The 57,488-nt window shown below is 61.6% G+C and carries 49 protein-coding genes, 2 rRNA genes, 2 pseudogenes and 1 riboswitch (1 of these 54 cut by a window edge); of the genes and pseudogenes, 23 read left to right on the plus strand and 30 right to left on the minus strand.

The genetic code is table 11. The annotated features are described in order from the left end of the window. Positions 1-31 precede the first annotated feature (31 nt). The 7 genes from M1D88_RS19610 to M1D88_RS19640 all read right to left on the minus strand — a co-directional run bounded on the left by M1D88_RS19610 (position 32) and on the right by M1D88_RS19640 (position 8,189). Positions 32-3,165, minus strand: a 23S ribosomal RNA gene (locus tag M1D88_RS19610). 564 nt (positions 3,166-3,729) lie between these two features. Further along, positions 3,730-5,253, minus strand: a 16S ribosomal RNA gene (locus M1D88_RS19615). Together the 16S and 23S rRNA genes form the textbook arrangement of a ribosomal RNA operon. A gap of 666 nt (positions 5,254-5,919) precedes the next feature. Further along, complete coding sequence (gene rpsN, locus M1D88_RS19620; protein WP_247048144.1) at positions 5,920-6,225, minus strand: 30S ribosomal protein S14; 306 nt, start codon at positions 6,223-6,225, stop codon at positions 5,920-5,922. A 4-nt stretch (positions 6,226-6,229) separates the two neighbouring features. Continuing rightward, positions 6,230-6,397 (minus strand): 50S ribosomal protein L33, encoded by a 168-nt coding sequence (rpmG, locus tag M1D88_RS19625; protein WP_013602737.1) that lies wholly within the window; start codon positions 6,395-6,397, stop codon positions 6,230-6,232. Next, positions 6,397-6,633: a 50S ribosomal protein L28 gene (rpmB, locus tag M1D88_RS19630; RefSeq protein WP_309108344.1), complete on the minus strand. Its 237-nt coding sequence runs from the start codon at positions 6,631-6,633 to the stop codon at positions 6,397-6,399. Before rpmB ends, rpmG begins: the two co-directional genes overlap by 1 nt. A gap of 255 nt (positions 6,634-6,888) precedes the next feature. Then, complete coding sequence (locus tag M1D88_RS19635) at positions 6,889-7,650, minus strand: SGNH/GDSL hydrolase family protein (RefSeq protein ID WP_458112384.1); 762 nt, start codon at positions 7,648-7,650, stop codon at positions 6,889-6,891. A gap of 59 nt (positions 7,651-7,709) precedes the next feature. After that, positions 7,710-8,189: a MarR family winged helix-turn-helix transcriptional regulator gene (locus M1D88_RS19640; protein WP_458112385.1), complete on the minus strand. Its 480-nt coding sequence runs from the start codon at positions 8,187-8,189 to the stop codon at positions 7,710-7,712. A gap of 70 nt (positions 8,190-8,259) precedes the next feature. Here M1D88_RS19640 and M1D88_RS19645 point away from each other — a divergent pair, with 70 nt between their 5' ends. Then, positions 8,260-8,547: a YciI family protein gene (locus M1D88_RS19645; protein WP_458112386.1), complete on the plus strand. Its 288-nt coding sequence runs from the start codon at positions 8,260-8,262 to the stop codon at positions 8,545-8,547. A gap of 32 nt (positions 8,548-8,579) precedes the next feature. Here M1D88_RS19645 and M1D88_RS19650 read toward each other — a convergent pair whose 3' ends face one another. Further along, complete coding sequence (locus M1D88_RS19650) at positions 8,580-9,434, minus strand: SGNH/GDSL hydrolase family protein (RefSeq protein WP_458112387.1); 855 nt, start codon at positions 9,432-9,434, stop codon at positions 8,580-8,582. Positions 9,435-9,633: 199 nt separating this feature from the next. On the opposite strand from M1D88_RS19650, the gene M1D88_RS19655 reads away from it, so the two are divergent. Further along, on the plus strand, positions 9,634-10,077 hold the full coding sequence (locus M1D88_RS19655; RefSeq protein WP_458112388.1) for a transferase: 444 nt from the start codon (positions 9,634-9,636) through the stop codon (positions 10,075-10,077). 95 nt (positions 10,078-10,172) lie between these two features. Here M1D88_RS19655 and M1D88_RS19660 read toward each other — a convergent pair whose 3' ends face one another. The 8 genes and pseudogenes from M1D88_RS19660 to M1D88_RS19695 all read right to left on the minus strand — a co-directional run bounded on the left by M1D88_RS19660 (position 10,173) and on the right by M1D88_RS19695 (position 21,740). Beyond that, positions 10,173-11,240: a siderophore-interacting protein gene (locus M1D88_RS19660; protein WP_458112389.1), complete on the minus strand. Its 1,068-nt coding sequence runs from the start codon at positions 11,238-11,240 to the stop codon at positions 10,173-10,175. After that, on the minus strand, positions 11,237-12,091 hold the full coding sequence (locus M1D88_RS19665; RefSeq protein WP_458112390.1) for an ABC transporter ATP-binding protein: 855 nt from the start codon (positions 12,089-12,091) through the stop codon (positions 11,237-11,239). Before M1D88_RS19665 ends, M1D88_RS19660 begins: the two co-directional genes overlap by 4 nt. Before the next feature lies 1 nt (position 12,092). Continuing rightward, a complete protein-coding gene (locus M1D88_RS19670; protein WP_458114583.1) occupies positions 12,093-13,175 on the minus strand; it encodes a FecCD family ABC transporter permease in 1,083 nt (360 codons plus the stop codon). A gap of 26 nt (positions 13,176-13,201) precedes the next feature. Continuing rightward, positions 13,202-14,305, minus strand: a complete 1,104-nt coding sequence (locus M1D88_RS19675; RefSeq protein WP_458112391.1) for a FecCD family ABC transporter permease — start codon at positions 14,303-14,305, stop codon at positions 13,202-13,204. A 7-nt stretch (positions 14,306-14,312) separates the two neighbouring features. Further along, a complete protein-coding gene (locus tag M1D88_RS19680) occupies positions 14,313-15,413 on the minus strand; it encodes an iron-siderophore ABC transporter substrate-binding protein (protein ID WP_458112392.1) in 1,101 nt (366 codons plus the stop codon). 281 nt (positions 15,414-15,694) lie between these two features. Next, entirely contained in the window at positions 15,695-19,210 is a 3,516-nt protein-coding gene (locus M1D88_RS19685; protein WP_458112393.1) for an ATP-binding protein, read from the minus strand. A 230-nt stretch (positions 19,211-19,440) separates the two neighbouring features. Next, a pseudogene (locus tag M1D88_RS19690) lies at positions 19,441-20,262 on the minus strand (DUF4194 domain-containing protein); the annotation flags it as partial. 2 nt (positions 20,263-20,264) lie between these two features. Next, a complete protein-coding gene (locus tag M1D88_RS19695; protein ID WP_458112394.1) occupies positions 20,265-21,740 on the minus strand; it encodes a DUF3375 family protein in 1,476 nt (491 codons plus the stop codon). Between the two features lie 306 nt (positions 21,741-22,046). Between M1D88_RS19695 and M1D88_RS19700 the strand changes: the two genes are divergently transcribed. The 3 genes from M1D88_RS19700 (at position 22,047) to M1D88_RS19710 (ending at position 25,388) form a co-directional block, all read left to right on the plus strand. Beyond that, positions 22,047-22,349, plus strand: coding sequence for a hypothetical protein (locus M1D88_RS19700; RefSeq protein WP_458112395.1), 303 nt, complete (start codon positions 22,047-22,049; stop codon positions 22,347-22,349). 63 nt (positions 22,350-22,412) lie between these two features. Next, on the plus strand, positions 22,413-24,398 hold the full coding sequence (locus tag M1D88_RS19705) for an acyl-CoA dehydrogenase family protein (protein WP_458112396.1): 1,986 nt from the start codon (positions 22,413-22,415) through the stop codon (positions 24,396-24,398). Positions 24,399-24,551: 153 nt separating this feature from the next. After that, positions 24,552-25,388, plus strand: a complete 837-nt coding sequence (locus M1D88_RS19710; RefSeq protein WP_458112397.1) for a TIGR04086 family membrane protein — start codon at positions 24,552-24,554, stop codon at positions 25,386-25,388. A 63-nt stretch (positions 25,389-25,451) separates the two neighbouring features. Here M1D88_RS19710 and M1D88_RS19715 read toward each other — a convergent pair whose 3' ends face one another. Then, a complete protein-coding gene (locus M1D88_RS19715; RefSeq protein WP_458112398.1) occupies positions 25,452-25,841 on the minus strand; it encodes a YchJ family protein in 390 nt (129 codons plus the stop codon). Between the two features lie 197 nt (positions 25,842-26,038). On the opposite strand from M1D88_RS19715, the gene M1D88_RS19720 reads away from it, so the two are divergent. Both M1D88_RS19720 and M1D88_RS19725 read left to right on the plus strand, forming a co-directional pair. Then, positions 26,039-26,737 carry a hypothetical protein gene (locus M1D88_RS19720; RefSeq protein ID WP_458112399.1) on the plus strand — a complete coding sequence of 233 codons (699 nt, stop codon included), beginning with the start codon at positions 26,039-26,041 and terminating at the stop codon, positions 26,735-26,737. 391 nt (positions 26,738-27,128) lie between these two features. Next, positions 27,129-29,030 (plus strand): hypothetical protein, encoded by a 1,902-nt coding sequence (locus tag M1D88_RS19725; RefSeq protein ID WP_458112400.1) that lies wholly within the window; start codon positions 27,129-27,131, stop codon positions 29,028-29,030. A 29-nt stretch (positions 29,031-29,059) separates the two neighbouring features. Here M1D88_RS19725 and M1D88_RS19730 read toward each other — a convergent pair whose 3' ends face one another. Next, on the minus strand, positions 29,060-29,386 hold the full coding sequence (locus M1D88_RS19730; RefSeq protein WP_458112401.1) for a hypothetical protein: 327 nt from the start codon (positions 29,384-29,386) through the stop codon (positions 29,060-29,062). Positions 29,387-29,738: 352 nt separating this feature from the next. Here M1D88_RS19730 and M1D88_RS19735 point away from each other — a divergent pair, with 352 nt between their 5' ends. Further along, entirely contained in the window at positions 29,739-30,557 is an 819-nt protein-coding gene (locus M1D88_RS19735) for a putative protein N(5)-glutamine methyltransferase (RefSeq protein WP_458112402.1), read from the plus strand. Positions 30,558-30,579: 22 nt separating this feature from the next. Here M1D88_RS19735 and M1D88_RS19740 read toward each other — a convergent pair whose 3' ends face one another. From M1D88_RS19740 to M1D88_RS19750, 3 genes are read right to left on the minus strand one after another with little or no spacing between them, the layout of a single operon-like run. Continuing rightward, positions 30,580-31,560, minus strand: a complete 981-nt coding sequence (locus M1D88_RS19740; protein ID WP_458112403.1) for an NAD(P)-dependent alcohol dehydrogenase — start codon at positions 31,558-31,560, stop codon at positions 30,580-30,582. Then, on the minus strand, positions 31,557-31,790 hold the full coding sequence (locus tag M1D88_RS19745; protein ID WP_458112404.1) for a helix-turn-helix transcriptional regulator: 234 nt from the start codon (positions 31,788-31,790) through the stop codon (positions 31,557-31,559). The genes M1D88_RS19740 and M1D88_RS19745 overlap by 4 nt, the downstream gene beginning before the upstream one ends. Continuing rightward, positions 31,784-32,212: a hypothetical protein gene (locus M1D88_RS19750; RefSeq protein ID WP_458112405.1), complete on the minus strand. Its 429-nt coding sequence runs from the start codon at positions 32,210-32,212 to the stop codon at positions 31,784-31,786. Before M1D88_RS19750 ends, M1D88_RS19745 begins: the two co-directional genes overlap by 7 nt. 229 nt (positions 32,213-32,441) lie before the next feature. Between M1D88_RS19750 and M1D88_RS19755 the strand changes: the two genes are divergently transcribed. After that, a complete protein-coding gene (locus M1D88_RS19755) occupies positions 32,442-33,161 on the plus strand; it encodes an alpha/beta fold hydrolase (protein ID WP_458112406.1) in 720 nt (239 codons plus the stop codon). 4 nt (positions 33,162-33,165) lie between these two features. On the opposite strand, the gene M1D88_RS19760 is transcribed toward M1D88_RS19755, so the two are convergent. Next, positions 33,166-33,459, minus strand: a complete 294-nt coding sequence (locus M1D88_RS19760) for a hypothetical protein (RefSeq protein ID WP_458112407.1) — start codon at positions 33,457-33,459, stop codon at positions 33,166-33,168. A gap of 347 nt (positions 33,460-33,806) precedes the next feature. On the opposite strand from M1D88_RS19760, the gene M1D88_RS19765 reads away from it, so the two are divergent. Beyond that, complete coding sequence (locus tag M1D88_RS19765; RefSeq protein ID WP_458112408.1) at positions 33,807-36,197, plus strand: ATP-binding cassette domain-containing protein; 2,391 nt, start codon at positions 33,807-33,809, stop codon at positions 36,195-36,197. Between the two features lie 26 nt (positions 36,198-36,223). Here M1D88_RS19765 and M1D88_RS19770 read toward each other — a convergent pair whose 3' ends face one another. After that, entirely contained in the window at positions 36,224-37,573 is a 1,350-nt protein-coding gene (locus M1D88_RS19770; RefSeq protein ID WP_458112409.1) for a hypothetical protein, read from the minus strand. A gap of 2 nt (positions 37,574-37,575) precedes the next feature. Then, a riboswitch (cyclic di-AMP (ydaO/yuaA leader) is annotated at positions 37,576-37,733 on the minus strand. Positions 37,734-37,938: 205 nt separating this feature from the next. Between M1D88_RS19770 and M1D88_RS19775 the strand changes: the two genes are divergently transcribed. The 3 genes from M1D88_RS19775 (at position 37,939) to M1D88_RS19785 (ending at position 41,209) form a co-directional block, all read left to right on the plus strand. Beyond that, a complete protein-coding gene (locus tag M1D88_RS19775) occupies positions 37,939-38,370 on the plus strand; it encodes a LexA family protein (RefSeq protein WP_458112410.1) in 432 nt (143 codons plus the stop codon). Next, positions 38,363-39,661 carry a Y-family DNA polymerase gene (locus M1D88_RS19780; protein ID WP_458112411.1) on the plus strand — a complete coding sequence of 433 codons (1,299 nt, stop codon included), beginning with the start codon at positions 38,363-38,365 and terminating at the stop codon, positions 39,659-39,661. The genes M1D88_RS19775 and M1D88_RS19780 overlap by 8 nt, the downstream gene beginning before the upstream one ends. A 72-nt stretch (positions 39,662-39,733) precedes the next feature. Continuing rightward, positions 39,734-41,209: an amidohydrolase family protein gene (locus M1D88_RS19785; protein ID WP_458112412.1), complete on the plus strand. Its 1,476-nt coding sequence runs from the start codon at positions 39,734-39,736 to the stop codon at positions 41,207-41,209. Positions 41,210-41,216: 7 nt separating this feature from the next. Here the strand turns inward: M1D88_RS19785 and M1D88_RS19790 are convergent, their stop codons facing one another. After that, complete coding sequence (locus M1D88_RS19790) at positions 41,217-41,717, minus strand: hypothetical protein (RefSeq protein WP_458112413.1); 501 nt, start codon at positions 41,715-41,717, stop codon at positions 41,217-41,219. Between the two features lie 196 nt (positions 41,718-41,913). Here M1D88_RS19790 and M1D88_RS19795 point away from each other — a divergent pair, with 196 nt between their 5' ends. Together M1D88_RS19795 and M1D88_RS19800 are read left to right on the plus strand one after the other, a co-directional pair. After that, positions 41,914-42,531: a uracil-DNA glycosylase gene (locus tag M1D88_RS19795; RefSeq protein WP_458112414.1), complete on the plus strand. Its 618-nt coding sequence runs from the start codon at positions 41,914-41,916 to the stop codon at positions 42,529-42,531. A gap of 46 nt (positions 42,532-42,577) precedes the next feature. After that, on the plus strand, positions 42,578-43,225 hold the full coding sequence (locus tag M1D88_RS19800; protein ID WP_458112415.1) for a class I SAM-dependent DNA methyltransferase: 648 nt from the start codon (positions 42,578-42,580) through the stop codon (positions 43,223-43,225). Positions 43,226-43,231: 6 nt separating this feature from the next. Here M1D88_RS19800 and M1D88_RS19805 read toward each other — a convergent pair whose 3' ends face one another. Then, positions 43,232-43,648 (minus strand): class IV adenylate cyclase, encoded by a 417-nt coding sequence (locus M1D88_RS19805; protein ID WP_458114584.1) that lies wholly within the window; start codon positions 43,646-43,648, stop codon positions 43,232-43,234. Between the two features lie 153 nt (positions 43,649-43,801). On the opposite strand from M1D88_RS19805, the gene M1D88_RS19810 reads away from it, so the two are divergent. The 6 genes and pseudogenes from M1D88_RS19810 (at position 43,802) to M1D88_RS19835 (ending at position 48,945) form a co-directional block, all read left to right on the plus strand. Further along, on the plus strand, positions 43,802-44,644 hold the full coding sequence (locus M1D88_RS19810) for a phosphotransferase (RefSeq protein WP_458112416.1): 843 nt from the start codon (positions 43,802-43,804) through the stop codon (positions 44,642-44,644). Positions 44,645-44,720: 76 nt separating this feature from the next. After that, the gene (locus M1D88_RS19815; RefSeq protein WP_458112417.1) at positions 44,721-45,452 is read left to right on the plus strand and encodes a FadR/GntR family transcriptional regulator; all 732 of its coding nucleotides are present in this window, start codon (positions 44,721-44,723) and stop codon (positions 45,450-45,452) included. Positions 45,453-45,472: 20 nt separating this feature from the next. After that, complete coding sequence (locus tag M1D88_RS19820; protein ID WP_458112418.1) at positions 45,473-46,558, plus strand: asparaginase; 1,086 nt, start codon at positions 45,473-45,475, stop codon at positions 46,556-46,558. Continuing rightward, positions 46,525-46,749, plus strand: a pseudogene (gene aspA, locus M1D88_RS19825) (aspartate ammonia-lyase); the annotation flags it as partial. The gene M1D88_RS19820 and the pseudogene aspA, both read left to right, overlap by 34 nt. Positions 46,750-46,798: 49 nt before the next feature. After that, positions 46,799-48,340: an amino acid permease gene (locus tag M1D88_RS19830; protein ID WP_458112419.1), complete on the plus strand. Its 1,542-nt coding sequence runs from the start codon at positions 46,799-46,801 to the stop codon at positions 48,338-48,340. Positions 48,341-48,435: 95 nt separating this feature from the next. Next, positions 48,436-48,945 (plus strand): MepB family protein, encoded by a 510-nt coding sequence (locus M1D88_RS19835; RefSeq protein WP_458112420.1) that lies wholly within the window; start codon positions 48,436-48,438, stop codon positions 48,943-48,945. Here M1D88_RS19835 and M1D88_RS19840 read toward each other — a convergent pair. Together M1D88_RS19840 and M1D88_RS19845 are read right to left on the minus strand one after the other, a co-directional pair. Next, entirely contained in the window at positions 48,890-49,903 is a 1,014-nt protein-coding gene (locus M1D88_RS19840; RefSeq protein WP_458112421.1) for a cation diffusion facilitator family transporter, read from the minus strand. The genes M1D88_RS19835 and M1D88_RS19840 overlap by 56 nt on opposite strands. After that, complete coding sequence (locus M1D88_RS19845; protein WP_309108795.1) at positions 49,900-50,244, minus strand: ArsR/SmtB family transcription factor; 345 nt, start codon at positions 50,242-50,244, stop codon at positions 49,900-49,902. Before M1D88_RS19845 ends, M1D88_RS19840 begins: the two co-directional genes overlap by 4 nt. Before the next feature lie 89 nt (positions 50,245-50,333). On the opposite strand from M1D88_RS19845, the gene M1D88_RS19850 reads away from it, so the two are divergent. Both M1D88_RS19850 and M1D88_RS19855 read left to right on the plus strand, forming a co-directional pair. Continuing rightward, positions 50,334-51,005, plus strand: coding sequence for a FadR/GntR family transcriptional regulator (locus M1D88_RS19850; RefSeq protein ID WP_458112422.1), 672 nt, complete (start codon positions 50,334-50,336; stop codon positions 51,003-51,005). Positions 51,006-51,630: 625 nt separating this feature from the next. Continuing rightward, on the plus strand, positions 51,631-55,104 hold the full coding sequence (locus tag M1D88_RS19855) for a DUF7507 domain-containing protein (RefSeq protein WP_458112423.1): 3,474 nt from the start codon (positions 51,631-51,633) through the stop codon (positions 55,102-55,104). 191 nt (positions 55,105-55,295) lie between these two features. On the opposite strand, the gene M1D88_RS19860 is transcribed toward M1D88_RS19855, so the two are convergent. From M1D88_RS19860 to M1D88_RS19870, 3 genes are all read right to left on the minus strand, one after another. Further along, entirely contained in the window at positions 55,296-56,291 is a 996-nt protein-coding gene (locus M1D88_RS19860) for a substrate-binding domain-containing protein (RefSeq protein WP_458112424.1), read from the minus strand. A 93-nt stretch (positions 56,292-56,384) separates the two neighbouring features. After that, a complete protein-coding gene (locus M1D88_RS19865; protein WP_458112425.1) occupies positions 56,385-57,422 on the minus strand; it encodes an ABC transporter permease in 1,038 nt (345 codons plus the stop codon). After that, positions 57,419-57,488: the 3' end of a sugar ABC transporter ATP-binding protein gene (locus tag M1D88_RS19870; RefSeq protein ID WP_458112426.1), read on the minus strand. The gene runs 1,463 nt beyond the window's last position; 70 of the gene's 1,533 nt are visible here — the last part of the coding sequence; its start codon lies beyond the right edge, outside the window; the stop codon is at positions 57,419-57,421. The genes M1D88_RS19865 and M1D88_RS19870 overlap by 4 nt, the downstream gene beginning before the upstream one ends.

Here is a 57,488-nt window from a genome sequence, read left to right on the forward strand (position 1 = left end):
CGCTTTTGAAGTTCGTTTGCGGGGGTGGTGTGTGGTGTAAGTTATCGGCCTATTAGTACCGGTCAGCTTCACGAGTCGTTAGTCCTCGCTTCCACATCCGGCCTATCAACCCAGTGGTCTGGCTGGGGGCCTCTCACACACAAGGTGTATGGAAATCTCATCTCGAAGCGAGCTTCCCGCTTAGATGCTTTCAGCGGTTATCCCATCCGAACGTAGCTAATCAGCGGTGCACTTGGCAGTACAACTGACACACCAGAGGTTCGTCCGTCCCGGTCCTCTCGTACTAAGGACAGCCCTTCTCAAATTTCCTGCGCGCGCAGCGGATAGGGACCGAACTGTCTCACGACGTTCTAAACCCAGCTCGCGTACCGCTTTAATGGGCGAACAGCCCAACCCTTGGGACCTACTCCAGCCCCAGGATGCGACGAGCCGACATCGAGGTGCCAAACCATGCCGTCGATATGGACTCTTGGGCAAGATCAGCCTGTTATCCCCGAGGTACCTTTTATCCGTTGAGCGACGGCCATTCCACAATGTACCGCCGGATCACTAGTCCCGACTTTCGTCCCTGCTCGAGATGTCTCTCTCACAGTCAAGCTCCCTTGTGCACTTACACTCGACACCTGATTGCCAACCAGGCTGAGGGAACCTTTGGGCGCCTCCGTTACTTTTTAGGAGGCAACCGCCCCAGTTAAACTACCCATCAGGCACTGTCCCTGACCCGGATTACGGGCCGAAGTTAGATGTCCAAAGTGACCAGAGTGGTATTTCAACGATGACTCCACCCGAACTGGCGTCCGGGCTTCAACGTCTCCCACCTATCCTACACAAGCCACTCCGAACACCAATACCAAACTATAGTAAAGGTCTCGGGGTCTTTCCGTCCTGCTGCGCGTAACGAGCATCTTTACTCGTACTGCAATTTCGCCGAGTTTATGGTTGAGACAGCGGGGAAGTCGTTACTCCATTCGTGCAGGTCGGAACTTACCCGACAAGGAATTTCGCTACCTTAGGATGGTTATAGTTACCACCGCCGTTTACTGGGGCTTGAATTCTCAGCTTCGCCTTGCGGCTAACCGGTCCTCTTAACCTTCCAGCACCGGGCAGGAGTCAGTCCGTATACATCGTCTTGCGACTTCGCACGGACCTGTGTTTTTAGTAAACAGTCGCTTCCCCCTGGTCTCTGCGGCCCCTGCACGCTCCGGACAGCAAGTGTCCATCACGATGGGGGCCCCCCTTCTCCCGAAGTTACGGGGGCATTTTGCCGAGTTCCTTAACCATAATTCTCTCGATCGCCTTAGTATTCTCTACCTGATCACCTGTGTCGGTTTGGGGTACGGGCGGCTAAAACCTCGCGCCGATGCTTTTCTAGGCAGCATAGGATCACCGAATCCCCCCTTACGGGAGTCCCATCAGATCTCAGGCATCATGAACGGCGGATTTGCCTACCGTTCGCCCTACATCCTTAGACCGGGACAACCATCGCCCGGCTCGGCTACCTTCCTGCGTCACACCTGTTAATACGCTTACCTCCCAGGATCAGGTCCCGCGCTCCACCAAAAACCTCACACCACAAGGGTGATCGGTCAGGTCTCGGGCGGTTAGTATCCCCTGTTCAGCATGGACGGTTTTTCGCCGGTACGGGAATATCAACCCGTTGTCCATCGACTACGCCTGTCGGCCTCGCCTTAGGTCCCGACTTACCCAGGGCAGATTAGCTTGACCCTGGAACCCTTGATCATTCGGCGGACGGGTTTCTCACCCGTCTTTCGCTACTCATGCCTGCATTCTCACTCGTGTAGGCTCCACCGCTGGTTTACACCGCGACTTCACTGCCCACACGACGCTCCCCTACCCATCCAGACGCCTGAACCACAAGGGCTTAGCAAAAATCTGAATGCCACAACTTCGGCGGTGTACTTGAGCCCCGCTACATTGTCGGCGCGGAATCACTTGACCAGTGAGCTATTACGCACTCTTTTAAGGATGGCTGCTTCTAAGCCAACCTCCTGGTTGTCTTCGCAACTCCACATCCTTTCCCACTTAGCACACGCTTAGGGGCCTTAGTTGGTGGTCTGGGCTGTTTCCCTCTCGACTATGAAGCTTATCCCCCACAGTCTCACTGCTGCGCTCTCACTTACCGGCATTCGGAGTTTGGCTGACGTCAGTAACCTTGTAGGGCCCATCGGCCATCCAGTAGCTCTACCTCCGGCAAGAAACACGCAACGCTGCACCTAAATGCATTTCGGGGAGAACCAGCTATCACGAAGTTTGATTGGCCTTTCACCCCTACCCACAGCTCATCCCCTCCATTTTCAACTGAAGTGGGTTCGGTCCTCCACGACGTCTTACCGTCGCTTCAACCTGGCCATGGGTAGATCACTTCGCTTCGGGTCTAGATCACGCCACTGCAACGCCCTGTTCAGACTCGCTTTCGCTACGGCTTCCCCACACGGGTTAACCTCGCGACGTAACACTAACTCGCAGGCTCATTCTTCAAAAGGCACGCCGTCACAACTACACAGCAAGCTGCGGCTGCTCCGACGGATTGTAAGCACACGGTTTCAGGTACTGTTTCACTCCCCTCCCGGGGTACTTTTCACCTTTCCCTCACGGTACTGGTCCGCTATCGGTCATTAGGGAGTATTTAGGCTTATCAGGTGGTCCTGACAGATTCGCACGGGATTTCTCGGGCCCCGTGCTACTTGGGATACTCTCCAGGCGGTACACAACATTTCGGTTACGGGGCTCACACCCTCTCTGGCCGGCCTTTCAAGACCGTTCACCTATGCCCGTACTCTCACCTCACTGTCCCGGCAGAGACAGAACGGAAAGTCCCACAACCCCGACCATGCAACGCCCGCCGGCTATCACACATGGAACGGTTTAGCCTGATCCGCGTTCGCTCGCCACTACTAACGGAATCACTGTTGTTTTCTCTTCCTGCGGGTACTGAGATGTTTCACTTCCCCGCGTTCCCTCCACGCACCCTATGTGTTCAGATGCGGGTCACCAGATCACTCGCGCGTCTGGCGGGGTTTCCCCATTCGGACACCCTGGGATCACAGTCCGGTTATCGACTCCCCCAGGCTTATCGCAGATTCCTACGTCCTTCTTCGGCTCCTAATGCCAAGGCATCCACCGTGTGCTCTTAAAAACTTGACCACAAAAGATCAAAAAAACATTTCGAGAGAACCTATGGAAACCACACCACAAACACAGCCACACCAAACCCCGAAGGGAACAGCACAACCACATCCGCAGCACAGATCCAGGTTCATATTCTTGGAAATTGCTTCTTATAAAAGATGCTCGCGTCCACTATGTAGTTCTCAAACAACAACCCCATGCCACACACCCCACACACACCCCCACCAAAGGGAGCAAAAAACGTGCATGATCGGTCCGACCAGGAAACCAGAAACAAACAAACCCGGACAAAGAGTCACCCCTTCCCCCGGCCCTGTTGCCTCAGGACCCAACAGTGTGCCAAACACCACCCAACAACCCGCACCGGAAACCTTCCTGAACCCCGCACCCCACCCCAACAAAGGAGAAGAGCAACCAGGATCCGTACTAATAACCGGCCCGTGCCACCAGGCACCTATTCGTTGATATTCCACCCTTGAGCACCCACCGCAGAACAATCGCCTGCGCAATGGGCCTTTACTCCTGACAACCCCTCCACACTCACATACATGAGGCAAGGTGACTGTAGGTGCTCCTTAGAAAGGAGGTGATCCAGCCGCACCTTCCGGTACGGCTACCTTGTTACGACTTAGTCCCAATCGCCAGTCCCACCTTCGACAGCTCCCTCCCACAAGGGGTTAGGCCACCGGCTTCGGGTGTTACCAACTTTCGTGACTTGACGGGCGGTGTGTACAAGGCCCGGGAACGTATTCACCGCAGCGTTGCTGATCTGCGATTACTAGCGACTCCGACTTCATGGGGTCGAGTTGCAGACCCCAATCCGAACTGAGACCGGCTTTTTGGGATTAGCTCCACCTCACAGTATCGCAACCCTTTGTACCGGCCATTGTAGCATGCGTGAAGCCCAAGACATAAGGGGCATGATGATTTGACGTCGTCCCCACCTTCCTCCGAGTTGACCCCGGCAGTCTCCTATGAGTCCCCACCATCACGTGCTGGCAACATAGAACGAGGGTTGCGCTCGTTGCGGGACTTAACCCAACATCTCACGACACGAGCTGACGACAACCATGCACCACCTGTGAACCGGCCCCAAAGGGGAAGGACTGTTTCCAGCCCGGTCCGGTCCATGTCAAGCCTTGGTAAGGTTCTTCGCGTTGCATCGAATTAATCCGCATGCTCCGCCGCTTGTGCGGGCCCCCGTCAATTCCTTTGAGTTTTAGCCTTGCGGCCGTACTCCCCAGGCGGGGCACTTAATGCGTTAGCTACGGCGCGGAAAACGTGGAATGTCCCCCACACCTAGTGCCCAACGTTTACGGCATGGACTACCAGGGTATCTAATCCTGTTCGCTCCCCATGCTTTCGCTCCTCAGCGTCAGTTAATGCCCAGAGACCTGCCTTCGCCATCGGTGTTCCTCCTGATATCTGCGCATTTCACCGCTACACCAGGAATTCCAGTCTCCCCTACATCACTCTAGTCTGCCCGTACCCACTGCAGAACCGGAGTTGAGCCCCGGTCTTTCACAGCAGACGCGACAAACCGCCTACGAGCTCTTTACGCCCAATAATTCCGGATAACGCTTGCGCCCTACGTATTACCGCGGCTGCTGGCACGTAGTTAGCCGGCGCTTCTTCTGCAGGTACCGTCACTTTCGCTTCTTCCCTACTGAAAGAGGTTTACAACCCGAAGGCCGTCATCCCTCACGCGGCGTCGCTGCATCAGGCTTTCGCCCATTGTGCAATATTCCCCACTGCTGCCTCCCGTAGGAGTCTGGGCCGTGTCTCAGTCCCAGTGTGGCCGGTCACCCTCTCAGGCCGGCTACCCGTCGTCGCCTTGGTGAGCCATTACCTCACCAACAAGCTGATAGGCCGCGAGTCCATCCAAAACCACAAAAAGCTTTCCACCCCCCACCATGCGATGAGGAGTCATATCCGGTATTAGACCCAGTTTCCCAGGCTTATCCCAGAGTTAAGGGCAGGTTACTCACGTGTTACTCACCCGTTCGCCACTAATCCAGGAGCAAGCTCCCTTCATCGTTCGACTTGCATGTGTTAAGCACGCCGCCAGCGTTCATCCTGAGCCAGGATCAAACTCTCCGTTGAAGTAAAACAAAAACGAAACACAACCAGGAACCACGGGAAAACGCGGAAACCCGGCCGCACAAAATTTGAAACCAGCCAAAAAAACCAGACCATCCACGGGGTGGACAACCTGGCCAATTCAACCAATCAATAAAACAATTGGTATCAACAAACTTGGCACACTATTGAGTTCTCAAACAACAGACACACCCGGCACCACCACAACCAAAACCCAGCCGTGGATCGCTCCGGAGCAACTTTTCAAACTTACCCGGTTTCCAGCTCCTGTGCAAATCCATCTTTCAGGACCGCACCGGTCGAAACACGTCCCCCGACCCGATCGGCAGCACTCGAAAGTTCCACCAGAATCTGGTCTTGAATTGGGGGTTGGCCGCTCTCCGGTAACCAGCTCTTCGCTGGCCCCCCTCTCGGCGACTTAGAAAACAATACACCCACAACGGCCCCACCGCAAACCCGCTCGGCGCACTCTCCGAAACCCCGCCGTTCCGGGGAAAAGCGGCCAAAAGGGGCCCACTGAGCCACTCGCCGTCGTACTTCAAATTCTGTGTGGTGCGTCACCCCGGCCCCCATCCCAACTGGGCAGCAGAAGTGGCGTTAACGCGAAGAAGGGCCGGCAACCAGATGGTTGCCGGCCCTTCTCAAGCAGCTGGAATCAGCGGTGCTGGATTACCAGGAAGACTTGGTGATGCCCGGGAGCTCACCGCGGTGAGCCATGTCGCGGAAGCGAACACGGGAGATACCGAACTTCTGGAAGGTACCGCGGGGGCGGCCGTCGATGATGTCGCGGTTACGCAGACGGATCGGGGACGCGTTGCGGGGCAGCTTCTGCAGGCCGAGGCGTGCTTCTTCGCGTGCTTCGTCAGTAGCGTTGGGGTCAACCAGCGTCTTCTTCAGAGCGAGGCGCTTTTCGGCATAGCGCTCAACGATGACCTTGCGCTGCTCGTTACGAGCAATCTTGGATTTCTTAGCCATATGTTTAGCGCTCCTCTCGGAATTCGACGTGCTGGCGGATTTTGGGGTCGTACTTCTTCAGAACCATGCGGTCCGGGTCGTTACGACGGTTCTTGCGCGTGACGTAGGTGTAACCCGTGCCAGCGGTCGACTTGAGCTTGATGATGGGACGTACGTCCTTATCCTTTGCCATTAGAGCTTTACTCCTCGTGCCAGGATGCCGGCGACGACTACGTCGATGCCGCGAACGTCGATGGTCTTGATGCCACGAGCAGAGACCTGCAGGGTGACATTACGGCGCAGGGACGGAACCCAGTAGCGCTTCTTCTGGATGTTCGGATCGAACCGGCGCTTGTTGCGACGGTGCGAGTGCGAAATGCTGTGCCCAAAGCCCGGCTCGGCTCCGGTCACTTGGCAGTGTGCTGCCATGACTTCTCCTCAAGAATTGAAAGTAATGATCCGCATATCTGCTGCAGGACCATGCGTGTAAGTGCGACCCAAACTGATCAGGGTGAACGGTTAGTCACGCAACTTGAGCCCCTAACTACCGGCTACCCTGGAGAAAAATACCGGGCCACCGGAGCAATTGCGCACGCTCCGCGCACTTAGCGCCTACCAAGTCTACGAGTTAAGGCAACTAAAGACCAATCCGCCGTCTCAGGGTGTATAAGCTGGCGCCCCGGCCTAGAGGCGAGTCAGCTCCGGGTACCGCGGATCCAGGCCGTCACCCGAGGATTTTCCGGTGACCCGGCGCACGACCCAGGGCCCGGCAAACTCCCGGACCCACCGCGCGTTTGCACGCAGCGCCTCGATGCGGCTCATTTCGGGAACGGGGGTCATGGGAGGGACTTCAATGGAATGGTCGTGTTCCAGTACAGTCAGCACGCGCTTAGCCATGTTGGCGTGCCCGGCAGCAGACATGTGCATCCGGTCCTGCGCCCACATTCCCCAGTCGTAGTATTCACTGAAGCGCCAGTAGTCGACCAGCAGGGCGCCATGGTCACCGGCAATACCCCGTACCAGCTCGTTATAGATGGCCGTCCGTCCACGGGTTGTGCTGAAGATCTTGGAGCCGCGGGAGTCAAACCCGGTGAACATCACCACAGTGGCGCCCGTGGCACTCAACTTGCGGATACCGGCGTCGTACTCCTCAAGAAGCCCGTCGATATCAACCTTCGGGCGGAGGATGTCGTTGGCCCCGGCGTAAATGGTCACCAAAGTGGGTTTAAGCTCGACGGCGGCATCCACCTGTTCGGCGAGGATCCGGCGAAGCTTCCTCCCTCGGATTGCGAGGTTGGCGTAGCCGAAGGAAGGATCCGCAGCGCCGAGTTGTTCCGCTACACGGTCTGCCCAGCCCCTGACACCATTCGGGCGGGTGGGATCGTCATCGCCCACGCCTTCCGTGAAGGAGTCCCCCAAAGCCACGTACCGGGTAGAAAAATCCATAGCGACAGTCTGCCATCAGTTGCTGGGAGCAACAAAAGGGGCCGCCACGCCGGATCCCTTCAGCCTTCGCGGAGGATCCAGTGGTCATCGTCCAGGCGGGACACGATCTTTTCACCGATCCGGGCCAGATCGGCCACGTCTTCCTCGCTAAGCGCATCCAGGAACAGGGCGCGGACTGATTCCACATGCCCGGGCGCCAAACCCACGATCGTGTCCATCCCGGCGTCGGTAAGGTGTGCGGTGGTGACCCTTGCGTCCCCGGGGTGCGGGCGCCGCTCCACCCAACCCCGGTTTTGCAGCTTGGTAACAACGTGCGAAAGCCTTGAAAGGGATGCACTGGTCCGCGCAGCCAGCTCACTCATGGGGAGGAAGCGGGATTCCGTCTCAGAGAGCATCGCCAGGACGTGGTAATCGAACAAGGACAATTTGCCGGCACTGTGAAGTTGCGAGTCCAGAGCTGCCGGAAGCAGGGTGTTAATGCTCATGAGGGCAAGCCACGCGCGGCGTTCGTCTGCATTCAGCCATCGTGGTTCGCTCATAGATACATCTTAAGAGGAAAAATGCTTGACGGTTCAAGTCCCGCTGGCGCTGCCTCGGTAGGCTGTCCCCATGTACGTTATTTCCCTGAGCTACAAGGTGCCCACGGACATCGTGGACTACCACCTGGCGAACCATGTTTCCTGGTTGCAGGAGGCTTTCGATGAGGGTGTCTTCATCGCTGCAGGCCGGAAGATTCCGCGCACCGGCGCACTGCTCCTGTCGACAGCCGACCGGGACAGCCTCGACGCGTCCCTTGCCAAGGATCCCTTCTACGTCAATGGCGTGGCCGAGTTTGAGGTGATGGAGTTCCACGCCAACAGGGTGGCACCCGGATTCGATAATCTGCTGGACAATTGAGCGCACTGCTGGACTACTAGCGCGCTCAGGCCTTACCTCGCCTTGCCGTCAGCTGTTTCAGCGAGCCGCTTCAAACCGCCTTTGACAGGAACCTTCACCGGCACAGGCCAACGCGGCCCCAGCTGATCCCCCAAGGTCACTCCCCTGAGTTTGCGGCCCACAAGGGGAAGCACCCAGTCGTGGACCCAGCGCCGTTGCAGCCGTTCCCACTCCTTCAGGGTCAGTTTCGCCGGCGGTTCCCAGTCTTTGGGACTGATCTTGTGCGGAACGCCCAGATGGTCCAGCACCCGGGCAGCGAGGTACTTATGCCCCGCCTTGGACATATGGAGCCTGTCTGAGGACCACATGCGCCGATCGTGGAAGGCGTCGAAACACCAGTAGTCCACCAGGATGGCTCCGTATTTCTCAGCCAGTTCCCTGACGCGCTGGTTGTAAGCCCTGTTGCGTTTCTTCAGCGGCTCCAGAACCGCCGAGACCTTGACGTCGAAACCCGTGAAGAGCAGCAGGGTGGCTCCAGTGCCAGCCAGTCTGGCCACCAGATACTCGTAGTCCTCCATAAGGGCGTCGACGTCTGTTCCGAAGTCCAGGATGTCGTTTCCGCCGGCGTAGAGGGTGATCAGCGTCGGCTTGAGGGCCAGCGCCGGCTCCAATTGCTCCTCAATGACATGCCTCAGGCGCTTGCTCCGTACTGCCAGGTTTGCATATTCCCACCCCGGCTCTGCCTTCGCCAGCTTTTCCGCCACCCGGTCCGCCCAGCCCCTCACGCCGTTAGGCAGGTTCCGGTTCCAGTCCCCGACGCCTTCCGTGAAGGAATCGCCTAGGGCGACAAAACGCCGTCGTCCATTTTTGCCAGGAAGAGCATGCTCTGGGGATGGATCGACAGCCACCCCAGAAACCTAGTCTGCCCTTGCAACGAACAGGCTGCGGGCAGGCGGCCGGCAGGCAACGACGGCGTTAACCACGGGCGTCATCTGAGCAAGGGCGGCAGAGCACGGAAGGCCGGGGAATCGTTAGGGCTATGGAATCAATTTGGCCCGGAAAACGTTAATTTCCTTGGGTGCGGTGTGCGCACTAGTTAGGAATGGAATGAGCAAGAAAATCGAATCAGTTGAGGACGACGCCGGCAAGGTCACCAGGTACCGCCGGCACCCCAACGGCGGCGGGCTGATCGGGCCAGGCGCCGAAGTGGAAGAGAGTTCCTTCATCGGTTCAACTACATATATCGAAGCAGGGGCATGCGTTGGTTCGGGTTGCCGGATCGGGGATGGCAGCTGGATCGATCGCCGGGCGAAGATTGGCGACCTGGCCCTCATTGGCGACGGCGTCTACGTGGGCGAGGGAACGATCGTGGGCAACAGTGTCCGCATCGGCAGCCACTCACGCATCGGCGCCGGAGCTCAGGTGGGCCACGGGACCACCCTTGACGGGGACAGCAGGGTTCCCGACGGCGGCCTTGTCGCCGTTGCAGCCAAGCCCCACAGGTCCCGCCGGTCGCGGGCACGTCATCATCGATCGAGGATGGCAGCCTGAACGAACTGCCTCACAAGTGGTGGGCCGGGGTCCCGGCCCACGGAGGCTCGGCGGAAACGTTACTGTGCGACTCGTATCCGAGACGCACCGCATAGTTAGAGTTCCGCTTTCCCCTGCCGCCAGTAGCCCATAAACGCGACCTGCTTCCGGTCGATGCCAACATCGCGCACCAGGTAGCGGCGCAGATCCTTGATTACGCCCGCCTCCCCGGCGATCCAGGCGTAGAACGGCATGGCACCCGGGGGCATCCCCGGGTTCTTTGTTGCCCCGATTGCTGCGGTATCCATCCGTGTTGGAGTCTCCCACAGGATGTTCTGGTCCACGTCCACGTCCTCAGGTTCCGGCCCGGCCGCACCGTCCGGCGTCCTGATACCCACCCAGCCCGGCACAGGCACTGCAGACTTCACCGCTTCCGTAAGGAGTTGCCCGTGCGGGCGGGAGCGACCGATGGAGGCGCCCCTGGCCAGCCAAGTGATTTCGACGTCGGCAGCTGTCTTAAGATCCAGGAAATCACCCGCTTCCGGGACCTCGAGGAAGGCGTGTCCCGTCATATCCGCCGGCAGGCTTTCCAGGATGGCGCTGATCGCAGGAACGGCAGTTTCGTCCCCTGCCAGCAGGACGCGCTGGGCCAGACCGGGTCGCCATTCAATTCCAGAATAGATTTCGGCAGTGACGCAATGCGCTGCCCGGTTGTTAGGCCCGATGATGGTGATGGCATCGCCAGGTTTGGCATTCAGTGCCCAATTCGCCGCCGGGCCGCCGTCGCCCTTTGAGTCGAAGTGCATCACGAAGTCGACGTCGATCTCGGGGTAGACCCCGTCAAGGCGTTCGCGCCTCACGGTGTAGGTCCGCATTGACCCGCGGGTGGTCGGATCCATGGCCAGCCACTCCTGGTACCAACCGGTCTGCTCCATCTCGAAAACGGGCAGGGGCAGGCAAGTGCCGTCAGCGGCAAGCGAAGGAATCATCAGCTTGATGCGGAGATCGAGGGTCCCTCCATGCACGCCGAAGTCCCGCAGCGAATATCCTCCGAAGGTGACCCGCCGGAAGTTAGGGCTAAGCTCCTGGACGGCACTGACCGTGACATCGAACGCCAGAGTCATGGGCTCCGTGGCCAACTGGTTCTTGATGGTGCCCGCCGGGGCGTTACTAGCTGTGTTCATGAGACCAACTCCAGGTTTTCGCTTGGCACTTTTGGGCTTGGTACTTTTGGGGCGGTGCTGTCCCCCGCGTGATGCCGCCCGATCGGGATGATCAGCGGGGTCCCGGACACAGGATCGGGCACGACGCGGGATTCGAGTCCGAAGACCTCCTGGACCAGGTGTTCGGTTACGACCTGAATCGCAGGACCTTCTGCAACAATGCTTCCGGCCTTCAGGGCAATGACGTGATCCGCATAGCGGGCGGCAAGGTTGAGATCGTGCAGGACGATTGCCACGGTCGTCCCGTTTTTACGGTTCAGGTCGGTCACGAGATCCAGGACTTCAACTTGGTGCGCCAGGTCCAGGTACGTGGTGGGCTCGTCCAGGAGCAGCACGTCCGTCTCCTGGGCCAGGGCCATGGCAATCCACACGCGCTGGCGCTGGCCCCCGGAAAGTTCGTCCACGTTCCGATCGGCGAGTTCCATCGTTTCGGTGGCATCCAGAGCGCTCTGCACGGCGAGGTCATCCTCAGGGCTCCAGCTGCGGAAGAAGCCCTGGTGAGGGTATCGTCCGCGGCCCACCAGGTCGCGCACGGTAATGCCATCCGGCGCTGTAGGGTGCTGCGGGAGGAGGCCGAGCGTCCGGGCCACCTCCCGTGCAGGCCTGGAGTGAATGTCCTTGCCGTCCAAGGTCACAGTTCCGGCCGCCGGCTTGAGCAAGCGGGACAATCCGCGCAACAGGGTGGATTTTCCACAGGCGTTGGCTCCGACAATCATGGTCACCTTGCCTTCCGGAATCTCCGCGCACAGCTGTTCGATGACGATGCGCTGCTCATACCTGAGCGTCAGGTCCTTGGCGTTCAGAACTGCCATGTCAGGCATCCTTTCGGTTGGAAGTGACCAGGAGCCACAGCAGGAACGGGGCACCGAGGGCGCCTGTGACCACGCCGACCGGTAATACGGTGCCATCGAGCATCAGCGGGGCGATGTTTGCGGCAAAGTAATCTGCTGCGAGAACGATGAGCACGCCCACCAGCGCCGACGCCGGCAGGCTGGCCTTCCGGGTGAAGCGGCGGGCGATGGGACCGGCGAGAAAGGCGACGAACGCGACGGGGCCGGCAGCCGCCGTCGCCACCGCAGCAAGTGCCACGGCGGTGAGGACGACCGCCAGACGGGTCATTCCCACCCTGATGCCGAGTCCGGAGGCAGCGTCGTCACCGAGTTCAAGGATGCGCAGGGGTCCGGCCAGCACCGCAACGGCCGGCAACAGGACAACAAGGGTCAGTGCCAGAACGCCGGCTCGGTCCCACGTGGCGGAGTTCAGGGACCCGTTGAGCCACACGAGGGTATCCGCTGCGGTGCGGATATCAGTTCTGGTCATCAGGAAACTCACTACGGCATGGAGGGCGGCAGCGATGCCGACCCCGGCCAGGATCAGCCGGTTACCTGCGGCATTCCCCCCGCGTCCGCCGCCCGAGCCGAGTGAGCCGCTGCGGGAAATGGCATAGATTAAAGCAGCGACGCCGAGGGCCCCGGCAAAAGCCGCGCCGGACACTGCTGCTCCCGTGGCACCGAAAATGACAATGGCCGTCACGGCGCCGGCGCTCGCGCCGTAGCTGATGCCGATGACATCGGGGCTGGCGAGAGGGTTGCGCAGCATGGTCTGGAACAGCCCTCCCGCGAGGCCGAAGGCAGCTCCGATCATGGTCCCTATTACCGCCCTGGGCAGTTTGTTTTCCATGACGATGAAGCTCGCACCGGGGATCTTGGGTCCGTCGGTGAAATGAGCCGCGAGGATCTTGAAGAAGTCCGGAATAGTGACGGTGTAGCTTCCCAGCAGAATGCTAGCGGCGAAGAGAAGCACGACGGCGGCGGAGAGGACCGCGGTGCGGTTGACTGTGCGCCGAAATGGCAGAAAACCCCAATGTTGGCGCCCTGTACTGCCGCGAAGTGCCATCTCGCGTTCAGTCTTTACCGTGGTGGTCACAGTCCTGCCCCCTTTCCGCGCCGAACCAGCCATACGAACACCGGCGCACCCACGAGGGCGGTCATGATGCCTGCCGGAACTTCGCCCGGAAGCAGCACCACGCGGCCGATAATGTCAGCGGCCAGCAGCAGGACCGGGGCAAGGACAAGGGAGAATGGGAGGATCCACCGATAGTCAGGACCGGTGAGGAAACGCACGGCGTGCGGAATGACAAGGCCGACGAATCCGATCGGTCCGGCCAAAGCAGTGGCTGAGCCGCACAGCAGCACAATCCCTACCGCCGTTATGGCCCGAACCAGGCTGACATTCTGGCCGAGCCCGCGCGCTGTGTCGTCGCCCAGCGCCAGGCTGTTCAAAATCCTTCCGGTGCCAAGCACGATAACTGCCCCGATCACCAGGAAGGGAAGTCCGGGAAGCACTACTGACCATTCACGCCCGGCGATGCCGCCAACTTGCCAGAACCGGAACCGGTCAAGCGTGTCCTGGCTGGAAACAAGGATCACGTTCATCAGCGAAAAGAGGCCCGCGCTCAGGGCAGCACCCGCCAAGGCGAGTTTTACCGGCGTCGCGCCGTCCCTGCCCAGCGACGCAACCAGATACACCAGGGTGGCAGCAGCGGCTGCGCCGAAAAACGCGAACCAGATGTAGCCGGTCAGCGACGAGATGCCGTACAGATAGATGCCGGTGACAACGGCGAGGGCTGCGCCGGCATTGACGCCCATGATGCCCGGATCCGCGAGCGGGTTGCGGGCCACACCCTGCATGGCGGCCCCTGCAAGCCCTAGCGCGCCGCCCACCACGAGGCCCAATACAGTCCGCGGGAGGCGTGCCTGCACAACGGCGTGGTCGCCATTGGCGGGATCAAAACTGGTCAGCGCCTGCCAAACGGTCTGCAGGGAAACGTCCCTGGCACCGATCGCAAGGGACGCGGCGCTGACAAGGACAAGAACGACGACGGCGGCAAACAGCCAGGCGGCCCTGGAACCACCGGGAACCGGCAGATGATGCCCCTTCGCGGGCGATCTTGCTGCCTGTTCGCCCAAAGTGGGTTCTCCGGAAACTGAACCCGGGCGGGTGCTGTTGGCCGTCGTCGTCGTCATGGCGGTGTTACTTAGCTGCGGCGTCGGCTGCCTTGCCCAGCTGCGGCAAGAAGGCGTTCAGTGACCACGGCAGGCTCAGCGGGGACGACGCCGAAATGGCCAGCGTCAGGGTGTTGTCCGGATCGGCGACCAGGGCGCCCTTCTTGATAGCTGGGATCTGGCCGAGGAGCGGGTCAGCCTTGATGGAATCAGTGGTGGCTGCGTCCGGAACCCAGGTCACAAAGATATCGGAGTCCAGCTCGTTGGCCTTCTCTGCTGACCAGGCAAGGAAGAATTCCTTGGAACCCTTGGACTTCTCCTCCACAATCGGGGCGAGCTTCATGCCGAGGGAGCTGAGGAATCGCGGCCGGTTGTCGTTGGCCGTGTAGACGTTCACGCCGTCGCTCTTGGCCGGTTCCAGGTTGCCGTATATGTAACTCTTGCCTTCGAGCTGCGGGTACTTGGAGACCTTTTCCTTGATGGTGGCTTCCGTGTCCGAAACCAGCTTGGTTGCCTCGGCTTCCTTGCCCAGGGCCTTGCCGATGACGGTGGTGGAATCCTGCCAGGACGTGCCGTAGGCCAGCTCCGGCTGGGCCACGACGGGCGCGATCTCGCTGAGCTTCTTGTAGTCCTCTTCCGTCAGGCCGGAGTAGGCGCCCAGGATGACGTCCGGGTTGAGCTTGGCAATCTCGGTGAAGTTGATGCCGTCAGTCTCGGAGAACTGGGCAGGTGCCTTGTCGGTACCGAAGCCGGCGCCGAGCTCTTCGAGGGCGGCGTCCTTCCACGGGGTGGATGCCTTGTCGTTTCCGCCCCAGTCGTTCTTCGGAACGCCGACCGGAACTACGCCCAGGGCGATGGCGACGTCGTCATTGACCCAGGAAATGGTGACTACGCGCTCGGGCTTCTTCTCAATGGTGGTCTCACCAAAAACATTCTTGATGGTTACCGGAAACTGCGAGCTGGGCGCTTGAGTGCCGGCTCCGGCATCTGCGGAACTGGCCGGGCCTGTGGAGCAGGCTGTGAGGGTCAGTGCGGCGGCGGCCAGAACGGCGGTCGCCTTGCCTGCGGTCTTGAAGACGGCACGGCGGGTGGCGACTGCGGCCGGGACGGGGGAAACGGGGGAAGCCACGGAACTCCTTAGGTGAATGATGCGAACCCAAGTAAGGCTAGCCTATCCTCGCGCCTATTAAGAAAGGCTAGCGTAACCTAATTCCCGGCTTGTGAGGAAGGTCACGAACCCTCCCTCACATCCCAACCCCAAAACACCAACCCTCCCTCACATCCCAACCCCAAAACACCAACCCTCCCTCACATCTTGTGAGCGAGCGTCGGCGAAAAGCGACGGGACCTGACCGAGCGTCAGCGAAAAGGCGACGAAAGGTGAGCGAGCGCCTGGTGGGGTGGGCGGAATCAGCGGAGGACGATATCCACCGGGTTGGCCTCCGAGCGCCATTTTCCCAGTGTGTCGGGGCCGGGTTTGATCACGGGTTCGGTCAGCACGCCGGAGCGGTTGGTCCGCTTGTCCCTCAGGATTTCCGTGACGGAACCAAGGTGGCGGGAAAGGTCAATGACGTTCTCCGGAGCGGCAAGCAGCAACTGGAAACCGAATTCGTGCAGCGCCTTGATCCCGGCGCCTGCGAACTCCTCCGAAGCCAGAACAAAGGCCTCATCCATCATGACCGTGCCGTAGGTGGTGAAGCCCTGCTCCGCGATCCCCAGCTGGTAACTCAATGCGGCGGCCATGATGAAAGCCGTGAAGCGCTGACGCTCACCGCCTGACATTGAGCCGGTATCAGCATGCATAAAGACTTCGGTTTTAGCCGCGGAAGTCCCGGCAGCCCCCGATTTTCCGGATTCACCGGGAGCTACCTCCCGGTGCTCCTTGCACTGGATGAACAGGTGCCCGCGGACATCGAGGACCTCGGCCCGCCATCTCCGGTCCTCAGGGGTTTGCGAACCCAGACGCTTCACGAGCGTTTCCAGCGACTTGTAGCGGGCGGTGAGCTCGGCGTCGTCGGCGCCTTCAGTGCCGGTAACCTGTGCTTTGGCCGGCCTCGAGTGCCGTGTTTTCAGGGCGCTGTGGATGGCGTCCTTGAACTGCTTCGCTGTGGGCGGCAGGGTCTGCTTGATGTCCAGTTGCAAATAGCTCCCCTCATGGAAATTGACCTCGGAGAGGATTCCGTTGAGGGGAAGGATGCGGCTGGTGACGGAGCGCCGTTCCTCGTCGAGCAGGTGCAGCAGGGTACTGAAGGACTCGTGGGTGCGTTGGTTGAAGAACGCCCGGAACTCGGCTTCCTGGGCTGGCAACCCGTCACTGACAATGGCGTGGTAGCGGGATTCGAATTCGCCGGCCGCTCCGATCGAGGTGCCGTAGTCCGCGGAAATCGCCGTGCCCCAGTCGCGGACGAATCCCTCAAAGATCCGGGTCAGGCGTTCGGCCGTTGCCTGCCCCTTGGACTCAGCCGCGTGCAGCTCACCCAGCAGCCGGGTCCGCACCTGGTTGGCAAGGTTGTCCAGCTCATGCATCTCCAATACATCTCCGAAGCCCGCAAAGTACGGCTCCAGCGCCGAAACAGTGGAGTCCGACGGCGGCGCCTGATTCAGGCGCCGCCGGGCGGCTTCCAGCAGCGAATCAGCCGCTGTGAGCTGTTGGTCGAGGGCCTTGTACTCGCTCTGGAGAACCGCCGCGGATTCAGTACTGCTCTGGTGTTTTTGTCGCGCGGCCTCAATGTTGGCCCGCAGGGGTTCAAGGTCCTTCTGCGCTGCGAGGGCATCCTTGAGCCGTTGTTCGATCCGAGCGAGTTCGTCGGCCGCGACGGCCGCGGAGACCTGCTCCCAGGGGCGGTGATCCTCGGCGACCCGGCGCAGGGCCTCGAGCTGGCGGGTCATCCCCTGGTGGGACTCCTCTCGGCTTTGGGCGAGCTCGGCTGCTTTCGCCAGTTCCTGCTGCAGGTCGGCCACCTGGGCGGCTACGAGTTCCAGTTTGGAGGCGTTGTCGAAACCCAGGACGTAGTCCTGCCTGCTGGTAAAACGGTCATCCTTTTCCACACTGTGGCGGTTGCGCTTCACCACTCCGCCCAGGCTCAGGCCCTTCTCAAGTGACGCCAGTTCGTCCGGGTTTTCGACGCACGGGAAGGCGAAGTCCAAGGCGATGCGCTCACGGATCCACTCTGCCGCCTGGGACAAGGCAGACGAAGGCGAAGAGGAAGATGCAGAAGATGCAACGGCCCCTGCGGTGAGAATCTCCAGCTTGGTCAGGAGGTCGCCGTCGGCAACATCCTCGAGTGCCAGCGCACCGCCGGCGAGAGGCTTCGAGACATCCACTGCGCGAAGGGCACCACGAATGGTGTGATCGTTGAGGTACCGCGTAACGGCGGGAAAATGCTCAGCCTGTACCAGCAGTGTGGTAGCAAGGTTCCGAAGTGCGCGCTCAGCGGCGGGACGCCACTGTTCCTGGCCCTCGGCGAGGTCTATCAGCTCCCCGCCGAAGGGCATCTGATCCTCAGGCACTCCCGTAGCCGCGGCGATGGCCGCCCGGTTTTCAATGCTCGACGGCGGCAGCAGGGACTTCCGCGTCTTCAACGAAACGAGCTCCTGCTGTGCGGCCGCCAATTCGCGTTTTTTGGTGGCGTGACCGTCGAAGGCTTCGAAGCGCAGCTCTTTGAGCGACTCTGAATCCTCGTGAAGGTCCTCTGAACGTGCCGCTGCCTGGGCGTGCGCCTGCTCCCATCCGGCCTCTGTCCACTCGAGGTCCAGGCCGGCGTCGGCGAGCGCTTTGCGGGCTGCTTCCTCTACCTGCTCCCGCAGCTTGAGCCCCACCCGGGCATTCTCGAGCGACTGCTCAATGGCGGAGATGGCGTTGCCGCCCTGATTGTTGTATTCGGCCTCGAGCTGCCGCAGTTCCTTGGCCAGGCCATCCCTGACACCACGTTCAGCGCCGAGTTCCTTGGCTTTCACATGAGCCAGATCCTTGATACGCGCGAGGGTCTGCTGGTGCACTGCGACTGCCAGCTGCTGCTTATAGGCGTCAAACTCCTCCCCTGCCAACTCCCTCAGCCGGTTCGCCTCCAGCAGGGCCTGTGCATATTCCTTGTTCAGGGCAGGTACCGGAGCCAACTGGTCGCGCTGCTGGCGCACATCTTCAAGCCGCTGACGGATGGACATGAGGTTGCTGAATTCCTCGACGACGTCGTCAGCCGCGGCCAGCGTTGCCGGCGCATCCAGCACCTGGTCCCGGAAGAAATTGTTAACGCTTCCGCCCAGTCCCTTACCCGCCTGGATAACGCGCAGGAGGGGAAGTGCCTGATCCGAGTTGATCCCCAGCAGCCGGCGGAACCGCTCCGCGAAGGCCTTGTGGACATCAAACACCTGCGCGTCGGGGAAGAGCGCGTCGAGGGAAGCCTTCGTAAAGCGCTTCTCCGCGACGCCGTCAACAGCCCCCATGTCGAGGGGCTTGTTGTCGATCAGGTAGAACCGGCCAACGCTGGACTCAGTTCCGTTTTTTGGCAGATCGAAGAGGGCCGAGATGGTCACCCGGCTGCCCGCGGCGTTGTCAAACGTCAAGGCGACGGCGGACCACATGGCACCGGGGCGCTGGAAGGCACTGGCTGAGCCTTCCCCTACAGCCTTGTCCCCAACCTTGCCGCGCATATATGTAAAGGTGGTCCGTTTGTCCTCCACTGCGCCGCCGACGCGTTGGGCCGCGGCCTCGTTGGATCGGGGACGGGCGTCGAAAACTCTGGAGATGGCGTCGAACAGCGTGGACTTGCCCACGCCCGAATTACCGGTGAGCAGGGTGCCGTTTCGGTCCACATGGATGGAGTGGGCGCCGTGGAATGTGCCCCAGTTGACCACCTGCACGAGGGCCAGGCGCATCTGGCCCGGATTCGTCAGCTCGCCCATTGGGAGCATGGTTGCGATGCTCACTTGGCTTCCTCCGCTTCGTCCATGTGGTCGTCGCCTATCGCGGCGCCACCGGACACATGCTCTGCATGCTCGCTCATTCTTCGCTTAGACGCATGCTGCCGCATGTCCCCGGCATCGCCGCTGCTGTCAGCGCCGAAGGGAGACGATGCCGGTGCCGCCCAGGGAGTGGCATCGGGCCTGTCGGAGCCGGGCGGCTCGCTGCTTGCAGCAGAGCCGCCCGGCGGAGGGGCGGGGGCGGCATCGGCGTCGTCGTCCTCGCTGGGGTTATCATCGTCGAGCTCTAAGAACGGTTCGGTGCCGGTGCGGTCTGCTGCGACTGCCACCAGGGCCTCTATTTGCGCCGGGATGTCGCCTATGTTTTCGAAGAGCAAGGCCAGCGGCAGGGCGTTGGAGATGGTGTAGACATCGTCCAGGGCGGTGGGGAGGAGAAGCTGGCGGGCCAGGAGTTTGCTGATGGCCCTGTTGACGACGTCGGAGTCCCGCAGCGCATCCTGCTGGCCCGACGGCTGGTAGTGGGCTACCAGTTCCCCGATTTCCTCCCGGGTGATGGTGGGGTCGGTCTGGGCCGTGACGTGGCGGTCGAGAAGGAGGCGCAGGCGGAGCAACACGATGGTTTCCACCCGGCTCAGGGCACGCTGTTGGCGGAGGATACTGGACCTCGTATTGCCGCCGATTGCCTCCGGATCAACAGGACGGAGGACAGCTATTTTTCGCTCATGATCAAGCTGCAGGGTCAGGAACAGCTCGGACAGACGGCTGCGCAGGATGAGCTGGTTGTCCAGGAGGGTGGTCCAGAGTTTCTCGTCCCGTCCGCCGTCGACATACGGCCCTTTGAGTAACTTGACCAATGCCTGCCGGACCTTCATCGGGAGGACACCGGTGTCGCCGGGAAACAAGGCAGCTCCATCGACGAAGGTGTCCCGCGGAGTCAGCTGAAAGGCATCCGCGTGGATGTGAGGTCCAGCCGGCGTTTCCTGCCCGCTCTGCCCTGCGGAAACTGTGTCTAGGGAAGATGCGTCTACGGAGGATGTGGCTTCGGAAAGTTCAGTCATCTTCAGTCCTTCTTGAGCGTGACCACCGGCAGGTACGCCGTGCGCGTGGTTCCGTCTATCTGGTCAAATTCGATGGTGTCCCAGGCTTCGTGGTCGAAGCCTGCGCCGTCCTGAAGCGCATGGGAGAGCAACGCCCGGATCGAGTTGATGTGGCGTTCCTCGTCCGGGAGTTGGTTCCAGGCTTCTGACAACGTGGAAGAGCCGGCCAGTGCGGCCCGGATAACGTCCGGTTTCGCCTTGCCCGTACGTGGTGAGCGCACTCTGTCAACGTCGCTGAAGGCGATGGGGTCCGCGAGCTTTGCCGGAATCGCGAATTCGTCGGGGTCAAATAGCTTAACCATGGCCAGCGATTCAAAGCCTGCATTGAACAATGCAGGGCCCGGGACCAGAGCGGGGCGGTCACGCTCATAGGGCAGCGAACGGATGGCCTGTTCAGCCTCTCGCAGCACCTTCCGGAGCCGCACCGACTGGCGGTAATCGTCGCTTTGCACATAGGTGTTCAGGCTTTCACTGAGCTTGCCGTAGATTCGCTGGATCTGGCTGTGCTGGGTGCGGAGTTCGGCCACCAGGTTTTTCAGGGTCTCCCTGTCCTCATGGCTGAGATCGTCTGCGAACTGACGGCTCAGCACCTCACCGATTGCGGAGCGAAACCGCAACTGCTGCTGCGGGTCCTCAAGGAAGGCCGCGAATGAGCGGAAGGTGCGGCCTTCCGGGCTTTGCCGGAGCCGCTTGTCAGCTTCGAGAACCTGGGCCATGGTGGCTCCCTTGCTGAGGGATTCCTCGATGATCTGGTTCCGGAGCTCGCCCACCAGCTCTTCGATCCTGTCGCGCATCTTCTTATAGTCGGCAGGCAGGGAGGCTGCCAGATCCAGGATGTTCCCGGCGGCCTCCACAGCGTCATCGTCACCAAGCAGGCCATCGAATTCTCCGGAACTGATGTCCTGGATGAGCTGCTGCCTTTCCTGGATCTCATCTTCGAGGGATTCCAGCCGGGCGCTTTGGTCAGGGTTGGTCTCGTTTGCCAGTTTTTCGACGTCGCCCAGCAGGGTCCCCAGCCGTGAGCCGTTCAGAGTGGAACGATCGCTGGAGAGGCTGTCGAGGAACGCAAGGACACGCGACGCCGACTCGGTGACCTCGTACACGATCTGCCCCGACTGGTTTCTCCGAGTCAGGAAACTCTTCCGCGTCCACTCATCGGCGTACTTCTTTCCTGAAAGTGCCCCGGTAGCCGCGCCACCCTGCGGCGGCTCGCCCACACCGGAACCGTGGCGCCGGAGCTGCTCAAGGAAGGCGTCGACGTCGGCGTGGAACTCTTCCAGCGGAAGCTGGGGCCGGGTGCGGGTGAACGAGGCCTGGAGAACAGCGATCACCCAGGGAGCGGAACGTGTCAATGCCCAGGCCGGCCCCTTGGTGAGGAGTTCCAGTTCCGCCAGCCGGGTACTGATGGCTTCAGCCGAGGACAATGCGGAACGGGGCACGCGTTTCTCCTTCAGCTGCCGGGGTTATGGCAGCGCAAACCGGAAAACTGCCAGTACAAGGTTAACGCAGGGCTCCCGACGGTATGGCCAGAATCAAGGGACCGGATAACCTGCCGGAGGGAGCGCCACGTCATGTTGCCAGTGTTACTGATGGGGTTTCCGAAACCCGTTCGTGATCTACGGGTCAGTACGGTTTCAATCCCATATCAACAGCCGCGGCGCGGTCTCTGGACTCTGGCAGGCATCCAGTGCCTGGCTTTACGCTCATGCCACAACGTCAGTCAAAGCGATGATGCAGGGGGAAGCATGGAGTTTGATATCAGTTCGGTGGAAACGGCGACAATGGTGTTCGTCGGAACTTTGCTGTTTGCCTTGGTGATTGTGGTGTTCATCGCAGCGGCCGCGTTTGTGGCCCTGGTCCTGGTAGGTGTGGGCAGGTTGGCCTGGTTCATAGTGGCCGGAACCCTCCTGGCAATGGTCCACGGAATCAACCACGCCTGGGACCGCGTCCTCCACCACACCACCGCCGCCGACTTGCCAGTGGATCTCAGCGCCCAGCCTTCCCCTAGCACCGGAAGCTACCCGCGGGTAGCATTGAGGGACAGCTGAAGGGTTCTCCACCCACGGCGGACCCAGGGCTCCACCCGGTCACCCGGTTAGAGGAGATGTCCCATGAGCTCCGCCACTGACAGCCAAGCCGCAGATGTTCCCGTAGCACCCGAGAAGATGGGCTCTGAGGCAACGGCGGCGGACGCCCGTGCCATCACTGAGGCCGCCCGCGAGACCCAATGGGACAGGCCCAGCTTCGCCAAAGGACTGTACCTGGGCAGCTTCGATATCAACCTCGTCCATCCCTGGCCTGAAGCAAAGCCCGACGACGTCGAACGCGGTGAGGCGTTCATGGTTCGACTGACGGAGTACTGCAAGGCGATGTCGGGCCGAGTAATTGAGCGGGATGCAAAAATACCCGACGAGTACATCGCCGGACTGTCCGAACTCGGTGTCTTCGGTATGAAGATTCCCCGGGAGTATGGCGGGCTCGGATTGTCCCTTGTCTACTATGGACGCGCCCTGGGGTTGATGGGCTCGGTCCATCCCAGCCTCGGGGCGTTGCTTTCCGCTCACCAGTCCATCGGCGTACCCGAGCCGGTGAAGGTCTTCGGCACCCCAGAGCAAAAACGCGAGTATCTGCCGCGATGCGCAGCGGGGGCCATCACAGCTTTTCTCCTGACGGAGCCCGACGTCGGTAGCGACCCCGCCCGGATGGGCAGCACGGCTGTCCCCTCGGACGACGGCGAGTCCTACATTTTGGACGGCGTGAAGCTTTGGACCACCAACGGCGTCATTGCCGAGCTCGTTGTTGTGATGGCGGTGGTTCCCGCCCACACGGATGCGGACGGCACCAGCCACAAGGGCGGCATCAGCGCGTTCGTGGTGGAAATGGACTCCCCCGGCATCACCGTCGAAAACCGGAACGCGTTTATGGGACTGCGCGGAATCGAAAACGGCGTCACCCGGTTCCATCAGGTCCGCGTACCGGCAGCCAACCGGCTGGGCCGCGAGGGGCAGGGGCTGAAGATCGCATTGACCACACTGAATACAGGGCGCCTGTCCATCCCTGCGCTGTGTGTGGCGTCGGGGCGGTGGAGCCTGAAAATCGCCAGGGAATGGTCCAACGCCCGGACTCAGTGGGGCCGCCCCGTGGGGAAGCACGAGGCTGTGGGCAAGAAGATCGCTTTCATTGCTGCGTCCGCCTTTGCCCTGGATGCCGTGTTTGAACTGTCCGCCGAGCTGGCTGACTCCGGGCAGAAAGATGTCAGGATTGAGGCCGCCCTCGCAAAGCTCTGGTCCACGGAAATAAGCTGCCGGATCGCGGATGAACTGGTTCAGGTCCGGGGCGGGCGCGGCTTTGAAACAGCCGATTCACTCCGGGCCCGCGGTGAGCGTGCTGTCGCGGCGGAACAGCAGCTGCGGGACCTCCGTATTAACAGGATCTTTGAAGGGTCCTCCGAAATCATGAGGCTTCTCATCGCGCGTGAGGCAGTGGATGCCCACTTGGCAGCGGCCGGAGACCTGGCCTCCGCCGAAGCGAGCCTGTCGGATAAGGCGCGGGCCGCCGTCGGGGCTTCAGGTTTCTACGCAAAATGGCTACCCAAACTCGTGGCTGGGGCCGGGATGGATCCGAGGTCCTACGGCGAATTTGGCAGGCTGGCCAAGCAGATGAGATTTGTGGAAAGGTCTTCCCGCAGGCTCGCTCGGCAGACGTTCTATGGCATGGGACGCTGGCAGGCCAAGCTGGAGCACAAGCAGGCCTTCCTCGGCCGGATCGTGGACATCGGAGCCGAGTTGTTCGCCATGGCGGCAAGCTGTTCCCGTGCAGAAATGATTCTCAGGACGACGCCCGAACGGGGCGCTTCAGCATACGAGCTGGCCGAGGCTTTTTGCGAGCAGGCCAGGGTCCGGGTGGACGAATACTTTGATCAGCTATGGAGGAACACAGACGACGGCGACCATGAAGTTTCTCGCCGCGTCCTCGCCGGTGACTACGAATGGCTTGAAGCAGGAGTGCTGGACCAGTCCGAAGGGACCGGACCATGGATCGCCGATGCAACACCTGGCGCCTCCAGCCGGGAAAATCTGCACCGTAAGTACCGCTGACCGCACGGATTCGAGCCCCAACCCCAAATAGTAAGCATCCTTGCTACTTTATCCACAGCGTGGTTAGGTGGAAGTGAGACCCCTATGGTCTCTGCATTGCAGTGACCTGCCCAAAAAATGGTCAGGTTGGACCAATGAAAGCGAGGATGTCCGATGAGCAGCAAAATCGGCCCCGACGGCAAGCAGTCCAGGCATGACCGCGACAGAGACGGGATTCCCAACGCGGTGGATCCGCGGGACGACGCCGGACGCGACTACAGCGACACACCCGTGCACGACACCACCCGCCGCAACTATTCTTCGGGCGGAGCCTACGGCGACAGCGGTGCGACAGTCGCCTCCTCAGGCGACGAATACGACGCGACCAGAAGTTACCAGGCGGTTCCCGCCACCGATCCAGGCCTGGCTACCCGCGAAACTGTGGTGGCCCGTGAGAAGGAAGCCTTCGGCGGAATCAAAATCGGTTCGGCCTTCTTCGGATGGCTAACGGCAACAGGAATGGCAGTCCTGCTCACGGCCTTGGTGGCTGCCGCCGGGACGGCGGTGGGTCTCGCCACGAATACGGATGTCAACGAGGCCGTCAACCAGGCAGCCTCGGACCAGACTGTTGGGATCGTGGGCATCATCGTGCTCCTGGTGGTGCTCTTCCTCTCCTACTACTCCGGCGGCTACGTGGCGGGACGGATGGCGAGGTTTAACGGCGCGAAGCAGGGCCTGATGGTCTGGTTTTGGGCTGTGATCGTGGCTGTACTGGTGGCACTGCTGGGCATGATCGCCGGGGAGCGGTTCAACATCCTGGCGAACCTGAACAGTTTCCCCCGCATCCCCGTGAATGAAGGCCAGCTGAGCACTACGGGCATTATTGCTGCCATCGTGGTGGCAGCCGTGGCCTTGGTTGGGGCCGTCCTCGGAGGCATGGCCGGAATGCATTTCCACCGCAAGGTAGACAGGGCCGGGTTTACTCCGGCAGAGGATTACGAGGACCGCTAGGTAATCGCCGGGCGGCGGGCAATGATGCCCGGCGTCCGGTGGATCACCCCGGCAGTCTTCCTCTCAGGCGGACGTTTCTCCATGGACGTAGTACCAGCGCTTGTCCTCCCGCACGAAACGGCTTGTTTCGCGATGGACTCCGCGTTCGCCGTCGTGCCTGAAGTGTGCCGCGAATTCCACGGTACCCTCCGTGTCGAGCGGACCTCCGTGCCGGGAAGAAAGGATGTCCAGGCGGCGCCATTTCAGAGCCGGATCCAGTTCAAGGGACGACGGCCGGGTCCTGGGATGCCAGGTTTGGAGCAGGTATTCCTTCTCCAGCAAAACAAAGGCGCAGTAGCGTGAGCGCATCAACTGCTCGGCTGTCGGGGCGTGAGCATCTCCCGAGTGGAAGCGGCCGCAACACTCCGCGTACTGCTCACCTGTTAGGCACGGGCAAGGTCCGCTGTATGCCACGTTTTTTCCTTAGAAAGTGGGTTCCGGCCGTTGGATCAGCCGAAAGCAGTGAACAAACGGTAACGGCTGAGACACGAAGTCCGCCACCAGCCGCCAGCCGGGAGCACGGCAGAAGAATAGTATCTATGGTGGATGAGGGCAGTTGCCCTGCAACTGATTCAGGCAACTACCTCACGCAGGCTGGATAGGAGAGGTAAGTGGAAGATCCGACGACCATCGCCCTGAACCTGACCTTTTTTGGCACACTCGGGCTGGCCTTCGTAATGTTCCTGGGCCTGTTCCTGGTGTTCATTGCCACGCTTGTCATTGCGGGTGTGGGACGATTGGCCGCAGTCCTGGTCATGGCCATGTTTGGCCGTTTCCCCGGCGAGGACACCGTGGACGTCGTTCGTCTGCCGGGTTCCCTGGCCGCCCCATCCGCTGGGGTGCCGGAGAACGAAGAACGCCAGGACAGCACCGGACCGGCGTCAGTCACGCCAATCAGTACACCCCTGGGGCCACACAGTTTGAAGCGGATTTCCGGGATGCTGCGGACTGCAACGGGCCACCTGCCTTTGATCGGCAAAACGCATCGAGCGCCGGCCGAGATGGCTGCTGACTGGGCCGAGGCAGTTGCCCTCGCGGATGCCCGTGCAGTGGCAAGGGCGAGGGCGGAAAAACCGGCCATCGATGCGACCCTCCCGGATGTTCCGCCGCCCGGAGTGCTCCCGGAAGAGGTGCCGCGGGTGGCCCCGTTGGTTGAATCCGCGTTGGACCAGCGACCTAAGGACGGGAGCGGGCCCGTTCCCGTGCCCCGGTCATTCAAGAAACCGCCAACGCCCGGCACCGAGGATCTGCTTGATACGGGCTCCCTTGTTTCCCTTGCTGCCCGGCCCAAATCCGAAAGCGTCAAATAGGGCATTTGCCGCGGTTACCGTGCAGCCCAGTTGCATGAAGGCGTGTCGCATTCGTTATAGGACTTGCTTGCAACGCAAAGTCTTTGCCGTGACAATTGCCGTGGGGATAGGTCTCGTACTAAACCGCGTTTTGGGCAGTGGTGTCCAACGGGTTTCTTGAACATCTGGGGGAATCATGCGGGTCGTTTCAGCATTTACGGTCATGGCCCTGTTGTTAATCAGCCTGGTGGCGCCAGCCAGCATGGCTGCAGCAGGTCAGGCCAGCACAGAAACTCTCCCGCCGCCTCCCCCTCCGATTGACCACTTTATTCGGACAGCTCCGTCCCCCCTGACCCCAGGAAGTCTCACCACTGAGTGGACACCTCGGACAGCCACGGTCAAGGTTTCCCTGGTGACCATTCAAACGGCTGACCGCTCGGCCGCGGACACGTCAGCCATCAACCTCAGCGCAGCAAAGAACTCGATCGCAGCCGCCAGCCAGTACTGGAGCGGCATGTCCGGGGGCCGGCTGTCGCTGTCTCTGTTTGATACGGTCACGGGTTTCAAAACGAGCGCCAGGTCCGACTGGAGCTTCGACGACATTCTGGTGACGGTGACGCGTGAGCTGGGGTGGATAGAGAGCCCGAACACCAGCCTGGTGGTGTTCATGCCCCGGAACGATGTGGTTGTCTACGGCCAGGGCGGCAACCTCGGCGCCGGTTGGTCCAGCGGACCCACGAGCGGCCGCGTCCTGATGCCCTATCCCAGCGCCTATACAAACGCCGTTATGGGGCACGAATTCGGGCACGTCTTCGGCCTTGACCATGCCAACAGCCTCCAGTGCAAGGATGGCAGTGCCGATTCCACGTACAGCCAAGGGAAGCTCGATAACGGAAACTGCTACTCGCGGCACTACGGCAACATGACGTCGCTCATGGGCGTCAGCCAGGCCGCCATGCCCACCCTTGATGCGTACCAGTACGACATCGCTTCTTTGGGAAACGGTTATGAAATCCGCAACATCGGGACACCGCTGGGCACTGCAAGTTACACCCTCACACCGTGGGCCGGACCAGGCAATGCACGGGCCCTGAAGTTCACCGACCCAGTCAGCAAAGAGGTCTACTACCTCGAACTCCGAATGCCTGTCGGCTATGACGGCGCTACCGCCGTCAACGGGAACCGGGGGGTGCAAATCATCAAAGCTGATCCCGCCGAGCCAACGGCGTCCATGATTATCCCGCCGAGGACGATTCCCTATGACGGCTGGTACCACCCCAACCTCGCCTGGCAGAGCGGCACCTTCACCACTGCTGCCGGCACAAGAGTAACGCTCGACTACATCAACAGCGGCGCGGCGGGAATCACCATCCGGGCAGCCACCCCCTACGTCTCCTACTTCAAGCACGCAAACGCGGCGAACATCTACGGCAAGAGGGCTGACGGCAGTTTCAAGGCCCTCAGCTGGAGCGAGTACTCTGCGCTGGGCATGCCTGCCTACACCACACTTCCGGCCATCAGCTTCGTGAAAAACAGCTGGAGTCCCACCATCTACGCGGTGGAAAGCAATGGCAAGGGCAAGGCACTCAGTTACGCCACCTGGGAAGCATACGGACTGCCGGCACCCACATCCTTTAAGCTTCTGGCCGGAACCTACTTCTACAAGAAACCGGGCCAATCAACACTGTTCTATGCCAGTCCCGCGGGGGAAACCACTGCGACGCTGGCGGAGTGGGCAGCAGCAGGCTCGCCTCCGATCACCGTCACCGTCCGATACGTTAAATACGGCTGGGACCCCACCATCTACAAGCTCGACGGCATGGTTGATGGAAAGGCTGAACTGGCTAGCACTGTTGTTGCCATCAGCTATCAGGAATGGTCCGCAGCCGGCTTTCCCGCCCCTGAGAGGACGCCGTATATCGGGGGATCAACGATCTTCAAGTTCAATAACTTCCCCTCAATTTTCCTCAAGGCGCCCTCCGGTTCCATTCATGAACTGACCCCGCAGGAGTGGACGGAGATTCCTGCGAACCTCCGGGTGTTCACGGACAAGGGCGCGGCGCGCTTCGTCAAGAACTCATGGTCCAGCGCCATCTACATGGTGGGAAGCGACAACAAGGGCACCCAGCTGACCTACCAGCAGTGGGTGCGTTATGGCCTGCCCGGACCACAAGTAAGCACCCTCATTCCCGGAAGCGGATTCGTGCGGATAGGTACCAACCCTGCCCTGTACTATGACTCGCCCTCAGGGCTGGTTGGCGCCACGAACGCCGAATATGTGGCCGCAGGATCCCCGCCTGTCACTGCCCGCTAGCCTTTCACCTCCCGCTCGGCGCGCCGGTGTTACGCGCTTTCTCTAGTGTCTTGCCCAGTCACAGGGTCCAGAACGCTGAGGCGGCACGGCTCCTTGCTGTCGTCGGCCGCTATCACCCGCAGCAGCTGATCAGGATCGTGCAATTCCAGGATTGCTTCGACTGCCGCGCGGGCATGCGTGAGGTCCAGGATTATGTCCCTGCCCGGAAGCATGGCACTGGTTCTACGGGCGACGACGTACAGGGCGCGCAGGTTTTCCCGTGTGACGCTTCCCCGTACTTCGATGCGTGCGGTTTGCAGATTCGCGTCGATCCGAACCGTAACTTTTAGCCGTGAACTGCTTGGCTGCTGGGCCATGCCCTAGACCACGCAACCGGTCAGAAGAACAGCGGCATTGGACCCAGCGCGGGCGCATCGGTGCTGATAAACGGTCATAATCCCCAAGGTCTCCTGAATGTCGCTGCGTACGAAACTGCAAGGAGTTCATTCGCACTCCCGGCTACGTGACGAGACCATGGTGTTGCTGAGCCGTTCCTCCCCCCAATTGCCGTGCAGGAACCGCTCGCCCTTAAGAGTGCAGGACAGTCCCCTGTTGCCGTAAGGGACTAAAGTCCCTGGTGGGCGGTTTCGCGCCGGAAACGACCCCGGTTGCAGTTCTGCCCAGAAGCACTGATACACCCCGAGTGCTTTTCCAGTACGATCACATCCGATGCCACCTTCCACTTCCCTGCACACCAGGAACTCCCGGTATTCCTTGCCCATCGTCACCTCACGACTCCGTACGGCAGGTTGTGTGTTCGCCGAGGACGAGGCGGAACTCTTGCTGTCAAACGCCGGAACAGAGGACACGCTGGAGACCATGCTCACAAGACGGGAGGCAGGGGTTCCGCTCGAGCACATTCTCGGATGGGTGGAGTTTTGCAGTCTGCGGATAGGGGTTGCTCCGGATGTCTTCGTTCCCAGGCAGCGAACAGAGTTCCTGGTACATCAGGCCGGAAAAGTAACTCTCCCGGGGTCCGTAATCCTGGATCTCTGCTGCGGCAGCGGAGCCCTGGGACTGGTCCTTGCCCAATGGGCCGGCAGCGTTGAACTTCACGCCGTCGACATTGAACCGGCAGCTGTGAAATGTGCCCGGCAAAACCTGGAGGGCCTCGACGGTTCCGTCTATGAGGGCGACCTTTTCAACCCGCTGCCCCGCGGCTTGATGGGCAGGGTTGATGTCCTCGTGGCCAACGTCCCCTACGTACCAACGGACGCGATCGGGCTGATGCCTCCCGAGGCCCGCGACCATGAGCCACGAGTGACGTTGGACGGGGGCGACGACGGGCTGGAAGTCCTGCGGCGGCTCGCGGATACTGTGTTGCCGTGGTTGGCTCCGGGCGGCAACATCTTCATTGAGACAGATGCGAGCCAAGCCCCGGCGGCCGTCAGGATTCTGGCAACCGCCGGGCTGCTTGCCCGCTCCGTCTACTCGGACGAGTTCTGCTGCACGGTGGTTATTGGAGCCAAACCAGACCCAGGGGCATAACAGCGGCCCCACCTGGAGAGGTTCACGAGAGACTGATGACCAGCTTGCCATGTGCCTCCCCAGCGCGCAGCTGGCGAATCGCTTCGGGAACCTCCGTCAGGGAGAAGGTCTTGCCGATCGCCGGTGTGATCTTCCCTGCCTCGATGAACTCCCGCAGGTCCTGCAGATCCTGCACACTCTCGCCCGATACGAGGGCTCGGATTTTTTGGCCGATGCAGAGGGACAACAGGAGACCCCAGAGCTGGCGTCCGACGCCGCCAAAGACCTCCCCGCCGCCTTCACCGCCGGCAAGGACCAGGGTTCCTTGAGGCGTCATGGTTCGCCTAAGGCGGGACAGCGGTGTGTTGTTTCCTGCAATCTCGAGGATGAGGTCGTACCGGCGCCCGCCGTCGGCATAGTCCTCCCGGGTGTAATCAATGACGTGGTCAGCGCCGAGCGAGCGCACCAGCTCTACCTTGCCCGTACTGCACACTCCGGTGACCTTCGCCCCATACGCCTTCGCGAACTGCACTGCATAGGTACCGAATCCGCCACCCGCCCCGATAATAAGAACCTCTTGCCCTTCCTTGATCCGTCCGGCGTCCCGGAGGCCGTGAAGAGCAGCGGAGGCTGAAACGGGAACGGCGGCAGCTTCTTCAAACGTGAGGTTTGCCGGCTTCAGTTCCAGTCTGTCCTCCCCGGCGAGCGCATATTCGGCGTAAGTGCCGCTCAGCGAAGTCCCGAACACCTCATCCCCTGGCTGGAACTTCATCACGCTCTTGCCCACGGCGCTTACGGTGCCGGCGAGGTCCCGCCCCCGGACCCGCAGTTTTGGTTTGCGCACGCCAAAGCCGAACAGCCGCAGGAGGTAGGGCTTGCCGGTCATCAGGTGCCACACGCCGGAATCCACTCCCGCGGCATGCACCCGGACCAACACATCCTTGTCTCCAACAACCGGGGTCTCGATGTCCTCGAGCCGCAGCACATCGGGTGAGCCGTATATATCCTGAACGATAGCCTTCATGGTGTTTCTCTCTCTTGTGCCGGGTATTGGAATACTTCATCCAGCCTGACCCCGAAAACCTGGGCTATCTGGAAGGCCATTTCGAGGGACGGCGAGTAGCGGCCCTGTTCAATTGCGATGATGGTCTGGCGGGTCACTCCCGTGCGGTCAGCCAATTCGGCCTGGGTCATCTCGTTGTGGGCGAACCGCAGGCGCCGTATGTCATTGGTTACCCTGGTTGGCTTCACCATGCCGGGAGCCCCCGCCTGTAAGCGACAATCTTGGCAACGGACGCCAGTGCCGCAGACAGGAAAAATGCCAGATAGACGGCATTGGCGATCCAGAAGTAGGGGAGCTCGGCCATTGACATCAGGAGCGCGGCGACACCGCCGATCACGAGAAAAGACTGGCCGATGGATTCGCCGAACCGGTAGATTTCCCGGTCCCGTTGGTCCTTTTTCCCGGCTCCTTCACGGATGACCATTGACCCGATGATGTTCAGCAGAATAGAGCCAGCGATCGCTCCCCCCGTGGTCCACAACATGGTGGCGACGTAGGGGGTCTCCTCGAGCGGAACGTTTCCAGCCTGCCCTAGGACTATTGCCACATAGATTGCGTAGGCGGCAAGACTTACCACCAGCATGATCCATGCGCTTCTTTCTTCGGAACCCATCTTCACTCCTATGGACAAGGGACCCCTCGGAAGAGGATGTATAAAAAACTTTACACGATGTTAGGAAAAGATGACTTCCAGAAAAGCGAAGGTGGCAACGGTCGGATTGGATCCGATTGCGAAATTGAATGCAACCGCGCGCGGGGAACTGGCAAAGTGCGGTTGGATCGTTTTCACAACACTCAGCGGCTACTCGAAAATTTTGGGCGTCCAGGCGTAGGGTACGGTCATGGACATCATCCTGGTTCCCGGTTTTTGGCTGGACGCTTCATCGTGGTCAGAGGTCACCCCACCGCTGGTTGCAGCGGGTCATCGGGTCCATCCGTTGACCCTGCCCGGGCTTGAGTCAAAGGATGCGTCCAGAGCCGGCATCGGCCTCCGCGATCACATTGACGCCGTCGTCGCCGCCGTCGACGCGGTTGAGGGCCCGGTGGCCCTCGTGGGCCATTCCGGCGGAGGCGCCATCATCCACGGTGCTGTCGATGCCCGGCCCGACCGGGTGACACGCGCTGTCTATGTGGACAGTGGACCGTTGGGTGAAGGAGGGGTCATCAACGACCAACTCCCTGCCGAAGGGGATGAGGTTCCACTGCCCCCGTGGGAGGGTTTTGAGGATGCCGATCTCACCGACCTGAATGAAGAACTGCGTGCTGCCTTTCGGGCACGCGCCATCCCAGAACCACGAGGCGTCAGCAGCGACCGGCAGCATCTGCAGGACGAGCGCCGCTACAACGTCCCGGCCACCGTTATCGCCTGCGAGTTCCCGTCCTCCCTTCTCATTGAGTGGATGGACTCCGGCCATCCGTTCGTAGCGGAGCTCGCCCGGATTCGCGACGTCGAGTTTATGGACCTGCCCACCGGGCATTGGCCGCAGTTCACCAAGCCCGCCGAACTCGGCGAGGCAATTCTCGCCGCCGTCGACGGTGCGTCAGGGAGTCGCCGGGGCTGACCATTCAGGCGTGGCTTACCTGGTTACCCCAGGCTTCCGTTTCACGCTGAATGCGCTGCGTGATCAATTCGACCTCTTGGGACATTTGAAACCCGACAGGAAGGCGATCCCCAGGCCAGCTGGACACCTCACGGGACTCCGCCAAGGCCTGAGCCAGCGCCTTGGAGAGGGTGCGAATCTTCCACAAATGCAGCGCATGGCCCTTGGCCCGCCTGTGATGCTCGAGTATTTGCCCCAGCAACTCACGGATTGCCGATGTAACAGCCAACGGTTTCGGCCGGCCCTGAATTCTCCCCATGCGATCCACCGTCCTCCAGCATGTTGATTCCGCGCCTGGATTCAAGTGTTGCGAACGTTGCTTAAGGTCCCGGCAACGCTGACTAAGGATCCGGTCAAGATAGTGCTGCGCCTCGACCCTCTTTGATGCAGACGACGGCGACACTCCGGGATTTTAGGCGTGTTGCCTATTTCGCTGCCCCGAAGATGGTCAGACCGGCACGGTCCGAAGGCCGGCAACAGATCAGGAATGGAGAAGCGTGGGGCGCCGAAGCGCGCCTAGTATGACTGCACGAAGCTGGTTAAGATCGAGCCAGATGACGCCGACGGAAACCGCGTAGGCGACCCCTCGTAACAGATGGAGACACGATGACCACGGCCACGAGCACGGACATTCGGTCAGCAGAGCTGCACCCCGCCGATCGCCACGACCTGATCCGCGTGCAGGGTGCACGTGAGAACAACCTCAAGGACGTCACCATCGAGATCCCGAAGCGGCGGCTGACTGTGTTCACCGGCGTATCAGGTTCAGGCAAGAGTTCGCTGGTGTTCGCCACGATCGCCGCTGAATCGCAGCGGATGATCAACGAAACCTACAGCGCCTTTGTGCAGGGATTCATGCCCGCGCTGGCCCGGCCGGACGTCGACGTACTCGAGGGGCTCACGACGGCGATCATCGTTGACCAGGAGCGGATGGGAGCGAACCCGCGCTCGACAGTCGGCACTGCCACCGATGCCAACGCCATGCTCCGGATCCTCTTCAGCCGGCTGGGCAAGCCGTACATCGGGCCGCCCACGGCATTCTCGTTCAATGTCCCGACGCGGAAAGCCAGCGGTGTGATGAGCACCGAGAAGAGCGGCCGGGTGGAGAAGGCTGTGGTGCAGAACGCGGTCTACCTGGGCGGAATGTGCCCGCGGTGCGAAGGCATGGGCTCGGTCTCCGACTTTGACCTCACTGCCCTCTACGATGACGGCAAATCGCTCAGCGAAGGGGCCTTGACCGTCCCCGGCTACAGCATGGACGGCTGGTATGGCCGGATTTTCAGCGGAGCCGGCTTCGACATGGGCAAGCCGATAGCGAAGTTCACCAAAAAGGAAATGCACGACCTCCTCTACAAGGAACCGACCAAGATCAAGGTGGAGGGCATCAACCTGACCTATGAGGGGTTGATCCCGAAGATCCAGAAGTCGATGCTCTCCAAGGACGTCGAGGCCATGCAGCCTCACATCCGCGCTTTCGTTGAGCGCGCAATTACCTTTCAGTCCTGCCCCGAATGTGACGGCACGCGGCTCAGCCCGGAGGCCCGGTCCGCGAAAATCCGCGGCAAAAACATCGCAGAACTGTGCGACATGCAGATCAGCGATCTGGCCGGGTGGGTCGGCGAACTCAACGAGCCGTCGGTTGCACCGCTCCTCAAAGGACTCCGGCACCTGCTCGACTCGTTCGCCGAAATCGGCCTGGGCTACCTCTCGCTGGCCCGGCCGGCCGGAACACTGTCCGGCGGCGAGGCGCAACGAACCAAGATGATCCGGCACCTCGGGTCCTCCCTGACCGACGTCACCTACGTTTTCGACGAGCCCACCATCGGCCTGCACCCTCACGATATCGAACGGATGAACCAGCTCCTGCTGCAATTGCGCGACAAGGGCAACACCGTGCTCGTCGTCGAGCACAAGCCGGAGACCATCGCCATCGCTGACCACGTCGTCGACCTCGGTCCCGGCGCCGGCACCGCCGGTGGTGAGGTGGTCTTCGAGGGCACCCTCGAGGGACTGCGGAAGAGCGACACCATCACCGGGCGGCATCTCGATGACCGGGCTGCCCTTAAAAAGGCAGTTCGCACGCAGAAGGGCGCGCTTGAGGTCCGCGGAGCGCGCGCGCACAATCTGCAAAACGTCGACGTCGACATACCGCTGGGCGCGCTTGTGGTGGTGACGGGAGTTGCCGGCTCAGGAAAGAGTTCACTGATCCATGGTTCAGTGGCCGACCGCGACGGCGTGGTGGTGGTTGACCAGGGCGCCATCAAAGGCTCACGCCGCAGCAACCCTGCCACGTACACCGGTCTGCTCGAGCCCATCCGCAAGGCGTTTGCGAAGGCTAATTCAGTGAAGCCGGCGCTTTTCAGCTCCAACTCTGAGGGCGCCTGTCCCACATGCAACGGCGCGGGTGTCATCTTCACCGAACTGGGCGTTATGGCCACCGTTGAGTCCACGTGTGAGGACTGCGAGGGGCGCCGGTTCCAAGCGTCGGTCCTTGAATACACGCTGGGCGGGCGGAACATCGCCGAGGTGTTGGCAATGTCGATGACAGAAGCGAACATCTTCTTCAGCGAAGGAGAGGCCCGCACGCCTGCTGCCCACAAGATCCTCGACCGGATCGTGGACGTCGGGCTCGGCTACCTCACCCTCGGCCAGCCACTCACCACACTGTCAGGCGGCGAGCGCCAGCGCATCAAGCTGGCTACCCAGATGGCGGAGAAGGGTGAGGTCTATATCCTCGACGAACCGACCACGGGCCTCCACCTGGCCGACGTCGAGAACCTGCTGGGTCTGCTCGACCGCCTGGTCGGGTCCGGCAAGTCGGTCATCGTCATCGAGCACCACCAGGCGGTGATGGCGCACGCCGACTGGATCATCGACCTCGGTCCCGGTGCCGGCCATGACGGCGGCCGGATCGTCTTCCAAGGCACTCCCGCTGACCTTGTCGCAGCCCGCTCCACGCTCACAGGTGAGCATCTGGCAGCGTACGTGGGGGCCTGACGCCGGCACGAAACCCGGAGCAGGCCTCAGTACCAGTTATTCGCTGCGCGGAATTCCAAGGCTTTGGTCGGGGAACCATAGCGTTGTTTGATGTAGCTCATGCCCCTGTCCACCTGGCTGCCGCGCCACCCAGCTGAGGTGTCCCAAAGGGTGCTCAGGGCAGTCATCTCCTCGGCGCCCCATCCGTACGAGGCCAGGCGGCTGCTGGCATAAGTGCTGGTATCGACGACGTCTTCCGCAGCGCCGTCCACGGCTGCGGGAGCCGTAGCGGTGGCCGTGCCCAGCAAGGGGTCGAGCAAGCCGGTAACTGGCGTCAGCAGTGTACTCGGTGACTGCGACGGTGTCGGTGTCGGTGCTGGTGCTGGTGCTGGTGCTGCGGTTGTCGCAGGAGCCGGTGCCGCCGTTGGCGAGGCCGGCGCGGGCTGAGGGTTCGAGGAAGAGGCCGGAGGCTGGGCGTTCGGGGACGTGGCAGAGGCGGGCGGAGCCGCGGCGGTGGAGGCAGCCGCTATTGCCGCCAGGGTGGGAGCGTCCACCGGCATGGGGAGGCTGCCCACACCAGGCAGGCTAGTGCCTTGTTGATCCGCTGCCGCCGGGACATCGGCACCGGCCGCCGCTTGGGCCGGGGTGCCGCTGGTTGTCCCAGGGGACGTGGCCGAGACGGTTGGCCGGGGGGTAGTGGTTCCGGCGGTCGGCCGTATTCCGGAGGTCGCCCGAGTCGCGTTCGTTGTGCCGGGGGCCTCCTGGGCGGAAGTTTCCTTGCCGAAGAAGGGCAGCTCTGTGGCCTGGCTGGCTGCTCCTACGCCAAGCAGCACGGCAAAGGCTCCGGCTACGACGGCCATCCTTTGACCCATGACACGAACCGAAACGGCTTTCTTCAGGACATCATCGGGCTTGGAACTGAATACGGCAGCCAGCTGAGGGCTATGTGCGCTCGTCTGGGCGTCGATTGCAGCGGCGGCCGATGCGCTCACCGTTGGCTTTTCAACTGCCGCGCGCCCCGTCCTGCTCCGTCGCGTCGCTGCGGGGGCGGGACGCACTTCGGCTATGGGTGCGGTTTCCGGAGCGGAGCTCTCCTGCACGGTCGTCGGAGCGGCTTCAGTCACAGGCGCAGTCCTGGGGGCAGGGGGTACTTCAAAGGCCGGGCGCCTGTCCCTGCTTCGCCGCGTGACGGTGGAAACCGGTGCAGTGGGCTCAGGTTCTGCGGGAATCGGCGCGGCCGGAATCACGGTGGTGGAAACGGGGTCCGTGGGAGCCGTCCCGAGGTTCGGCTCTTCCGCGGCGGGGTTTGTTGGGCTGGGGGTTTTGACGGATGGCGCAGCTTCTGCGCGATGCCGTCCGGCGCGTAAAGGGCGCGACTGATCGAAAGAACGGGACATGATGGTTGCCTCTCAACGCCTGCGAGGTTAGCTGTCGGGTTCGGAAGAGGTCAACCGGCCGGCACGTTAGACGTGACGGCTTCACCCCACGGGCCGCTGGGTAGCGGCCCGAAGACTCTGGGTCCCCCGTCTCTGCCTTAGTGTTGGGAGTCCGGGATGTGGCAGAGCTCGGCGTCAGCCCGGACGCGGCCCGATCCAGATGGGCCACGCACAAACCGTACAGGAAACCCTCCCTTAAAGTCACGTTTAGGTAACAGGAAAAGGTTGGCGGCGAGTCACGTTGCACCATCCGGATGCGATAGGCCTTTTTGTCCGACCTCGCAGTACACTGAATTATCGAACATATATTCGAATGAAGGTGTGTTGTGGGCATTATTGTGGGTCCTCGTATGATAGCCGCCGGCAGCTCGCTGCTCACGGTTCTCATCTCCCCTGTGGCGGTGGCTGCAGGCTACCCCTCGCCAGCGCAGGACTACTTTGACGGCAGGATCGACCTCAACGAACACCTCATCAAGGACATCACCAGCACGTACGTGGTGAGGGTCTCGGGAAATTCAATGGAGGGGGCGGGCATCAGCGACGGGGACGAATTGATCGTCGATCGCGCCCTGGAGCCCAAGGACGGGTCCGTGGTCATCGCCGTACTGGACGGTGAACTGATCATCAAACGCCTCCGCATCAGACAAAGCGGCGTCCTGCTCCAGGCGGAAAGTGCGAACTACCCGGATATCCGCGTTGCAGCACTGTCCGACCTCATCATTTGGGGCGTGGCCACGAGGTGCCTCCACCATGTCTAAGCCGGCAATGATGCACCGGATGCAGCAGATCGCCCACGTGGACGTGAACTGTTTTTATGCCTCGGCTGAGCGTGCCTTTGACCCATCCCTGGAAGGTCGGCCACTGGTTGTGCTCTCCAATAACGACGGGTGTGCCGTTACCCGGTCACCCGAGGCCAAGGCACTGGGCATCCCGGTAGGCGAGCCCTGGTTCAAGATCGCACCACGGGTCAAGGAGTGGGGCCTGGTGGCCAGGTCCAGCAACTATGAGCTGTACGGCGACATCAGCGCGCGCGTGATGGAACTCCTCAGCAGGTTCTCGGCCTGGCTGGAGGTCTACAGCATCGACGAGGCCTTCCTTGGCGTCAAGGGAACCCCGGATGAGCTCCTTCGGCTTGGACTGGAGATGAAGGCCGCCGTGCGCCGCAACGTAGGCGTGCCGGTGTGCGTCGGAATCGCAGGAACCAAGACCCTGGCAAAACTTGCGAACAAGTGGGCCAAGAACAATCCGGGCTTCAACGGTGTTTGCCTCTGGGATTCCCTCCCCCTCGCCCAGCGGGAAACACTGATGGCCCGGCTGTCGGTGATCGAGATCTGGGGCATCGCCTCCCGCCTGACCAAACGCCTCAATGCCATGGGAATCCAGTCGGTCCTTGACCTTTCAAAGGCAGATCCTGTGATGATCCGGGACCGCTTCTCAGTGATGGTGATGCGCACCGTCCTGGAGCTTCAGGGCACACCATGCATTCCGATGGAGGAGGAGCGGATCGGCAGGGACCAGTTGATTTTCAGCAGGTCCTTCTCCACGCCCATCACTACCGTCCATGAACTTCGCCAGGTCCTCAGCATTTACGGTCAGCAGGCCAGCGCCAGGCTGGCCAAGCACGGATTGCAGACCAGAGTCCTCACGGCATACGCCGCCACGTCCTACTACAACCCCCAGGACACTTCCTACCCGTCGGCCTGCATCAGGTTGCCGATGCCCACCGCCGATCCCGTGCTCCTTACCCGGGCAGCGCATGCTCTGTTGCCGCAGATCCAGGAGGGAATCAAATATGCGAAAGCGGGAATCATGGTGACCGATCTGCGCCCCTCGGGGAACCAACCGCCCCTGTCTCCGTTCGAGAACCCTCACGAGGAACGCGGCATCGGCCCTCTTCTGGAGGACGTGGCCCGCCGTTATGGCCGGGGCTCCATCGGACTGGGTCACGCCGGCATCAGGGGAGGCCCGGACTGGACCATGAAACGCGACATGATGTCCCCGCGCTACACCACGCACTGGGATGAACTCCCGCTCGTCAAGGCTGCCTAGATCCCACGCGCATCACCCTGCCGCCACCGGGGTTCGCTTTGCCGCTTGCTCCTGCACGCCTAGCCTGTTGCTATGGTTCACCCCTCCGCGGCCGCCCCGTCCGATGTAGTTCTTGCCTCCATCCGGCAACCCGGCGATTCGGAATGCTCTGACATTCACATCGCTGGCGGGGTGGTTTCTCGTATCTCGCCGGCGGGAGACCATCCGGCTCGCCCCACTGTTGTGGACTTCGACGGCGGCTGCGCCATCCCCGGACTCTGGGACGAGCATGTCCACATGACTCAGTGGGCACTTGCTGCCCAGCGGCTGGATCTTTCCCGCGCAGAGTCGGCGACGAACGCCGTCGAGCTCCTCCGCCCCCACCTGGGCGGCATGGAGTCCGACACGACGCTGGTCGGCGTCGGATTCCGGGACGCTGTGTGGAGCGACGCTCCCACACTGGAGATGCTCGACGCCGTGACGCGGCGCCAGCCGACGGCACTCCTCAGCCACGACCTCCATTGTGTGTGGCTGAACAGTGCGGCTGCCAAGCGCTACGGAGTTTTCCTCGATGCCGATGGCCTGCTGCGGGAAGACGCAGCGTTCGCCGTCACGCGCCAGTTGGACCAGCTTCCTGACCCTCTGGTGGATGGCTGGGTGGCCGATGCCGCAAGAATTGCAGCGTCGCGCGGGATAGTCGGCATTGTGGACTTCGAAATGGCGTGGAACCGGGATGCCTGGATGAGGCGCGAGGCGGCCGGATTCGACTCGGTGAGGGTCGACGTCGGGGTCTATGCCGAGCACCTTGGGCGCGCCGCCGGCTTGGGGCTCCGTACCGGGCAAGCCTTTCCCGGGAGCGGCCTGTTGCGCGTCGGACCGATGAAGGTTCTCATCGACGGCTCCCTCAACACGCGCACCGCATTCTGCGTGGACCCCTACCCCCATGGCGGAAAGGGAGTCCTCACCGTGAGCGAAGCCGAGTTGCTGGCGCTGTTGGAGAGGGCCGGGGAGGCAGGGTTTGTTCCTGCTGTCCACGCCATCGGCGACGCCGCAAACAAGGTGGCGCTCGACGCTTTCGAGCGCGCCGGCATTCCGGGGCGGATCGAACATGCCCAGTTTGTCCGGCAGCAGGACTTCCGCCGGTTCGCCGACCTGAACGTGACTGCCAGTATCCAGCCCCTGCACGCCCTGGATGACCGGGATGCGGCAGAGGCAAACTGGGCCGGTCACACTGACCGGGCCTTCCCTTTGCGCTCACTGCTGGAAGCGGGAGCCATGCTGGCGCTGGGATCTGATGCTCCGGTAGCGCCGCTGGATCCATGGGCGGCGATGTCAGCGGCGACCACCCGGTCAAGGCAGGACGGGCGGGAGCCTTGGCACCCTGAGCAGTCCATCACACGGAAAGAGGCCTTGGCGGCGTCGGCCCGGGGACGGAAACGGATCCAGGTTGGAGACCGGGCGGATATCGCGATCCTCGACGGCGACCCGCTGGCTGTTCCGGACGACGTTTTCGCCCGTATGCCAGTGGCGGCAACCGTTGTGGGCGGGAGGTTCACCTATAACGGTTGAGGAATATTTAGTTCTTTGCGCGCGCCTGGACAAGATTGGCGAACGGAAGTGAGCCGTGAACGGCATGAAAGGCTGCGTGGCACTCCGCCTCCGCGCGGTTCACTTGATCCGGGGGCAATTCTTTCCAAGCGACAAGCAGGGACTTGGCGTCGGCTAGCTGCCAGAGCAACCTTCCATCCCAGTGACCGGGTGGCTTCCCTTGACCGAAATCCACGAGTTCCTGGATCTGCCTCCTTAGGCCACGGTTGCCCTTACTGCCGATGCCAGCCTTCCCCACATAAAGTATGTCGGCCCCGTCGACCCATTCGGCGGCCACCTCGGCCGGATTCAGTGAAGGGTCCTTTTTCTTGAACCGCCCCGCCGTGCTCTTTGCCAGAAACACAGGCTGGAATCCTTCCGGGAGCAGCACAGCAAAGATTCCGGGACCCTGCGGAATCCTGTTTATTTCCAGATTCGAAAACGCCCGAAATCCGGTGAACCCATCGTCGATGAGCTTGTTTCTATCCATCTGCCTGCCGCTCCCTCCACCCCTGAAGAGGCGTCTCCATCGACTGCCAACGGTACGCGCATCCCGCCGAAAGCAGGGCTGACACATTACTGCCCTCACTGCTGCGCCAGAAAGTTTCCCACCCACCAACCCCACGCCAGCGCGTAGAGTGGACCCAGACGCCTGATTCTGGACGCCGTGTGCTGAGGGAGAGATCGTGACGATTGACTGGGACGAAAAAAAGGCCCTGCTGCAGGAACCGAACATAGCGGCTGTAACGCAACTTTGCGACGAACTCATGGCGAAGAGGCCAGGATCGGTTGTCCCGTACATCGACCCCGTCCACGACGAAGACGAGTGCCGCATCGTCAGCCTTCAGACCAGCCCCGGACGGGGAACCGAGTCAGGCTTTGTCTCCCACTTCAATGACGACGAAGCTGCCCGCCGGGCCACGTCCATCTACGAGCTGGCAGAACTGGATCCCCGGTATGTCATGCCCTGGCACGCCTACCCGTGGGTCCGCGACCCGGACATGCCTTCCGCCCTCAACGTTCAGGAAAAAACGGATGGCCTCAGGCCCTTCCGCCAGTTCCTGAAGATCAACAAGCGGGTATCAGCGATCATCGCCCACGGAGCTGACGCTAACGCCTTCCTGACGCTCTTCGAGAAGACCTATCACTCGTCCCTGAAGAACCATGGCATCAAGATCTACAAGGCCACGGCACTTGGAGGCCGGGCGTTCGCGGTTTCCGAGACGAAGCAAGAGGAACTCCTCACCAAGAGCGTGGACATCTATAAAGACGCAATGCAGCGCGCGGGTATCCAGCACCTCTAGCGAGGCGCCCCGAAGTACTCGCCCTGGAGGCCGGTACCGTGGGGCCATGAACCTTTCAGATGAGCTCGCCTCAGTTCGATCGGCCTACGATACAGTCGCCGAGAGCTACTCGAAGGTGCTTCCTGACGCCAGTTTCGAAACCCCGCTCGATCGGGCGATAATTAACGCCTTCATCGAATACGTCAATGCAGCGGAAGTTAGTTCCGTCCTGGATGCCGGCTGTGGCGCCGGGCGGATGACAGCGTTACTCGCAGCCCAAGGCGCTCTGGTTTCCGGAGTCGACCTGTCGCCAGCGATGATCGGCATCGCCCGCCGCGAACATCCGGATCTCGCGTTCGACGTAGCCGATCTCTCGGATCTTCCCGCCGAAGACGCTCACTTCGGAGGGGTCTTCGCCTGGTACTCCATCATCCATACAGCCCCCGACGAACTCCCGCCCTTGTTTGCGGAATTCCTCCGAGTCCTGGCTCCTGGGGGCTTTCTGCTTCTCGGATTCCAGGTTGGTAAGGGGCCGCGTCACATGGCAAGCGCATATGGACATGACATTTCTCTGGACGCATACCTGTTTACACCCGAATACATCACGAGCCGTTTAGTCCAAGCCGGGTTCGAGGTCGTCGCTCAGATGGTGCGCGCTCCCAGAGAGTTCGAGCGGACGAGACAGGCCGTGCTGCTGGCCCAAAAGGGCCAGTAACCTGCTTCAGGGCCGGAGTGGTGTGGCGCTGCCTGCGGCGAGGAGGTCCACGTACGCACCTTCAACGTGCGCGGAGTCCTCAATTCCGAGAACAGCAAGGAGACGGTTCGCTTCTAAGACAGCGGCGTCGTATTCCAGAGTGTCATCGACACTGACTTCGACTTCCAGGAACTCGCCCAGACCGTCCATTTGGTCAAGATACACCCGCGTCTGACCGATGCGGAACACAGTGCGGTGCTTTCGGACTCGCCCAATTTCGCCATTGGCGTCAGTCAGGATGGTGCGAAGCCCCTCTGGGTCCGCAGTTTCTGAGTGGACGTAGAACGAAGGCTTCGGACCGGGATCGTCCGCCGTCCTGTAGAAGATCAGGCACGCCGTGACCTTCGCCGAGGACTCGAAGCTTGAGGCGGCCGTTGGGGGCAGGAGAAGAAGATGTCATCCTGCACTTCATATTCGGGTCCCATGTCCGCCAAGGATGCGACCGCTGGCAGCAGCTTCTCGAGACCATCTACCCGTGCTTTGATTTCGATGTTCGTTGGCATGAGTCCACTAGACCACGTGTGCAAGACTCTTGGAGTGACTGGTGACTCCGAAGCCATACGGCATCTTGTTGAGGCGCCTCCTCCCCATAAAGTCCAGGCCGATTTCGCGGCTGCCGGAATCGTGTCAAAGCTTCCGGGCGGCAGAGGAACTGCTTGGAAGGCCGGCGAAGTAACGCTGAAGCCTCTCGATGTGCTTCCGCAGGAATTGCTCTGGCTGGACGAGGTCGCACCTGTGCATGCCGCCGAGAGTCGCCTGCGGCTGAGCCTTCCGATCAGAAGCCGGTTCGGGAAATTGATTGTGGATGGCTGGACGGCCTTCCCCTACCTGGCCGGTGAGCACCGGACCGGCCGGTGGCTGGAGATCGCGGAAATTGCCCGTGAATTTGCCGCGCTTTTCTCTGACGTGCGGCGCCCGGCCTTCATCGATATGCGGACCCATGCCTGGGCAAGGGCTGACCGCTTTGCATGGAGCGAAGACCATGCTGGTCCACCCGTCGATGCTCCTTACGTAGCGGATCTCATGAGCGCGCGCAGGCCCCTTTCCGATCCGCCCGCCCTCATCCATGGCGACCTGAGCGGAAACGTTTTGTTCGATTCAGTCCTTCCACCTGCCGTTATCGATTTGACCCTCTACTGGCGACCTGTCGAGTACTCGGTCGCAGTCGTTGCAGTAGACGCGGTGTGTTTCGAGGACGCCCCGCTGTCGCTCCTGGAAACGATCAGCCCGAAGCCCGGCTTTCCTCAGCACCTCATCCGTGCTGCCCTGTTTCGCATCGTCACCGATCACCTCAATGGCCGGCGCACCCACGACTACTACCCCTACGACGATGCGGTGGACCGGATTCTGCAGCTCGTAGCCGCTCAGAGGTGCAACTAGCACGCCAACTTAACACATAGAAGATTCTGGGCTGGCGACTTTGACAGCGAGCTGTGACCCGTGCCATATTTCTTGTGTGAACCTGTCAGACAGCCGGACAGCAGGACAGCCTGCCGCCGAAAGAGCCGCTACAGTACCGAGCCGCCCCTTGGCGCGCCTCGGCGCTGCCGAAGCTGTCTTCAACGTTCTCCGCGGGGAAATCGAATCGGGCAAGCTCGAGGTCGGTGCCAAGCTCAGTTCTGAAGCCGCGCTTGCCCAGGAGTACGGTGTGAGCCGTTCCGTGGTACGCGAAGCCCTCCGCTCATGCACTGCCCTGGGGCTCACCATGACGCGGACTGGCAAAGGGACATTTGTGATTGCCAACAGGGTGGCCGCGGACCTGGTTCTCGGCCAGTATTCGGCCCGGGATCTCACAGAAGCCCGCCCGCATATTGAAGTTCCTGCAGCAGGGCTTGCCGCTCAGCGCCGCACCAAGGAAGAACTCGAAAGCCTTCGCGACATTGTCGCCGCCATGGCATCCGAGGACGATCCAGAAGTCTGGGTCACCCTGGACTCCAGCTTTCATGCGGCGATCGCACGCGCCAGCGGCAACAGGGTTTTTGAGAGCGTCGTCGCGGATATCCGTGAAGCCCTCGCCAACCAGTCCGAAACCCTGAACATGGTGGCCGACCGCAAGATCGCCTCCGACCGGGAACACGAACACATTCTCCAAGCCATCGAAGCAGGCAGCACCATCGACGCCCAGGCCGCAATGGAGGCGCATCTCCACGCCGTCGGCGTCGCTCTCAACTCCATCTTGAACAAGTAACCCTAAGACTCAAGGACTCCATGCTCTCCCCCGCCTTAGCCCAGCACGCCTCAGACCCGGCGCAGTTCCTGCTGCCGCGGCACACTCCGCTCGCGGTCCTCACGCGCGACGGTCTGGTTGAAGGCGTTCACTACGGTTCCCTCATCGCAACGGCTCCCGACGCCGGAACCTTGCTGGAGGCAGGGGACCCCCTGAAACCCTTCTACCCGCGTTCCTCCTTGAAGCCTTTACAGGCAGTTGCCTTGGTCCGCGGCGGACTCAACATCTCCCCGGAACTGCTGGCCCTGACGGCTGCGAGCCACTCCGGTGCCGCTATCCACCGGGACGGTGCCCTGAGGATCCTCGAACTCCACGGGCTCACTCCGGACGCTCTGGAAAACACCACAGACCTCCCGTATGGAACCCCTGAGCGTGAGGAATGGCTTCGAAACGGCGGGGAGAAGAGCCAGCTGGCCCAGAACTGCTCCGGAAAACACGCGGCCATGGCCGCCACGTGCGTGATCAATGGCTGGCCGGTCCGCGGCTACCTTGATCCGGAGCACCCTCTCCAGAAACTTGTGGCCGATACCATCCGAGACCTCACTGGCGAGGCACCGGCAGGGATCAGCACCGACGGCTGCGGGACTCCCCTTTACCCCCTGACCTTGCTCGGAATGGCCCGCGCCTTCGGCCGGCTGGCTGCTGCAGCAACCGCCGTAGATCCCGAAGCGCACCGGAAGGCCGAAACAACGGATGGAAGCCCGGAAGCCGCCGTCGCCCGTGCCATGGCCCGCCATCCGGAGATGGTGGCCGGCGAGGGCCGCGACGTCACCGAACTCATGCGGCTGGTCCCCGGGCTGGTAGCAAAGGACGGCTTTGAAGGCGTTCAGCTGGTGGGCCTCCCGGATGGCCGTGGAGTTGCCGTGAAAATTTCCGACGGCGGTGACCGCGCGCGTATGCCTGTCACCGTGCGCGTCCTGGACGCGCTCGACGTCGACACCTCCCCGCTCGCAGGCATCGCCACCGCGCCCGTTCTGGGAGGCGGCCATCAGGTGGGCCTTCTCCAGGCTGCAGACTTCCTCTTCCCACAGGTGGCAACACCGCCAACACCCCATACCTCCGATTGACCGTGGAACAGTCAATCGGGCTGGTCGCCGAGCTGAACCCGTACCCGGGCTAAGCAACGGTGGCCACAGCAATGGCTCAGGAAGCCCTCGCCACCAGCAAGGGCGCCGTAGGGCTGGTCCTTGAACACGGGCTGCTCACTGAAGCGCAGCTCGACCAAGTGCCCAGCCCGCAACCTGGCACACCCGAGTAATCCCAATCGCTCCACTCAAAAAGTCCCTCCCTCAAGAAAAGGACTCACCATGACACAGCCCCCAGTGGCCGCCGAGCAACAAGCGGCCATCACGGACCACACCATCCCGGCCCAGGCGCACGCCAGCGAAAGCCTGCTCCATGCCGAGGATAAGGGCTACCACAAGAGCCTGAAGCCGCGGCAGATCCAGATGATCGCCATCGGCGGCGCCATCGGCACCGGCCTGTTCCTCGGCGCGGGTGGCCGGCTCAACGCCGCAGGCCCGTCCTTGGTCATTGCCTACGCCGTCTGTGGCTTCTTCGCCTTCCTGATCCTCCGGGCCCTGGGCGAACTCATCCTGCACCGGCCTTCCTCGGGCTCCTTCGTCTCCTATGCCCGGGAATTCTTCGGGGAAAAAGCCGCGTTCGTCGCCGGCTGGTTCTACTGGATCAACTGGGCCACCACCACCATCGTTGACATTACTGCCGCTGCCCTCTACATGAACTTCTTCGGCCACTACGTGCCCTGGATGGCTGATGTCCCACAATGGGCCTGGGCACTGATCGCGCTCGTTGTTGTTCTGGGTCTGAACCTCGTTTCCGTGAAGGTCTTCGGCGAAATGGAGTTCTGGTTCGCCATCATCAAGGTCGCCGCCCTGGTCGCGTTCCTGGTCATCGGCAGCTACTTCGTCATCTTCGGCACCCCCGTTGACGGCCAGCAAGTGGGCTTCAGCCTCATCGCCGACAACGGCGGAATCTTCCCGAACGGCATCCTGCCCATGATCATCCTGATGCAGGGTGTGCTGTTCGCCTACGCCTCGATCGAGCTCGTCGGTACTGCGGCAGGCGAGACCGAAAACCCTGAGAAGATCATGCCTAAGGCCATTAATTCCGTGGTCTTCCGCATCGCAGTGTTCTACGTCGGCTCCGTCATCCTGCTCGCGCTGCTGCTGCCCTTCACTGCCTACGAAAAGGGCGTCAGCCCCTTCGTGACCTTCTTCGGCTCCATTGGCATCCAGGGCGTGGACGTCATCATGAACCTCGTGGTCCTCACCGCCGCGCTGTCATCCCTGAACGCCGGGCTCTACTCCACGGGCCGGATCCTGCGCTCCATGTCCGTCGCCGGCTCCGCCCCTAAATTCGCCCAGCGCATGAACAAGGCTGGCGTCCCGTACGGCGGCATCGCCATCACTGCCGGTGTTTCGCTCCTGGGCGTTCCGCTGAACTACCTCGTCCCTTCCGATGCCTTCGAAATCGTCCTGAACGTCGCCTCCGTCGGCATCATCGTTACCTGGGCCACGATCGTGCTGTGCCAGATGCAGCTCAAGCGCTGGGCAGACAAGGGCTGGCTCAAACGCCCCTCCTTCCGGATGTTCGGAGCGCCCTACACCGGATACCTCTCCCTCCTGTTCCTCGTCGGGGTCCTGGTCATGGTCTTCATCGACTCACCGCTGACCCTCCTGGTCACGCTCGTCGCCTGCGCCCTGATGGTGGTTGGCTGGTACGCGTGCCGGAAGCAGATTCATGAGATCGCTGAAGCCCGCGAGGGCTACACCGGTATGTCCCCGGTGGTGGCCAACCTCCCGGCTCGCGGCGCGGAAGACCGTATCTAGCCCCTCCGGTTAAGTCCGACGGCGGCACCTTAGATTCTGTTCTACGGAACCTCAGGTGCCGCCGTCGTCGTTTTGCGGGCGGATAGTATTGGCGGGTGACTGTGCCGCCTGAGCTCCTGAGCACCATTGCGGATTATCGTTCCCGCGGTTACCGCTGTTCGACGCCCGAGGCAGAGCCGGAGAGTCAGGAATACGGCGCCTACACGTTTTCCCTCAATGATCAGTCCGTGGTTTTCCGCATCGCCAAGACCACCCCGACAAAGATTGGCCAGTTCGTGACGCTTTGGCAGCGATCACCGGGGCCGGGACAACCCATCCGGCCCTTTGACGTAAGCGACGGGGTGGACCTGTTTGTTGTCAGCGTCGGGGATTCGGTAAATTCCGGGCAGTTCGTCTTCCCGCAGGAAGCCCTGATCAAGCGCGGGGTCGTCTCACAAGGCAAGCTCGGCGGCAAGCGGGCGTTTCGTATATACCCGCCCTGGACCGCACCCACCAGTCGGCAAGCACAGGCCACCCAGCGCTGGCAGTCGGAGTTCTTTGACTCACCGGCTACTGCACCCGGGGAACCACCGTCAGGGAATGGATTTGAGGCAGGGCAGCCCTGAGATCCCGCTCGAGCTTTGCCGTATGGAGGCTGAACTCATGGAGGCTGGTGGCTGCGGCGGCAGGAATAGTGACCTCGGCGTTCAGGTGATGGCCTGACCAGCGCAGCCGGGCAGTTCCTGACGGGGCATGCTGCCGCACAACCGTAGCTACCCTGTCAGTCAGCGAGGGGTCCACTCCGTCCATCAGCCGACGGCCGACGTCGCGGACGGTCCCCCACAACAGCACCACGATGGCCGCGGAAATCAGCAGCCCTACGATAGGGTCCGCTAGGGGGAAACCGAGCCAGATGCCAATCGCTCCCGCCACTACGGCGAGGGACGTAAACCCGTCTGTGCGGGCATGCACACCGTCCGCCACCAGGGCCGCGGAACCGATCCGGCGGCCGACGCGGATCCTGTACAGCGCCACCAACTCGTTGCCTGCAAAGCCCACCAGCCCGGCTGCCAGGACCCAGCCCAGGTTTTGGACCGGCTGCGGCTCGAAGAAGCGGCGGATGGATTCGACGGCCGCAACGACGGCGGAAAGGGCGATCATGGCAACAATGAAGAGTCCGGCAAGGTCCTCAGCCCGACCGAAGCCGTAGGTATACGTCTTGGTTGGTTTGCGGCGGCCAAGCAGGAAAGCGATCCACAAGGGCACAGCGGTCAGAGCATCGGAAAAATTGTGGACAGTGTCGGCAAAGAGCGCAACCGATCCGCTGACCAACACAATAATCAGTTGGAACAGTGAGGTGGCACCGAGGCCCAGCAGGGAAATCTTGACCGCACGGATCCCCTGTGCACTCGATTCCAAAGCGTTATCAATGGAATCCGCGGCATCGTGCGAGTGAGGGACGAACGCTTCCCGCAGCCAGCCCTTCAGGCCACGGCCGTGCGAATGGCTGTGCTCGTGGCTGTGCTCGTGGCCATGGCCATGCTCGTGTTCGTGCCCGCCGAGGGCCTGGTCCGAGCCGCTCATGCGCCGTGGTGGGGGGCCGTGCCAAGCGAATGCTGCGCCTGATGAACAGCGTCCACCACCAGTTGCCGCGCATGGCCGTTCTGCATGCGGTAGTAGACTTTGGTGCCCTCTTGACGCGTCGTGACCATGCCCACCAGACGCATCTTCGCCAAGTGCTGCGAGACGGCGGCGGCGGGTTTGCCAACTTTTTCTGCCAAGGCGTTCACCGGCATCTCGCCTTCCCTGAGGGCAAGGATAAGCCGAACCCTCGTGGCGTCTGCCAACATGGAGAAGACTTCCACTGCCAACTCAACATAAGGACTGTCGACGTCGAAGGTGCAAGACTGCTTATCTGCATTCATATGCAGATACTGCCACAGACCGCCACTCCAGCCAAAGGAAATAGATCCGTCGGCCCGAAACATCCGATGAATCCCGGTAAGATGGTCCCATGGCTGTGACTGACGAGGCGATCGACAAAATCAAAGAAATGCTTCTGCGGGGCGAGCTCAAAGCAGGCGACCGGCTGCCGCCGGAGAAGGAGCTCAGCGACCGCCTCGGCCTGTCACGCAGTTCCCTGCGGGAAGCCGTCAAGGCCCTGGAGCTGATACGCGTTCTGGACGTGCGGCGTGGGGACGGCACCTACGTCACCAGCCTGGACGCGAAACTCCTGAACGAGGCCCTGGCTTTCGTCGTGGAGCTCCATCAGGACAAATCAATTCTTGAGCTCTTCGAGGTCCGACGTATCCTTGAGCCGGCCACGGCCTTCATCGCGGCAAGCAAAATAAGCGGCGCCGAACTGTTGGAGCTCAGTGCCACGATGGACGGAATTGACGAGCATACGGACGTAGAGGAACTGGTGGCCCACGACCTCGAGTTTCATCGCATCATCAGCAGGTCAGCGGGAAATGCATACCTGGAAAGCCTCCTGGATGCCTTGTCCGGCAGCACAGTGCGGGCACGCATTTGGCGCGGACTGACCCAGGACCGTGCGGTTGCGCATACCCTTGCAGAGCACAAAGCCATCGCCGACGCCCTGGCGCGCGGGGACGCGGAACTGGTAAGGGCCCTGGTCACCGTTCACATCAGCGGTGTTGAGAGTTGGCTGAGGCAGGCTTTGTAGCGAAAGCTTCCCGGACGGAAATTTCTCATGAACTCTGATTCCCTCCGCCTACCTCATCTCCGGTCAGGGCAGCTTTTATTTACCTTGCCCCAAAAGCCGCTCAAGCGATCCTGTCAATGCGAGGAAAACCGCTGCTAATTTGCATGCTTTGCCCCCTGAATTCACCACCAAAACCATGCCGTAAACCAACGTTTCCGGCAACTGCTACCCTCATTCCGGGCGACTCGGAGTTCCCTTGGCCGTGCCCTTGTGAACAATAACGCAGGCGCATTCCAGCAGTGGATTCCTGCGGAGTGTCCAGGGTAGGCAGAAGAAATTAGCCCCTGCTATTCACGCATCAACACTGACGAATTAGTAAGTGAACTTTCCTTTATTTATCCTGCGATCGCCGCTAATAAGCAACCTGATAATTCAATTGTGACACTTCTACACACGGTTATTGACCGGCTGTTGACATAAGAGAATTGCAACATAGTATTTAGCATTGGGGGAGCAACCATGTGCTGGATAGGCGCTGTCGGCTGCGACTCAAGTCTTTTAGGGTCAAGGTCTGACCCTGTCCGTCTACCAGGGGGTATCGCCGTTGACACAGCAAGGTAAGAATCCGGGCTCGTTAAGCCGTTGGATGTCACAACGAAGCGGGGGCAAGCCGGTCACAGCCATTGTTGCTGTTACAGGGCTCCTCGCTTTTTCTTTTGCCGGGACGGCAAGCATTGTCCAGGCAGCAACCGTTCCGGGAAGTCCCGGCACTCCACAGGCTTCCACCGTCATCTACAGCGAGGACTTCCAGAACGTCCCCGGCCCGGCTCCTATCCAACGCCTCAACCAGTACGTGGGCGTATCGGGTCAGGCCTACACTGCTGCCCCGTCCTGGCTTGCCGACTGTAACGGCTGGATCGCTTCATCAACCCAGGACACCGCAGCTGCAGCGCAGATCGCCGACTGCAACGGTTCTCAGGGTTCCTGGAACAGCGCTCAACAGCTCAGTCAAGCATTGGGCATTTTCGCCGGAGCTTCGGATTCCGCGTCCAACTTTGCAGTCTCTGCTTATACCGCCGGGAACCCAGGGGCCGGCCAGGTGGAGTTTCAAACAGCCACGAACATCCCCTTTACCGGAAACGGCCGCTTTGTGGCTTTCAGGGCTGATGTTGCAGCCGTGAACTGTGGCGTATCCGCTCCCTTGCTTCAGTTTCAGCTGATTGACAGTAGCGGGACGGCAAACCCTGCAGGATCTCCCGTTAATGCCTGCGTCGGCACCAGCACCGTGGCTGCGCCAGCAGTCGGGGTCACGCGCGCCAATTCCATCAACGTTGGCACCACCACCTCGAACGGATCAGTTCTGGTCAGCGGTACGTCCATGGGTATCCGCATGATCAACAACAACGGCTCGGGAACCGGAAATGACCATGCTTTCGACAACATCCAGGTTTTGGATGTCACTCCGCAGCTGGATAAGTACTTTAGCCCCGCGTCCGTACCCGTTGGTGCGGCCTCGACGCTGACGCTCACGCTGACCAATACAGATGAACTCGCTGCCAAGAACGGCTGGTCCTTCACCGATGCTCTTCCGGCGGGGTTGACTGTCGCGGACGGCGCTGCGGCCACCACCTGCCCGGCAGGAGTTGTGACAGCCCCCGCCGGCGCGACGTCTGTGGCCGTGACCGGAAACCTGGATGCAGGCATGGCTTCCTGCACGGTCACCGTCAACGTGACCGCCACCGCGGCCGGCTCCTTCACCAACGGCCCCTCCAACATCACCGGCGTCGGAATCAACCCTCCAGGGGAATCCACTGTCGCGTTCGTTGAGCAGCCTTGGGCCTGTGACGCGTCCGGCTACCTGTTCCAGAGCCCGGCCGGCCTAGCCGGTCCCCACCTGGTCCAGCAGGTCGACCTGGTTTCCGGCGCGTACTCAACAGCGTTCAACCTTCCCCGGGCGGTGAACGGCGTTGGTTACAACACCCTGGATGACTACTTCTATGGGATTGCCGGCGACGGCCACCTTGTCAGGATCGGCGCCAACGGATCACTGACCGATCTCGGCATTCCTGCCGGCACCGGCGGCGCCGGTTTCAACGTCGGAGACTTCGACGCTGCGGGCCACTACTGGATTACCACAAGCGCGAGCCCCTCTGAGTACTTTGAGATTGACCTCGCCCCGGGTTCGGCAACCTATGGCACCGTGCTCAGCTCAGGCACCAAGGGACTGACCGGCGGCCTGTTCCCGGGAGCCGACTGGGGATTCACCAACGGCGCCTTCTACAGCGTCGGAACAGACGCCGCTGGAAATAGCATCCTGGTCAAATTCGACCCCGCAACCGGAACCCAGACCATCGATTCTGTATTGACTACCCCTGCAGGGGAACCGGTGACCGGACTTCTTGTCGGCGCCGTTTATGTCGACGCGTCCGGATACCTCTACGCATCGGACAACCCCACCGGAAACATCTCCCGCATCAACGTCACCACAGCTCAGCTGGTACCGCTTTCCACAGGTCCTGCCTCCGGCGGCAATGACGGTGCACGCTGTGCTCTGGCGCCGATCCCGACCCTCACGGTGTCCAAGACCGTTGAGGGCCGTCAGGCTCCTGCGGACCAGTTCACCGTGGCCCTGGAAAACAGCGGCGGTACTGTCCTGACCTCAGCCACCACCACGGGCACGGCCACAACAGTCAGCACCACTGACCAGCCGGTGTCCCAGGGCGCAACCTACACCATCACTGATGCCATGGCGGCAGGCTCGGCCAGCGCGATCAACGCCTACAGCGCGACCGTAACCTGCACGAACACCGTAACCGGCGACACCGTACCGGCTGAGGGCACCGGGCCATGGACCTTCACGGTTCCGGAGGCGGCAGCGTTCACCTGTGCAGTCACCAACGCGCCGGTCGCTGTAGGCGTCAACCTGGTCAAATCAGCCGACGCGGCCGCGATGGAGAACATCGAACCGGGACAGATCATCACGTACTCGTTCGCGTTCACCAACACCGGCAATGTGCCCCTGACCGATATCCGTATCGATGAAACCGAATTCACCGGAACGGGCAACGCCCCGGTCGCGGTCTGCCCGGCAGGCCCGGTCGCCCCGGCAGCAACCGTCACCTGCACCGCCACCTACACGGCCACGCAGGACGACGTCGATGCCGGTTCGATCTCCAACACCGCCACCGGTACCGGCACCCCGCCCGAAGGCTTCCCGGTCCCGCCGGTTTCCCCGCCGTCGGAAGTCACTGTTCCGGCACCGCCGGCACCGGCCATCACAGTAGTGAAAACCGCTGACGAAGCCGCCCAGGCGGACCTCGTGGTGGGCCAGAACATCACGTACTCGTTCCTGGTCACCAACACCGGCAACGTCACGCTTAAGGACGTCACCGTCAACGAAGGCAACTTCTCCGGCGCCGGCGAACTCAGCGACGTCACCTGCCCGGCAGAAGCAGCTTCACTGGCACCGGCCGCCGCCATCACCTGCACCGCCACCTACACGGTTGTCCAGGAAGATGTCGACGCCGGCTCCATCACCAACACCGCCACGGCCACCGGCGTTCCGCCGGGAACCACTCCCCCGCCGGTCTCACCGCCGTCAGGAGTAACCGTTCCCACCCCGAACGCGCCCGCCATGACCGTGCTCAAGACAGCAAGCACGGACCAGGCAACAACAGCCGGCCAGGTACTCACGTACTCGTTCTTCCTCACCAACACCGGCAACGTCACCCTGACCAATGTCACTGCAGTAGAAGGTGAATTCACCGGAACAGGTGACCTCTCCGCAGTGACCTGCCCCGCAGAAGCGGCCTCGCTGTCACCGGCAATGAGCGTCACCTGCACGGCCACCTACACGGTCACCCTGGCAGACCTCAACACCGGCACCATCACCAACACCGCAACAGGTACCGGCACCACACCTGGAGGACCAGCGATCAGCTCGGCTTCCTCGACGGCGAAGCTGTCCACTCAGGCACCTGTCTCGGCAGTGAACGTTGCAGGCAACCTGGCGAACACGGGGCTCGACGCCGGACCGCTCGCCTTGGGCGCGCTCCTGCTGGTTCTTCTTGGCGGAGGAGCGATGACGGTCAGCAAGGTACGTCGCCGATCAATTCAATAAGAGGTACAGCTCTCTCTGAGACCGAGAACTGAGACCAGAAAGCGGCGCCCGGGACAACCCGCCCGGCGCCGCTTTCGTCTGTTCCCGGTAAGCAGACCTGATCCGCATGTCAGACCGATAGCAGGGAGAAACGCAAACGGCCGCCCATCCAAGGATGGGCGGCCGCAGCAGAGGGAAGAGGAAGAGAACCGCTACTGGTAGAGGTTCGGCTTGATCTCGTCCGAATCGATGTTCTTGGCGTCGTACCAGTAGAAGCCGGTGTCGATGATCTTCTCCAGTTTTTCGCCCTTGAGGGCGGCTACGGCAGCCTTCACTGTTTCGTACCCGATTCCCACCGGGTTCTGCGTGACGGCGCCAGCCATGAGGCCGGACCGGATGGCATCGATCTGGGCCTTGCCTGAATCGAAGCCGACGATAGTCAGCTTGCCCTTGAGGCCCAGTTCTTCAACCGCCTTGACGACGCCGATGGCCGAACCCTCATTGGTGCCGTACATGCCCTTGAGATTGGGGTTGGCCGTGACAATGGCCTTGGCTGCGTCGGCTGAAAGGAGCTGATCGCCACCGGCGTACTGGATGGCCACAATCTTGATGTTCGGGTGGTTCTTTTCGATGTATTCCTTGAAGCCGTCGCGGCGGTCCGTACCGGACTTGGAAGTCTGGTCGTGGCCGATGATCGCAATGTCGCCGCTCCCGCCGATGAGCTCCGCGAGGTGCTTGGCGGCCTCGGCCGCAGCAGCCTTGTTGTCCGTTGAGGCGGTGGTCACCGGGATGTCGGATTCAACGCCGGAGTCAAAGGCAACCACAGGAATGTTCTTGCTCTTGGCCTGCTCCAGCAACGGGGTGGCTGCCTGGGAGTCCAGGGCGGCGAAACCAATGGCGGCGGGTGACTTGCCGAGAGCGGTCGTCAGCATCTGGATCTGCTGGTCCACGTCCTTTTCGGTGTTGGGACCTTCAAAGGTGATTTCGACGTCGAGCTCTGCTGCTGCCTTGTCAGCGCCCTGCTTCACGGCCTGCCAGAACTGGTGCTGGAAGCCTTTGGAGACGATGGCGATATAGGGCTTGGCGCCATTGCTGGCGGTGGCACCGGGCGTGCCGGCGGGAGCCTCGCAGCCTGCGATGGCTACGACGCCGAGGGCCAGACCCGACAGGGTGAGGAAACTGCGCCGGTCAAAAGTTGACTTGTTCATGGATGAAAACTCCGTTGTTTTTCTGGTTGGAAAGGTATGGGAAGAAGGGGGACGGTGCTGGAGGGGCAGTCTGGTCCGGACCGGTTGAAGACGCTACTTGGCGGCCTCCTTCCGGCGAAGCATGTCCAGGTAGACAGCCACCAGGATCACAACGCCGATAGCCACGTTCTGCCACTCCTGCGGCACCGAGATGACGCGCAGGCCGTTGGTGAGGACGGACATGATGAGGGCACCAATGACCGTGCCGACGATGGAGCCCTTGCCTCCGGCCAAGGACGTCCCACCGATCACGACGGCGGCAATCGCCTGGAGTTCATACCCCATGCCCTGTCCTGGCTGGGCTGAGTTGAGCCTTGCAGCGATGATCACGCCGGCCAGCCCGGTGAAGGCTCCTGCGGCTGTGTAGATCCAGAGCTTCCAGCTGCGGACGTTGATGCCCGAGAGCGCCGTCGCTTCCTCGTTGGAGCCGATGGAGAAGGTGTAGCGGCCCAACAGGGTCTTGCTCATGACCACGCCGGCCAGTGCTGCCGCTCCGAAGAAAATGAAGACAGCGTTGGGAATGACCAGCCCGGCAATGGGTTTGCCAAGGGCAAGGTTGGCGAAACCCTCAGTACCTGTGAAATAGATGGGCTTGGTTCCGGAAACCACCAGCGCCATGCCCTGGCAGACGAGCATGGTGGCCAAGGTGGCGATGAATGGTGGGATTTTCAGGAAGGAAATGAGGAAGCCGTTTACGGCCCCGATCACTGCTCCCATCAGGATGCCACCCACAATACCGGCCCATATCGGCAGGCCCAGATACGTCAGCACGACGCCAACCATCACAGAACACAGGCTCATGCCGGTGCCCACGGAGAGATCGATCCCGCCAGTGACGATGACGAACGTCGCACCGAGGGCAAGGAGCCCGATGACCACCGTGGAAAGCAGGATGTCCGAGAGGTTGCCCGGCAGCAGGAACCGGGCGTTCATGACGCCGAAGAATACCACCAGGACAATCAGCGAGCCGAAGGCCAGGAGCTGCTGCAGGGACGAGCGCAGCCGCAGGGAGAGGCCTTGGCCGCGTGGCGGTGAAGACGGCGCCGTCAACACCTTTGATTCTTTCGGTGTGGGGGTTTCTACAATGCTCATGAGGTTGGTGCTCCTGTGGTGATGGAGACGCGCCGGGTGGCAAGTTCCATGATGTTTTCCTGGGTG

This window comes from Arthrobacter sp. R1-13 (assembly GCF_054161475.1).

What these genes read in the sequence shown, in the direction of transcription:
- M1D88_RS19845 (WP_309108795.1), bottom strand. Translation starts at nt 50,244, where the DNA reads ATGAATGCAGATAAGCAGTCTTGCACCTTCGACGTCGACAGTCCTTAT.
- M1D88_RS19750 (WP_458112405.1), bottom strand. Translation starts at nt 32,212, where the DNA reads ATGGGTTCCGAAGAAAGAAGCGCATGGATCATGCTGGTGGTAAGTCTT.
- M1D88_RS19855 (WP_458112423.1), top strand. Translation starts at nt 51,631, where the DNA reads ATGTCACAACGAAGCGGGGGCAAGCCGGTCACAGCCATTGTTGCTGTT.
- M1D88_RS19865 (WP_458112425.1), bottom strand. Translation starts at nt 57,422, where the DNA reads ATGAGCATTGTAGAAACCCCCACACCGAAAGAATCAAAGGTGTTGACG.
- M1D88_RS19850 (WP_458112422.1), top strand. Translation starts at nt 50,334, where the DNA reads ATGGCTGTGACTGACGAGGCGATCGACAAAATCAAAGAAATGCTTCTG.
- rpmB (WP_309108344.1), bottom strand. Translation starts at nt 6,633, where the DNA reads ATGGCAGCACACTGCCAAGTGACCGGAGCCGAGCCGGGCTTTGGGCAC.
- M1D88_RS19755 (WP_458112406.1), top strand. Translation starts at nt 32,442, where the DNA reads ATGGACATCATCCTGGTTCCCGGTTTTTGGCTGGACGCTTCATCGTGG.
- M1D88_RS19745 (WP_458112404.1), bottom strand. Translation starts at nt 31,790, where the DNA reads ATGGTGAAGCCAACCAGGGTAACCAATGACATACGGCGCCTGCGGTTC.
- M1D88_RS19675 (WP_458112391.1), bottom strand. Translation starts at nt 14,305, where the DNA reads ATGACGACGACGACGGCCAACAGCACCCGCCCGGGTTCAGTTTCCGGA.
- M1D88_RS19830 (WP_458112419.1), top strand. Translation starts at nt 46,799, where the DNA reads ATGACACAGCCCCCAGTGGCCGCCGAGCAACAAGCGGCCATCACGGAC.
- M1D88_RS19760 (WP_458112407.1), bottom strand. Translation starts at nt 33,459, where the DNA reads ATGGGGAGAATTCAGGGCCGGCCGAAACCGTTGGCTGTTACATCGGCA.
- M1D88_RS19710 (WP_458112397.1), top strand. Translation starts at nt 24,552, where the DNA reads ATGAGCAGCAAAATCGGCCCCGACGGCAAGCAGTCCAGGCATGACCGC.
- M1D88_RS19660 (WP_458112389.1), bottom strand. Translation starts at nt 11,240, where the DNA reads ATGAACACAGCTAGTAACGCCCCGGCGGGCACCATCAAGAACCAGTTG.
- M1D88_RS19790 (WP_458112413.1), bottom strand. Translation starts at nt 41,717, where the DNA reads ATGGATAGAAACAAGCTCATCGACGATGGGTTCACCGGATTTCGGGCG.
- M1D88_RS19740 (WP_458112403.1), bottom strand. Translation starts at nt 31,560, where the DNA reads ATGAAGGCTATCGTTCAGGATATATACGGCTCACCCGATGTGCTGCGG.
- M1D88_RS19700 (WP_458112395.1), top strand. Translation starts at nt 22,047, where the DNA reads ATGGAGTTTGATATCAGTTCGGTGGAAACGGCGACAATGGTGTTCGTC.
- M1D88_RS19665 (WP_458112390.1), bottom strand. Translation starts at nt 12,091, where the DNA reads ATGGCAGTTCTGAACGCCAAGGACCTGACGCTCAGGTATGAGCAGCGC.
- M1D88_RS19635 (WP_458112384.1), bottom strand. Translation starts at nt 7,650, where the DNA reads ATGGATTTTTCTACCCGGTACGTGGCTTTGGGGGACTCCTTCACGGAA.
- M1D88_RS19640 (WP_458112385.1), bottom strand. Translation starts at nt 8,189, where the DNA reads ATGAGCGAACCACGATGGCTGAATGCAGACGAACGCCGCGCGTGGCTT.
- M1D88_RS19800 (WP_458112415.1), top strand. Translation starts at nt 42,578, where the DNA reads ATGAACCTTTCAGATGAGCTCGCCTCAGTTCGATCGGCCTACGATACA.
- M1D88_RS19820 (WP_458112418.1), top strand. Translation starts at nt 45,473, where the DNA reads ATGCTCTCCCCCGCCTTAGCCCAGCACGCCTCAGACCCGGCGCAGTTC.
- M1D88_RS19645 (WP_458112386.1), top strand. Translation starts at nt 8,260, where the DNA reads ATGTACGTTATTTCCCTGAGCTACAAGGTGCCCACGGACATCGTGGAC.
- M1D88_RS19670 (WP_458114583.1), bottom strand. Translation starts at nt 13,175, where the DNA reads ATGGCACTTCGCGGCAGTACAGGGCGCCAACATTGGGGTTTTCTGCCA.
- M1D88_RS19735 (WP_458112402.1), top strand. Translation starts at nt 29,739, where the DNA reads ATGCCACCTTCCACTTCCCTGCACACCAGGAACTCCCGGTATTCCTTG.
- rpmG (WP_013602737.1), bottom strand. Translation starts at nt 6,397, where the DNA reads ATGGCAAAGGATAAGGACGTACGTCCCATCATCAAGCTCAAGTCGACC.
- M1D88_RS19765 (WP_458112408.1), top strand. Translation starts at nt 33,807, where the DNA reads ATGACCACGGCCACGAGCACGGACATTCGGTCAGCAGAGCTGCACCCC.
- M1D88_RS19840 (WP_458112421.1), bottom strand. Translation starts at nt 49,903, where the DNA reads ATGAGCGGCTCGGACCAGGCCCTCGGCGGGCACGAACACGAGCATGGC.
- M1D88_RS19770 (WP_458112409.1), bottom strand. Translation starts at nt 37,573, where the DNA reads ATGTCCCGTTCTTTCGATCAGTCGCGCCCTTTACGCGCCGGACGGCAT.
- M1D88_RS19730 (WP_458112401.1), bottom strand. Translation starts at nt 29,386, where the DNA reads ATGGCCCAGCAGCCAAGCAGTTCACGGCTAAAAGTTACGGTTCGGATC.
- rpsN (WP_247048144.1), bottom strand. Translation starts at nt 6,225, where the DNA reads ATGGCTAAGAAATCCAAGATTGCTCGTAACGAGCAGCGCAAGGTCATC.
- M1D88_RS19705 (WP_458112396.1), top strand. Translation starts at nt 22,413, where the DNA reads ATGAGCTCCGCCACTGACAGCCAAGCCGCAGATGTTCCCGTAGCACCC.
- M1D88_RS19780 (WP_458112411.1), top strand. Translation starts at nt 38,363, where the DNA reads ATGTCTAAGCCGGCAATGATGCACCGGATGCAGCAGATCGCCCACGTG.
- M1D88_RS19860 (WP_458112424.1), bottom strand. Translation starts at nt 56,291, where the DNA reads ATGAACAAGTCAACTTTTGACCGGCGCAGTTTCCTCACCCTGTCGGGT.
- M1D88_RS19785 (WP_458112412.1), top strand. Translation starts at nt 39,734, where the DNA reads ATGGTTCACCCCTCCGCGGCCGCCCCGTCCGATGTAGTTCTTGCCTCC.
- M1D88_RS19655 (WP_458112388.1), top strand. Translation starts at nt 9,634, where the DNA reads ATGAGCAAGAAAATCGAATCAGTTGAGGACGACGCCGGCAAGGTCACC.